General features: G+C 73.1%; 46 protein-coding genes and 3 pseudogenes. 20 read left to right on the forward strand and 29 right to left on the reverse strand.

Going from position 1 to position 57149, the window contains the following annotated elements; translation table 11 throughout:
- Nucleotides 1-115: 115 nt before the first annotated feature.
- The 3 genes from P3T27_RS16025 (at nucleotide 116) to P3T27_RS16035 (ending at nucleotide 4115) form a co-directional block, all read left to right on the forward strand.
- Complete coding sequence (locus P3T27_RS16025; RefSeq protein ID WP_280678865.1) at nucleotides 116-1591, forward strand: FAD-binding protein; 1476 nt, start codon at nucleotides 116-118, stop codon at nucleotides 1589-1591.
- A gap of 1064 nt (nucleotides 1592-2655) precedes the next feature.
- A complete protein-coding gene (locus tag P3T27_RS16030) occupies nucleotides 2656-3141 on the forward strand; it encodes an SRPBCC family protein (protein ID WP_280678867.1) in 486 nt (161 codons plus the stop codon).
- Complete coding sequence (locus P3T27_RS16035; RefSeq protein WP_280678869.1) at nucleotides 3138-4115, forward strand: alpha/beta hydrolase; 978 nt, start codon at nucleotides 3138-3140, stop codon at nucleotides 4113-4115. Before P3T27_RS16030 ends, P3T27_RS16035 begins: the two co-directional genes overlap by 4 nt.
- A gap of 535 nt (nucleotides 4116-4650) precedes the next feature.
- Here the strand turns inward: P3T27_RS16035 and P3T27_RS16040 are convergent.
- On the reverse strand, nucleotides 4651-5532 hold the full coding sequence (locus P3T27_RS16040) for a phenylalanine 4-monooxygenase (protein ID WP_280678871.1): 882 nt from the start codon (nucleotides 5530-5532) through the stop codon (nucleotides 4651-4653).
- Between the two features lie 123 nt (nucleotides 5533-5655).
- On the opposite strand from P3T27_RS16040, the pseudogene P3T27_RS16045 reads away from it, so the two are divergent.
- Nucleotides 5656-6586: pseudogene (locus P3T27_RS16045) on the forward strand (transposase); the annotation flags it as partial.
- A gap of 10 nt (nucleotides 6587-6596) precedes the next feature.
- Here the strand turns inward: P3T27_RS16045 and P3T27_RS16050 are convergent.
- From P3T27_RS16050 to P3T27_RS16065, 4 genes and pseudogenes are all read right to left on the reverse strand, one after another.
- Nucleotides 6597-7094 (reverse strand): annotated as a pseudogene (locus P3T27_RS16050) (IS5/IS1182 family transposase); the annotation flags it as partial.
- Between the two features lie 103 nt (nucleotides 7095-7197).
- Nucleotides 7198-8112, reverse strand: coding sequence for an NAD(P)H-binding protein (locus P3T27_RS16055; RefSeq protein WP_280678873.1), 915 nt, complete (start codon nucleotides 8110-8112; stop codon nucleotides 7198-7200).
- Between the two features lie 322 nt (nucleotides 8113-8434).
- Complete coding sequence (locus tag P3T27_RS16060; RefSeq protein WP_280678875.1) at nucleotides 8435-8950, reverse strand: DUF302 domain-containing protein; 516 nt, start codon at nucleotides 8948-8950, stop codon at nucleotides 8435-8437.
- Nucleotides 8947-9705: a hypothetical protein gene (locus tag P3T27_RS16065; RefSeq protein ID WP_280678877.1), complete on the reverse strand. Its 759-nt coding sequence runs from the start codon at nucleotides 9703-9705 to the stop codon at nucleotides 8947-8949. Before P3T27_RS16065 ends, P3T27_RS16060 begins: the two co-directional genes overlap by 4 nt.
- 453 nt (nucleotides 9706-10158) lie before the next feature.
- Here P3T27_RS16065 and P3T27_RS16070 point away from each other — a divergent pair, with 453 nt between their 5' ends.
- The 4 genes from P3T27_RS16070 (at nucleotide 10159) to P3T27_RS16090 (ending at nucleotide 15117) form a co-directional block, all read left to right on the forward strand.
- Entirely contained in the window at nucleotides 10159-11442 is a 1284-nt protein-coding gene (locus P3T27_RS16070; protein ID WP_280678879.1) for a vanadium-dependent haloperoxidase, read from the forward strand.
- A 166-nt stretch (nucleotides 11443-11608) separates the two neighbouring features.
- Complete coding sequence (locus tag P3T27_RS16075; RefSeq protein WP_280678881.1) at nucleotides 11609-12358, forward strand: glucose 1-dehydrogenase; 750 nt, start codon at nucleotides 11609-11611, stop codon at nucleotides 12356-12358.
- Nucleotides 12359-12967: 609 nt separating this feature from the next.
- Nucleotides 12968-14059 carry a hypothetical protein gene (locus P3T27_RS16085; protein ID WP_280678883.1) on the forward strand — a complete coding sequence of 364 codons (1092 nt, stop codon included), beginning with the start codon at nucleotides 12968-12970 and terminating at the stop codon, nucleotides 14057-14059.
- Nucleotides 14060-14256: 197 nt separating this feature from the next.
- A complete protein-coding gene (locus P3T27_RS16090; RefSeq protein WP_280678884.1) occupies nucleotides 14257-15117 on the forward strand; it encodes a DUF3592 domain-containing protein in 861 nt (286 codons plus the stop codon).
- 21 nt (nucleotides 15118-15138) lie between these two features.
- On the opposite strand, the gene P3T27_RS16095 is transcribed toward P3T27_RS16090, so the two are convergent.
- The 4 genes from P3T27_RS16095 to P3T27_RS16110 form a co-directional block, all read right to left on the reverse strand.
- A complete protein-coding gene (locus tag P3T27_RS16095; RefSeq protein WP_280678886.1) occupies nucleotides 15139-16401 on the reverse strand; it encodes an alpha/beta fold hydrolase in 1263 nt (420 codons plus the stop codon).
- A gap of 367 nt (nucleotides 16402-16768) precedes the next feature.
- Complete coding sequence (locus P3T27_RS16100; RefSeq protein ID WP_280678888.1) at nucleotides 16769-17959, reverse strand: SGNH/GDSL hydrolase family protein; 1191 nt, start codon at nucleotides 17957-17959, stop codon at nucleotides 16769-16771.
- A 44-nt stretch (nucleotides 17960-18003) separates the two neighbouring features.
- Nucleotides 18004-18582 carry a TetR/AcrR family transcriptional regulator gene (locus P3T27_RS16105; protein WP_280678890.1) on the reverse strand — a complete coding sequence of 193 codons (579 nt, stop codon included), beginning with the start codon at nucleotides 18580-18582 and terminating at the stop codon, nucleotides 18004-18006.
- Nucleotides 18583-18692: 110 nt separating this feature from the next.
- Nucleotides 18693-19700, reverse strand: coding sequence for an AraC family transcriptional regulator (locus tag P3T27_RS16110; RefSeq protein WP_280678892.1), 1008 nt, complete (start codon nucleotides 19698-19700; stop codon nucleotides 18693-18695).
- A gap of 149 nt (nucleotides 19701-19849) precedes the next feature.
- On the opposite strand from P3T27_RS16110, the gene P3T27_RS16115 reads away from it, so the two are divergent.
- Nucleotides 19850-20344 carry an anthrone oxygenase family protein gene (locus P3T27_RS16115; RefSeq protein WP_280678894.1) on the forward strand — a complete coding sequence of 165 codons (495 nt, stop codon included), beginning with the start codon at nucleotides 19850-19852 and terminating at the stop codon, nucleotides 20342-20344.
- 114 nt (nucleotides 20345-20458) lie between these two features.
- Here P3T27_RS16115 and P3T27_RS16120 read toward each other — a convergent pair whose 3' ends face one another.
- The 3 genes from P3T27_RS16120 to P3T27_RS16130 form a co-directional block, all read right to left on the reverse strand.
- On the reverse strand, nucleotides 20459-21172 hold the full coding sequence (locus P3T27_RS16120) for a polysaccharide deacetylase family protein (RefSeq protein WP_280678896.1): 714 nt from the start codon (nucleotides 21170-21172) through the stop codon (nucleotides 20459-20461).
- Nucleotides 21173-21442: 270 nt separating this feature from the next.
- Entirely contained in the window at nucleotides 21443-22042 is a 600-nt protein-coding gene (locus P3T27_RS16125; protein ID WP_280678898.1) for an anthrone oxygenase family protein, read from the reverse strand.
- 191 nt (nucleotides 22043-22233) lie between these two features.
- Entirely contained in the window at nucleotides 22234-23076 is an 843-nt protein-coding gene (locus P3T27_RS16130) for an NmrA family transcriptional regulator (RefSeq protein ID WP_280678900.1), read from the reverse strand.
- 465 nt (nucleotides 23077-23541) lie between these two features.
- On the opposite strand from P3T27_RS16130, the pseudogene P3T27_RS16135 reads away from it, so the two are divergent.
- A pseudogene (locus P3T27_RS16135) lies at nucleotides 23542-23834 on the forward strand (hypothetical protein); the annotation flags it as partial.
- Between the two features lie 43 nt (nucleotides 23835-23877).
- On the opposite strand, the gene P3T27_RS16140 reads toward P3T27_RS16135, so the two are convergent.
- The 9 genes from P3T27_RS16140 to P3T27_RS16180 form a co-directional block, all read right to left on the reverse strand.
- Nucleotides 23878-26733 (reverse strand): condensation domain-containing protein, encoded by a 2856-nt coding sequence (locus P3T27_RS16140; RefSeq protein WP_280678902.1) that lies wholly within the window; start codon nucleotides 26731-26733, stop codon nucleotides 23878-23880.
- Entirely contained in the window at nucleotides 26730-28553 is a 1824-nt protein-coding gene (locus P3T27_RS16145) for a non-ribosomal peptide synthetase (RefSeq protein ID WP_280678904.1), read from the reverse strand. Before P3T27_RS16145 ends, P3T27_RS16140 begins: the two co-directional genes overlap by 4 nt.
- Before the next feature lie 137 nt (nucleotides 28554-28690).
- Nucleotides 28691-30481 (reverse strand): AMP-binding protein, encoded by a 1791-nt coding sequence (locus tag P3T27_RS16150; RefSeq protein ID WP_280678906.1) that lies wholly within the window; start codon nucleotides 30479-30481, stop codon nucleotides 28691-28693.
- A gap of 46 nt (nucleotides 30482-30527) precedes the next feature.
- Nucleotides 30528-31703: an acyl-CoA dehydrogenase family protein gene (locus P3T27_RS16155; RefSeq protein ID WP_280678908.1), complete on the reverse strand. Its 1176-nt coding sequence runs from the start codon at nucleotides 31701-31703 to the stop codon at nucleotides 30528-30530.
- The gene (locus P3T27_RS16160; protein WP_280678910.1) at nucleotides 31700-34792 is read right to left on the reverse strand and encodes an amino acid adenylation domain-containing protein; all 3093 of its coding nucleotides are present in this window, start codon (nucleotides 34790-34792) and stop codon (nucleotides 31700-31702) included. Before P3T27_RS16160 ends, P3T27_RS16155 begins: the two co-directional genes overlap by 4 nt.
- A gap of 284 nt (nucleotides 34793-35076) precedes the next feature.
- The gene (locus P3T27_RS16165; RefSeq protein WP_280678912.1) at nucleotides 35077-36402 is read right to left on the reverse strand and encodes a non-ribosomal peptide synthetase; all 1326 of its coding nucleotides are present in this window, start codon (nucleotides 36400-36402) and stop codon (nucleotides 35077-35079) included.
- A gap of 75 nt (nucleotides 36403-36477) precedes the next feature.
- On the reverse strand, nucleotides 36478-37770 hold the full coding sequence (locus tag P3T27_RS16170; RefSeq protein ID WP_280678914.1) for an MFS transporter: 1293 nt from the start codon (nucleotides 37768-37770) through the stop codon (nucleotides 36478-36480).
- 490 nt (nucleotides 37771-38260) lie between these two features.
- Nucleotides 38261-39349 carry a PP2C family protein-serine/threonine phosphatase gene (locus P3T27_RS16175; RefSeq protein WP_280678916.1) on the reverse strand — a complete coding sequence of 363 codons (1089 nt, stop codon included), beginning with the start codon at nucleotides 39347-39349 and terminating at the stop codon, nucleotides 38261-38263.
- 151 nt (nucleotides 39350-39500) lie between these two features.
- Nucleotides 39501-40154, reverse strand: a complete 654-nt coding sequence (locus P3T27_RS16180) for a maleylpyruvate isomerase family mycothiol-dependent enzyme (RefSeq protein WP_280678918.1) — start codon at nucleotides 40152-40154, stop codon at nucleotides 39501-39503.
- A 71-nt stretch (nucleotides 40155-40225) separates the two neighbouring features.
- Between P3T27_RS16180 and P3T27_RS16185 the strand changes: the two genes are divergently transcribed.
- Complete coding sequence (locus tag P3T27_RS16185; RefSeq protein ID WP_280678920.1) at nucleotides 40226-41182, forward strand: LysR family transcriptional regulator; 957 nt, start codon at nucleotides 40226-40228, stop codon at nucleotides 41180-41182.
- Between the two features lie 67 nt (nucleotides 41183-41249).
- Here P3T27_RS16185 and P3T27_RS16190 read toward each other — a convergent pair whose 3' ends face one another.
- Nucleotides 41250-42398, reverse strand: a complete 1149-nt coding sequence (locus P3T27_RS16190; protein ID WP_280678922.1) for an erythromycin esterase family protein — start codon at nucleotides 42396-42398, stop codon at nucleotides 41250-41252.
- Nucleotides 42399-42490: 92 nt separating this feature from the next.
- Here P3T27_RS16190 and P3T27_RS16195 point away from each other — a divergent pair, with 92 nt between their 5' ends.
- Nucleotides 42491-43252 carry a TioE family transcriptional regulator gene (locus P3T27_RS16195; protein ID WP_280678924.1) on the forward strand — a complete coding sequence of 254 codons (762 nt, stop codon included), beginning with the start codon at nucleotides 42491-42493 and terminating at the stop codon, nucleotides 43250-43252.
- A gap of 41 nt (nucleotides 43253-43293) precedes the next feature.
- Here the strand turns inward: P3T27_RS16195 and P3T27_RS16200 are convergent, their stop codons facing one another.
- Nucleotides 43294-44148, reverse strand: a complete 855-nt coding sequence (locus P3T27_RS16200; protein ID WP_280678926.1) for an AfsR/SARP family transcriptional regulator — start codon at nucleotides 44146-44148, stop codon at nucleotides 43294-43296.
- 277 nt (nucleotides 44149-44425) lie between these two features.
- Nucleotides 44426-45079, reverse strand: a complete 654-nt coding sequence (locus P3T27_RS16205) for a ScbR family autoregulator-binding transcription factor (protein ID WP_280678928.1) — start codon at nucleotides 45077-45079, stop codon at nucleotides 44426-44428.
- A gap of 460 nt (nucleotides 45080-45539) precedes the next feature.
- Between P3T27_RS16205 and P3T27_RS16210 the strand changes: the two genes are divergently transcribed.
- Nucleotides 45540-46550, forward strand: a complete 1011-nt coding sequence (locus P3T27_RS16210; RefSeq protein ID WP_280678930.1) for a ScbA/BarX family gamma-butyrolactone biosynthesis protein — start codon at nucleotides 45540-45542, stop codon at nucleotides 46548-46550.
- Between the two features lie 166 nt (nucleotides 46551-46716).
- On the forward strand, nucleotides 46717-47262 hold the full coding sequence (locus P3T27_RS16215) for a DUF5959 family protein (protein WP_280678932.1): 546 nt from the start codon (nucleotides 46717-46719) through the stop codon (nucleotides 47260-47262).
- A 14-nt stretch (nucleotides 47263-47276) separates the two neighbouring features.
- Here the strand turns inward: P3T27_RS16215 and P3T27_RS16220 are convergent, their stop codons facing one another.
- Both P3T27_RS16220 and P3T27_RS16225 read right to left on the reverse strand, forming a co-directional pair.
- Nucleotides 47277-48716, reverse strand: a complete 1440-nt coding sequence (locus P3T27_RS16220; protein ID WP_280679289.1) for an MFS transporter — start codon at nucleotides 48714-48716, stop codon at nucleotides 47277-47279.
- Between the two features lie 98 nt (nucleotides 48717-48814).
- Entirely contained in the window at nucleotides 48815-48973 is a 159-nt protein-coding gene (locus tag P3T27_RS16225; RefSeq protein ID WP_280678934.1) for a hypothetical protein, read from the reverse strand.
- On the opposite strand from P3T27_RS16225, the gene P3T27_RS16230 reads away from it, so the two are divergent.
- The gene (locus P3T27_RS16230) at nucleotides 48959-49624 is read left to right on the forward strand and encodes a response regulator transcription factor (protein ID WP_280678936.1); all 666 of its coding nucleotides are present in this window, start codon (nucleotides 48959-48961) and stop codon (nucleotides 49622-49624) included. The two genes, P3T27_RS16225 and P3T27_RS16230, sit on opposite strands and share 15 nt — an antisense overlap.
- A gap of 127 nt (nucleotides 49625-49751) precedes the next feature.
- Here P3T27_RS16230 and P3T27_RS16235 read toward each other — a convergent pair whose 3' ends face one another.
- From P3T27_RS16235 to P3T27_RS16245, 3 genes are all read right to left on the reverse strand, one after another.
- On the reverse strand, nucleotides 49752-51083 hold the full coding sequence (locus P3T27_RS16235; protein WP_280678938.1) for a sensor domain-containing protein: 1332 nt from the start codon (nucleotides 51081-51083) through the stop codon (nucleotides 49752-49754).
- A 171-nt stretch (nucleotides 51084-51254) separates the two neighbouring features.
- Entirely contained in the window at nucleotides 51255-52643 is a 1389-nt protein-coding gene (locus P3T27_RS16240) for an FtsX-like permease family protein (RefSeq protein WP_280678940.1), read from the reverse strand.
- Nucleotides 52640-53413 carry an ABC transporter ATP-binding protein gene (locus tag P3T27_RS16245; protein ID WP_280679291.1) on the reverse strand — a complete coding sequence of 258 codons (774 nt, stop codon included), beginning with the start codon at nucleotides 53411-53413 and terminating at the stop codon, nucleotides 52640-52642. Before P3T27_RS16245 ends, P3T27_RS16240 begins: the two co-directional genes overlap by 4 nt.
- A 377-nt stretch (nucleotides 53414-53790) precedes the next feature.
- On the opposite strand from P3T27_RS16245, the gene P3T27_RS16250 reads away from it, so the two are divergent.
- The 5 genes from P3T27_RS16250 (at nucleotide 53791) to P3T27_RS16270 (ending at nucleotide 57041) form a co-directional block, all read left to right on the forward strand.
- Nucleotides 53791-54405, forward strand: coding sequence for a hypothetical protein (locus tag P3T27_RS16250; RefSeq protein WP_280678942.1), 615 nt, complete (start codon nucleotides 53791-53793; stop codon nucleotides 54403-54405).
- Nucleotides 54402-55304 (forward strand): 2-dehydropantoate 2-reductase, encoded by a 903-nt coding sequence (locus P3T27_RS16255; protein WP_280678944.1) that lies wholly within the window; start codon nucleotides 54402-54404, stop codon nucleotides 55302-55304. The genes P3T27_RS16250 and P3T27_RS16255 overlap by 4 nt, the downstream gene beginning before the upstream one ends.
- A gap of 40 nt (nucleotides 55305-55344) precedes the next feature.
- On the forward strand, nucleotides 55345-55923 hold the full coding sequence (locus tag P3T27_RS16260; RefSeq protein ID WP_280678946.1) for a DUF6817 domain-containing protein: 579 nt from the start codon (nucleotides 55345-55347) through the stop codon (nucleotides 55921-55923).
- A gap of 113 nt (nucleotides 55924-56036) precedes the next feature.
- Nucleotides 56037-56438 (forward strand): hypothetical protein, encoded by a 402-nt coding sequence (locus P3T27_RS16265; protein WP_280678948.1) that lies wholly within the window; start codon nucleotides 56037-56039, stop codon nucleotides 56436-56438.
- Nucleotides 56439-56624: 186 nt separating this feature from the next.
- On the forward strand, nucleotides 56625-57041 hold the full coding sequence (locus P3T27_RS16270; RefSeq protein WP_280678950.1) for a hypothetical protein: 417 nt from the start codon (nucleotides 56625-56627) through the stop codon (nucleotides 57039-57041).
- Nucleotides 57042-57149: the final 108 nt, after the last annotated feature.

The raw sequence follows: 57149 nt of genomic DNA on the forward strand, positions 1-57149 counted from the left end.
GCCCCCCCACCCCCCCCACCCCCCCCCCGTGACGGGGCGACGGGGCGGACAACACCAGAGGCCCGCCACCCAGCGGGCCTCCCGCACACCAGCCCCATCCACGAAAGGAACCAGCATGACCACCACACCACTGTCACGACGAACCCTCATCACCGGCCTCGCCGCCACCGTCATCGGCTACAACACCACCACCCGCACCTGGGCCACCACCACCCCCACCACCGGACACCTCGCCACCGTCCCCACCCTCGACGGCACCCTCACCACCGACACCACCACCCTCACCGAATTCAGCCACGACTTCGGACGCCTCACCACCACCACCCCCCACGCCGTCCTCAAACCCGGCTCCGTCCAAGACATCGTCAAAATCGTCAACTACGCCCGCTGCAACGGCCTCAAAGTCGCCATGAACGGCCGCAGCGGCACCGGCAACGACCTCGAATCACACTCCAACTACGGCCAGGCCTCCGCCGCCGGCGGCATCAGCATCGACGCCCGCAGCCTCAACCGCATCCACACCATCACCCCCACCAACGCCACCGTCGACACCGGCGTCACCTGGGCCCAACTCACCGACGCCGCCCTCACCCAAGGCCTCACCCCACCCTGCCTCACCGACTACCTCCACCTCTCCATCGGCGGCACCATCAGCATCGGCGGCATCGGCTCCACCGTCCAGAAATACGGCCTCCAAGCCGACACCGTCGAATCCATCGACATCATCACCGGCACCGGCCACCTCCTCACCGCCACCCCCACCCGCAACCGCGACCTCTTCCACGCCGCCCTCGCCGGCGCCGGACAATTCGGCATCATCGTCCGCGCCACCGTCAAACTCATCCCCGCCCCCCAACGCGCCCTCGTCTTCAACCTCTACTACGACAACCTCACCACCTACCTCACCGACCAGGAAACCCTCCTGAACGACGGCCGCTTCCACAGCCAAGTCGGCGAAGTCATCCCCCAACCCGGAACCACACCCCGCTACAAAATCGAAACCGCCACCTACTACAACGGCACCACGCCCCCCAACCCCACCCCCCTCCTCCACAACCTCACCCCCATCACCACCGACACCACCATCACCGACCAGACCTACCGCCAATACACCTACCGAGCCGACACCTTCGCCGACACCATCAAAAACCTCGGCTACTGGAACGAACCCAAACCCTGGCTCAGCCTCTTCCTCCCCGCCACCCAAGCCCACACCTTCATGACCACCGCCACCCAAACCCTCACCCCCGACGACCTCGGCGCCGGCCTCCTCCTCTTCTACCCCTTCCACACCAACAAACTCACCCACCCCTACGCCATCACCCCCAACGAACCCACCACCTACCTCTTCGACCTCCTCACCTTCCCCCACCCCGGCACCAACCCCACCCCCCACCTCCAACGCAACCGCACCCTCTACGACCACGCCACCACCCTCGGCGCCAAACGCTACCTCGTCGGCGCCATCCCCCACATGACCCAAACCGACTGGCAACACCACTACGGCCCCCAATGGAACAACCTCACCACCCACAAAAACCGATACGACCCCACCCACACCCTCACCCCCGGCCAAAACATCTTCACCTAAACCACCACCCCACCCCCAACACCACCCCCAAAAACAAAACAACACCCCCCAAAAAACAGAACAGCAAACCCCGAAAAGAAACAACAAACACCCAGAAACACACAACAGACACCCAGAATCAACAACAGACACCGAGAAAACAACACCAGCCCAGACAGAACACCACAGACCCAAAAAGGACCCCAGCCCCAGAAAACACGCCACAAACCCAAAAAAAGGAAACCACGGGCCCGAAGAAGACACCACCGGCCCAAAAAAGACGCCACACCCCCAGAAACGGCCAGCAGGCCCAGAGGCAAGACAACAGGCCAGAGACAGCACCACGACCCCGGGAAAAGAACCAGCAGACCCCAAAAGAACACCACAAGCCCAGAAAGGAAACCCCGACCCCAGAGGAGGAACCACAGGCCCGGAAAGGGAACCCCGACCCCAGAGAACGCCACAGGCCCGGAAAGGGAACACCGACCCAGAGGAGGAGCCACCGGCCAACAGGCGGGACGGCAACCCCACAAAGAACGTCACGAACCCGAAGAAGACACCACAGAGAAGACCCCACAGACCCAGAAAACAGACGGCACCCCAGAAAAGGGCGCCACAACCCCAAGAAACGGGCCGGCGAGCCCGACAAAGACATCACAGGGAAAACGCCACGACCCCACAAACCGGACGCCGGCCCCAGAAAAGCACCACGGGCCCGAAAAAGGCGCCACCCACCAAAACGAACAACCGATCCAGAGGAAACCCGTCACCGGCCCGAAAAAGGGACCCCAGGCCCGGAGAACACTTCACAGACCCAGACAATGGACGGCAGACCCAGAAAAAGGGTCACCGACCCCAGGGAAAACACCACCCGGTCCGGAGAAAACTCCACGGACCCAGAAAAACGCGACAGCAGGCCCGGCAAAGAAACAGCCACCCCACAGAACAAACCACGAACAACAAACACCACACCACCGCACAACCACCCCAACCCCGAACACCCCCCTACCGCCCTACCCCTCCCCCCTCTCCCCACCCCGACCCCGACCCCGACCCCGACCCCGACCCCGGAAGGGAAACCCACCATGCACACCTACGACATCATCAACGAAACCATCATCCACGCCCCCACCGAACACGTCTGGCACGAACTCATCGCCGAACTCAACGGCGCCACCACCTGGTGGACCCCCCACAACACCTTCCAACCCGGCACCACCAGCCCCGAACACATCGGCGGCACCACCCACATCACCGTCCACCCCAAAGGCAACACCAAAGGCGGCCCCAAAATCCGCTTCACCGCCACCACCACCCACACCACCCCACACCGCCACCTCGCCACCGAATACACCCACGGCGCCTTCCGCGGCCACGCCACCTACACCCTCACCCCCCTCCACCACAACACCCAAACCCGCCTCACCATGCACTTCACCGCCACCCCCCACGGCTGGCTCACCCTCCTCGCCAAACTCACCAACATCGGCACCCAACACTCCACCGCCACCCAAAACGCCTTCACCCACCTCAACACCCACCTCACCACCACCCCCAGGAGCACCCGATGAACCCCAACCTCCCCGGACACCAACTCCCCGACCTCCCCGACCTCCCCGACCTCCCCGACCTCCCCGGACACCAACTCCCCGGCCCCCACACCGTCACCATCACCGACCACACCACCACCACCGACGACGGCGCCCACCTCACCATCACCCTCCACCACCCCAACCCCACCCCCACCCACCCCCTCCCCCCCAACCAACCCCTCATCATCCTCACCCACGGCTGGGCCTCCAACCACACCATCTGGCACACCACCGCCCACCTCCTCGCCACCGCCGGCCACACCGTCGCCACCTACGACCACCGCGGCCACGGCACCTCCACCAACGGCACCCACCCCACCACCCTCCAACGCCTCGCCCACGACCTCGACACCATCACCACCACCCTCTCCCCCCACCACCCCATCACCCTCCTCGCCCACTCCGGCGGCGGCTACACCGCCCTCACCTGGGCCACCCACCTCCACACCACCCACCCCACCCCCCACACCCGCCTCACCGCCCTCATCCTCGCCGCCACCGCCGCCCACAACCAACAAACCCCCACCCAAGAACTCAAACTCATGCAATCAAAAACCTTCACCAAAGCCCTCAAAACCCCCTGGCTCGGCCGCCTCCTCCTCAAAAAAACCCACCACCCCCACACCCCCAAACACACCCAAGAAACCAACCGCCGCCTCTTCGCCAACACCCACCCCCACACCCGCGCCACCTACTTCAACACCACCCAAACCATGGACCACCGCCCCCACCTCCCCCACATCACCACCCCCACCCTCATCATCACCGGCACCCACGACAAAATCATCAACCCCACCCACAGCCACACCCTCCACCACACCATCCCCCACACCCACCTCATCACCATCCCCAACACCGGCCACACCCTCCCCCTCGAAACCCCCCACCACCTCGCCCACCACACCCACCAATTCACACAGAGCCTCGGCGAAAACCGCGACACAACCAACTGAAAAGCCTTCTCTCAAATGGCTTTTGAACGCCGGAAACGAAATCCGGAACCACCCCACCGCGTCCGCCAGTCCGCCCGCGTCGGGCGCTCGGTGGACAGCACGGCTGCGGACTGACCTGGCGTTTTCCTTTGGGGCGCGGTTACTTGGAGGCAGAAGTGTGTAGGGGGCTCCTGGCCTGGGGCGATGTGCCTTGTGGAGGGCTCGCTCGACCCAGGCGGGTGCACGTTCTGCGTGCTGGCGGGGAGGGTTCTGCCACGCCCAATCGGCATGGGTGCATGGGACGTGCGATTCGAGGCCCCGGTCGGTTCCGGCGGCCGTGATCAGCAGGCGTCACGACAAGACGCCGTGGAGCCCGGTCATGGGTCGCTGCCAAGCCGGGGTGTCGGCGCACGCCCCCCGATGACCGGGTCCGACGCCCTCGTGCGGCTTCCGGTCCCCTCGGTCACACGCAGGCAGTGCTGAGCAACTGGTCGGCCAGCTCCGGAGCCCGCCGGCGGAAGGCGGAGTCGGGCGCGCTGCGCCCAGTGGAAGCCCCCTACCGGCGGACACTCCTAGCGGTCCTCAGTCGGGCCCCGGTGTCGTCGTCGAAGTCCTCGCAGAACGCGGCGAGGGCATCGGTGAGGTGATCCATCGAGCGTGCGGCGAACAGAACGGGCTGGTACCCCTCGACCCGGTACGCGGTGCCTGCCATCGCGCGCAGGTCCCAGTCGCGGATCTCGCACCAGGGCAACCGGCGCAACTCGCCGGGCGAGGAGAGCAGCGCCGCGCCGTACGCCTTGACCGCCCCGGCCTCGGTGACCACGCCGCATTCGAGGGTGTACCAGTACACCCGGCTGAGCAGGCTGAGGGCTTCCTCGGTCCGCACTTGTGCGGCTGCCCGGCCGACCAGGCGGTACAGCTCGGCGAACCGGGTCGAGGCCAGGTGGACGCCGTGGCCGAACACGTCGTGAATCACGTCAGGTTCGGGCGTGTACAGCGGAGCTGCGGGGTGCCGGACGAACTGCACCGCGTGGAAGTAGCCGTGCCGCAGCGCCCCCAGGAACCGCCGGTTCGACACGAAACCACCGGCCAGGGTGAAGTCGAATCCGGTCCGGGCCCGCAGGTGCGCCCCGACCTCGCCGTGCTGCGGGATGCGGTCCGCGGGGATGCACGCGTCCTCGCGGGCGGCCAGCACCGCCCGGCACGCGTGGGCCCGCAAGGCGGGCTCCAGCGCCGCGTGGACCGTGCGCCACGTCGCGTGCTCCGCAGTGCGGTACGCGACCGACGGCGAAGGGTCGCCGACCCAGTGGCTGCGCGCCAACGCGACGAGCGCGCCTCGCCGCGCCAGATAGCGGGGGTCACGCAGACCGGGGTGCAGAGCGACAGGAGCGAGCCTGCCGTCTGGCGTGACCGGGACCAGCTCCGATGCATCGCTCATGGCTTCTACCGTTCCCCGGTGGGACCGTGAATCACCATCAACGACTCCACAACACCCCGGCTGGTCTGGAACGATGAGGCTTGACCAAGGTCTGCGTCGTACCCGCGGGAAGGAGCCTTCTGCGTGCACGCCCACGGGGCACGTCCCAAGCTCGTCGTCACCTCCGACGGCCGCGGGGTGGTCAGTCAACGCCGGCTCGCGCCTGCTCGCCGACCTGGCCGACGCCACCGGCCTCACCGGCGCGTTCAGCAACGCCCTGCGCCGACTGCGCCCGCGCGGCACTGGACACGACCCCCGCCGCGTCGCCGTGGACCGGGCGGTGATGCTCGCCGATGGCGACGAAGCCATCGGCGACCTGGCCCTGCTCCGCGACCAGCCCGCGATATCCGGCACGGTGGCCTCCACGCCCACCGCCTGGTGGGTGCCGGCCGCCACCGATGCGCCGGCCCGTTCCGCGCTGCGGGCAGCACGGGCCACCGCCCGCGAGACCGCCTGGATGCAGGCCGCCGAGAGCAGAGCCGGGATACCGGCGGCCCGCGCCGCAGGCCGTGATCTCCCGGGCCTGGTCCTGGACCTCGACGCAACCCTGGTCACCTGCCACTCCGAGAAGGAACAGGCCGCCGCGACCTACAAGCACGGCTTCGGCTACCACCCACTGCTGTGCTTCCTGGACAACACCGGCGAAGCCCTGGTCGGCCTCCTGCGACCCGGCAACGCCGGCGCCAACACCGCCGCCGACCACATCACCGTCCTCGACAACGCCCTGGCCCAGATCCCCGACGCCCACCGCCACGGCGCCGAGATCCTCATCCGCGCCGACAGCGCCGGCAGCGCGAAAGCCTTCCTGGCCCACATACGCGCCCTGCGTCACCACGGCGTCCAGACCTCCTTCTCCGTCGGACACGCCGTCACCGCACCGGTCCGCCAGGCGATCCGCGCCCTGCCTCCGCAAGTCTGGCACCCTGCGCTGGAGCAGGACGGGACCCAGCGCGCCAGCGCGGACGTCGCCGAGCTGACCGGCATGGTCGACCTGGCCGGCTGCCCCGAGGGCACCCCAGGTCGGCGAAGCGGTCGAGGGTGGCGGGCAGCGACGTGTGGTCGCGAGTGTCGGCCGGTGCGGGATCGGTGACCAGCGGTATGCCGTACCCGTCCGTCAACTGCGAGCGTTCGATGCCCTGTTTGGCTCGGTCGACGGGGCTCTTGCCCGCGCATTCTCCGCCGGAGGGCGCTTTGGTGATGCAGCCGTCGGCGGACAGCTGGTCGAGTTCGAGGCCGATCATCCGGTCATAGCAGGCGAGGACGAGCAGGCGCAGGGTCTCCATCGCGCCGACGGCGATCCATTCGTCGCGTCGACGGCGCAGGGCGGTGGCGGAGCAGGAACCGTCGGCCACCCGCTCGTATCCGCAGTCGAAGACCAGGACCTGCACCAGACGGTCGAAGACCACCGCGTCACTGATGCGCGGGTTGTGGCAGCCCCACGGATGGCGGTCCTCCCGCACCGGCAACAACGCGAGGAACCGGCCACGAATCGGGTCCAGCATGCATGATGGGACGGCAGTCACGGATCCCCCGGTGATCATGAAGCGTAGAGACCTCCATGATCGGGCGAACCGTGCCTGCCCTACTACCGCCACTCACTTCAGCGCCTACTGGCGGAGCCTCTGACTACGACTGCAGGACGGGGGTGTTCCTGATGAAGCTGTCGAACCCCAGCGGGGGGCGCCCGAGCAGCTCGGCGACGTCGTTCGTGGCCCGGTCGTACCGGTTCTCGCCGTGCAGCCGCGCCATCGTGGCGATGTGCTCGAAGACGTGCGGCGGCAGGTCCTGCTCCTTGAGGTCGTGTTCCAGCCACTCCTCGTACGGCACGTCGACGTAGGTCACGGTACGGCCCAGGGCAGCGGAGAACTCGGCCGCGATGGTTGCCATGTCCCGGGAGCGCGCTCCGGTCAGTTCGTAGACGCGGCCGGACGGCGGAGCCGGGTCGAGCAGGAGGCGTGCGATGACCTCCGCCACATCGGCCGCGGCGACCGGCGAAGTCCGGGCGGAGCCGAACGGGAGGCGGATCGTGCGGTCCCGCAGGATCGAGGCGACAGCGACCCGGGCGAAGAGCGGGTTCTCCATGAACACCGTGGGCCGGACATGGACGACCGGCACCCCCGACCAGTCGAGGACGTGCTCGGCCAGCCAGTGCAGCCGCTGCTGCCGGGATTCGGCATCGCTGGTGAGGCTCATCTGCGAGACCGTCATCTGCGAGATGCTCACCAGCAGTTCGAGACCGTCACCTTCCCGGGCGGCCGCAGCGACCGTCGTCGCAGCCTCCAGGTACGCGGGCGACACGCTCATCCCGAAGTAGGCCCGGCGGCAACCCGCCAGCGCCTCCACCACGTCGGCGCCACGGGTGAGATCTCCGACCACCACGTCCACGCCGGCCATGGCCCGCAGAGCCGAGGCCCGTTCGTCGTCGTGGTGTACGAGAGCCCGGACCGGCACGCCCTCGGCATGCAACCGGTCGAGGACCGTTCGTCCGACTCCGCCGACGCCGCCACCAACGCCTGTGACAAGGATGGGCTGGACATGCATCGTCGATCGCCTCCTGTCTTCCGGACCGGGCGTCCGGCCCCGCCGCTGGCACCATCGTCGACCCCGGCGACGGCACAGGCCGGGCCGGGCCGGGCCGGGCCGGGCCGGGCCGCAGCCTCCTTCACCGTACCTGCGGCAGCAGTACGCCGCAGGCGCGTCGGTGATCGTGGCGGTCGGTTCACGGGCCCCGGGCGGGGCGCGGGTGGGGTCGTGAAGGCTGTCCACGGCGCGCGTCCGACGACCGGGCGACGCGGCCGGCAGCGTGGTGCCGTCGCCGGGTTCCACCCGGTCACTCGCAACGGACTCCGCATCGGCCTCGGTCTTACGCGACTGCCAGCTGCGGGGGCATTTCGCCTCCGAGTAGGCCGATCAACTGGGCGAGCAGAGCGTCGAGTTCGCGACCGACGTCGGAGATCCGCCCGTCGTGGTAGCTGTCGAACAACAGGCTCGGCTGGTCGACCGCCAGTTTCGTGTCGCCGTCGGGGTCGGCGTAGAGGAGAGTGCGCAGCGGCGCGTGCAGCATGACCGACGGGTCGTGGCGGAACATGCGTTCGGCGATGGTGTGGTTGCCCATCAGGTACTGCGTGGCCTTCCAGAGGGAGGGCGATCCGGCCATCAGGGCGGTGAGGTCGCCGCGGTGGTAGCGCATGAACCCGTACGGGGCGTTGATCTCGGCGAGTTCGAGCGTGGCTTGCCAGGAGGCCATCTGGAAGAAGCGGGCCTGATCGACCTCCGGGACCAGGGTCTCGTACTGCTCGCGGGCCGCGTCGTACGGCTGTGGAAGCGCCACGACGAGGCGCCGTGCGGGGTGGTCGACGCTCGTGGTGTGCGTGGTCATGGCTGTGTTTCCTCCGTGCCGGAGCGGACCAGTTCCACGTTGTGGATGTCGAGGGTGATGGACGGCAGGTTGAGGTTCACGCTGTCGTCGGGGTTGCGGCGGAAGACTCGCCGACGGGTCGCCACCAGCAGGCCGTCGAAGGACCTGTGGCGGCTGGTGTAGTGGCCGACCAGTGTGCTGCCGTTGATTTCGACGACGTAGTCCATGCGTCGTTGCATGCCGAGGGTGTCGAAGTAGAACACCTGGTCGGGATTGTGGGTGGCGATCTCGGCCGGGAAGCGCACCTCCAGGCGTCGCCAGGTCTGTCCGGCCTCGTGCCAGGGCTCGATCTCGCGGGTTCGGACACCCGGATGGGCGAACAGGAACGGTGTGGTGAAGTAGTTCCAGCACGCGTAGCCCAGGAAGTAGCCCAGGTGCGGGGCGTCCCAGGCGCTGCCCCGCAGCATGCCCTTGAAGGCGGCGCGGGCCGGATCGAGGGTCTCGACCGGCTCGCCGTCGAGGGTCTGCACCGTGACCCGGTCGGCTGCGGCGTCGAAGACCATCCGCCGGTCCGGGCGTGTGAAGGGGCTGAACACGATGTGCTCCCGGCGCACATCCAGCGTGATGACCTGGTCGAACGTCCGACCCGTCGGCCAGCCCTTCGATGCCCAGATCGGGCCCCCGATCGAGATGTCGACCTTCAGTCCGCGCACGGTGTTCCACAGTTCGTGGCCGCCGGCCGTGGCGATGGCCAGGTCGAGCAGTTCGTCGGTCATGGACCACGCTCCTCCAGTGGTGTGCACCTCCACCAAGGTTGACCGAAGCTCTCGACTGTCGCACGCGGCGCCGAACGTCAGCCGTCCCGGGGCCGGGTTCCCGAGCGGTGAGGTGGCGCCCTTGCTGTCCCCGCACTGGCATGGATCGGTTCGCCCCGCAAGTCGGGTTGGAGTTGCGACGTGGATCGAGTACCCGCAGGCTGTTTATCTGGTATGCGGCCATGATGACGCGAAGAGAGACCGGCTTCGCAGTCCCCGTCGTCGCTTCGCAGTCCCCCTCGGACTCCGCGGCAGATGTCCTCTCGGCGGCACGTGCCACGGACTCCCCTCTCGATCCGCTCTCCGCTGACCACCTGGTCCGCAGTGGCCCAAGTGATGCACCCGAATGGTCCGAGCATCCGACATGACCACCGGTTGCCACAGCCTGCCACCAGCGAGAAGGAGCCACCGAACATGAACGGAAAGCAGAAGACACTCGCCATCCTGACGGGAACCGTGCTGGCGGCCGGACTCACCAGCCCGGCCTTCGGGGCCGCCTCCCCCGCTGCTCAGTCACCGGCCGCGAGCGCCACCGCTGCGGGGACCGGGACGTCGGTCGTGGACTGGAACCGCGCGCTCATCACCATCCTGAGCGATCCCAAGGCCCAGCCGCCCACCGTCCACCCCACGCGCAGCTTCGCGCTCCTCCAGGCCGCCGAGTACGACGCGGTGACATCGATCACCCGGACCGATCCTGCCTACCTGTTCTCGGTGCCGGCGCCGCAAGGCGCCCGTGCGGACGTCGCAGCCGACCAGGCAGCCCACGACGTACTGGTCGCGCTGTACCCGGCCGAGCGCGCGAGCGTGGACCAGCAGCTGAGCAGCCAGCTGTCCGCGATCACCGACGGCGCCGACAAACAGGCGGGCGTCACCGTGGGAGCAGCCGTCGCCGGCAAGCTGATCAGCCTGCGGTCCGATGACGGGTCCTCGGCCACGCCACCGCCGTTCACCCCGGGAACCGCCCCCGGCGACTACCGGCTCACACCGCCCGACTTCCCCGCACCGGTGTTCACCAACTGGGGCTCGGTCAAACCGTTCGTGCTGACGAGCGGAAGCCAGTTCCGCCCGGCCGCGCCGCCGGCCGTGGGCACCCCCGAGTACGCCGCCGCCCTGAACGAGGTCAAGAGCCTGGGGAGCAAGACCAGTACCACCCGTACCGCCGATCAGACCGCGGCCGCGACGTTCTGGGCGGCAGCACCCGTCTGGAACGTCTGGAACCAGGTCGCGCAGGACCTCGTCACCTCCCAGAACGCGAGCCTGGAGCAGGCGGTGAAGGTCTTCGCCCGGCTCGACCTGTCCCTCGCCGACACCGCGATCGCGATGTACGACGCCAAGTACGCCTACCACGTGTGGCGGCCGGTCACCGCCATCCAGCTCGGCGACACGCACTACAACCCGGGCATCGTCGGCGATCCCAACTGGACCCCCCTCCTGCCGACCGCCCCGGACCCGTCCTACCCCGGCGCCCACGGCGCTCTCAGCCAGGCCGCGGCGACGACGCTCGCCGGATTCTACGGCGCACAGCACCAGCTCACGGTGACCTCGAAGGGCGTCACCCGAACCTTCGCCGGCTTCCAGGACGCCGCCACCGAAGCGTGGCTCAGCCGGATCTGGTCCGGCCAGCACACCTCCATCGACAACAGTGCCGGTCAGCAACTCGGCAAGCAGGTGGCCAATTTCGTGGCACAGCATCTCTGATCGCCCGCACGGCGTGAACGCCCCGTGGTGAGCAGTCGGCTGCACCCGACGTGTCGGGTACAGCCGACTCCTCGTCACGCAGGCGCCGGTGGGATCGGGGGTTGGCGAAAGGCCCACAGGGACCGGAACCGGATCTCCCGCGACTCACACATGAAAGGTCACGACCATGAACAGGCTGGACGGCAAGGTCGCCCTCGTCACCGGCGGCAGCAGCGGTATCGGACTCGCGATCGCACGGAGGTTCGTGGAGGAAGGGGCCTACGTGTTCATCACCGGGCGGCGCCAGCCCGAACTGGACCGGGCAAAGGACGGGATCGGCAGGAACGTCACGGCGGTTCGGGGCGACGTCACCGTCCCCGCCGACCTCGGCCGACTCTTCCGGACCATCGAGAAGGAGAAGGGGAAGATCGACGTCGTCGTCGCCAACTCGGGCCTGGTCGCCCCGCAGGAGTTCGGCCAGATCACCGAAGAGGGCTTCGACCGCACCTTCGACCTCAACGCCCGTGGCACGCTCTTCACCGCCCAGGAAGCGCTGCCGCTGATGAAGGACGGCGGCTCGATCATCCTCGTCGGATCGATCGCCGCCTACACCGGCTTCAAGGGGTACACCACCTACAGCGCCACCAAGGCCGCCGTGCGCTCCTACGCCCGCACCTGGACCAAGGAGCTGGGGAACCGCGGCATCCGGGTCAACACCCTCAGCCCCGGCCCGATCGACACTCCGATCATGGACAGCCAAGCAGACTCGAAGGAAGGCGCGGACGCGATCAGAGCAGCCTTCACATCACTCATCCCCCTCGGACGCATGGGACGACCCGAGGAGGTCGCCGCGGCCGCCCTCTTCCTCGCATCCGATGAGAGCAGCTTCTGTGCGGGCATGGACCTGAGCGTCGACGGCGGCATGGCTCAGGTCTGAGGCCGCCACACGGCATCCCCGGCCACAGTCGCCGAGCTGCTCGGGCGCCCCCCGCTGGGGTTCGACAGCTTCATCAGGAACACCCCCGCCCTGCGGGGCCCGGCCGCAGTAATGCGGCCGGGCTACCCGACACGGATCCCCCGGTGATCATGAAGCGTAGAGACCTCCATGATTGGGCGAACCGTGCCTGCCCATTCCCGGTCGCCGAACACCCAGCGGTCCCCTCTGGTCGGGTTGAACGTGCCGAAGTATCGGTTGATGACCCAGTGCTTCGACTTGTTCGGGTGACTGCGCACGACCCACCGGTAGGTGGCTCTAGCGGGGGATCGTGATCGTTTGTATGGCCGACGCGCTGGTCGTCGAGGTTCAGCGATGGTGGGGTCGGGCCGATCACACGTCTCGCCCTTCCGGTCGGCGACACCGAGCGCCGCGTCCCCGTCTGGGCCCTCCGGCTCTCCAAGGCCCTCCCTCGTCCAGGCCGCGTAGCACCGACAGCCGCCGAGCAGGCCATCACCCGAGACACCCAGGAGATCGATCACGGGACAGCCCTGAGCACAAGGACACGCACAGGCCTACCGGCTGTCACCCCCGCCCGGCAGAATCACCCGCATGACGATCGTCACGAGCGCGCCGCCGACGCACAGCACGCCCGTCGCCCTCGCCCGCACCTTCCTGGCGGGTGGCGTGAGCGGAACGACGTTGGCGGCGCTCGTCGTTGGCGTCGTCGTCGAGAGCGTGCCGCTGTTCGTCACGGGGCTGGTCCTGCCCGTGGTGTACGGCCTGCTCCGCTTCCTGGCCGGTAGGCCGCGGCGGGCCCGGGAGGCGGCCGTCGCGCCCCGGACGGCGCTCGCGATGATCGAGAGCCTCAAAGCCGTCGGAGGTGACACCGGCGACATACCGGTGAAGTTCGATCTCACCGTCGCGCCGGACGACGCGTCGGCGTACCGCGTCGAGTTCAGGCAGAACATCAACCTCGTCGATCTCCCCGACTACCGACCGGGCGGCATCCTGGTGGTCCGTTACCCGCCGGACCAGCCGTGGCGGGTGAAGATCGTGAAGCGGCCGACACCGGAGTGGGAGGACCGGGCGGCAGCGGCTCACCTCGACTCCGCGCCCGGGCAGGCCACGGTGAGCGAGCCGCCCGAAGGAGGTGCCTTCGACCTCGTCGCGCTTCTCGGCCTGCTGCTCGGTGCGGCTGCCGTGGTCCTGCTGTTCCGCGTGGAGTTGTTCGAGCAGGAGACCACCGCCGCGCCGTCCTCGTCCTCGACGACGTCGGTCTCCTCGACGTCGTCCTCCACGGTCGAGTCCGCGCTGTCCGGCACGGTCTCCCTCGGCCCCGGCCAGTCCTTCCTCGACGACGGCGAGTTGCGCCGTGCCGTCAACTCACTTACCGCGGGCAAGGATCCGCTCCAGGCGATCACCGTGGTGGTGCAGGAGCGCCTGCTGTCGGTCGTGTTCTCCCCGGCCGGCGTGCCGGCCCCGCAGTTCGATCCGCTGTCGCTGCCGTACGAGCGCCTCCCGGCCCTGGTCAAGGAGGCCAGGACCACCCTCGGTGTCCACGCCCCGCAGACCTGGCAGATCACCGCCGACGGTCTCACCGGCTCCCTCACCATCAAGGTCGGTGTGACCGGGGCCGAGGGAACGGCCTCGCTGGAGGCGGACGGGCAGGGCCAAGTGGTACGGCGCACCCCGGCACGCTGACCCCCGGGCCCGATCGCAGGGTGCCAAGGCCGTTGGCCGCGAGCGGATTTGGAACCACCGCCGCGGCCTCACACTGATCCGGACGTGGTAGACCTTGCACCCACCGGGTTGCCTGTGACAGCGGAGGACATCTGCCGCTCCGCACCGGTGACGGGGTGCCCGGCAGACCGTCCCCGAAGGTGGCAGGAGGAAGGCGCATGGGCTGGAACGAGTTTCTGACGCTGTGGTGCGGGGTGTTCGGCGCGATGGCGCTGCTCGGGTTCGGGCGGTCGCTGGCCGGGGTGACCCGGGGCCAGCGGATGGTCCGGGTCATGGGGCGGATCGAGCGGGTGCGGGAACCCCGGCACGACGGTTCCCTGAGCGACGGGATACCGGTGGTCGTCTCCTTCCGTGACCCGTCCACCGGGCAGGAGTTCACCGTGACGAACGACGGTGACTGCGGCGACCTGGTCACCACGGCCTGGACGGGTCGGGAGATCGGGGTCCGCTACCCGCCCGGGAGGCCTCATGCCTTCAAGTTCGCCGACGACCTCCAGGACGGCCGGCGCGGGCTCGGCTGGCCGAGCTTCGCGGTCTTCCTGGTCTACGTCGGGCTGGTGGTCCTCGCCGCGATCGACTGGGGCTGGCCGTGGGCGCTGCTCGGCGTCGGCGGGCCGCTCGCCGTCGCCATCGCGTGCGCTCTGCCCCGGGACGCACGCCACCGAAGGCGCCATCTCGACCGGCTGGCCTCCGTGGCACCCGTCCAGGGCCGTGTCATCGCCGTCGTCAAGAACGTCCAAACCAACGAGGACGGCGACACGTTCGTCAGCCGGTCACCGGTCGTCGCCTTCACCACCCACGAGGGCACCGCCGTCCTCGCCTACTGCGACTCGGGGCTGCTGGACCCGGCCAACTCGCGCGGCCGGGACGTCACGATCCACTACGCGCCCGACGACCCGGGCGTCTTCACCCCGGACCTCGCCGCCGAACGCCGGACCCGGAGGACGGACCTCACCTGCTCCGTCGTGGTCCTCCTGGTCGCAGTGGCGGCGGTCGTCGTGGGAGCGGTCATGGTGTGACGCTCGATGCACCGGCCAGGCCTACAGCCGCGCCAGCCAGGTCGCGATCTCGTCGATCGCCGCCGGCACGACGTGCCCCGGTCGCGCGTAGTCGGCCGGAGTGGCGGGGCCGGTGCCGGCGCAGAACTGGTGATCGGCGTCCTCGTGCACCCGGATCGTCACCTCGGTCCGATCAGCGAAAGCGGCCTGCCAACGTGTCAGGTCGTCGGCGACGGTGACCTGGTAGTCCCGCCCGCCCTGGAGGATCAGCATCGGTCGGCCGAGTCCGGCCGCGGTGGCCACCGGGTCGTACGCCCGCAGGTCGAGCCAGTAGGCGGCGGAGAACCCGAGCGGCAGCAGCTCCGACGGCGTGTCGGCCGTGAGCTCGGGGCCGGCCACCAACGCGGCCTGCCGGGCCAGTGTCGCCAGCGCCTCGTCCGTGATCGAGCCGGGGGCGAGCGCCGCGAGGTGACGGGCCACCCGGACCACCGCCTCGTGCATCGGCTGGGCGTCCGCGGCGAGCAGCACCAGGCCCGCGATCGACGGGTCGGCGGCGGCGATGCGGGGTGCCACCTTGCCGCCCATGCTGTGGCCGAGCAGGTGGATCCGGTCCGGGGCCACCTCGAGCTGCCCCTGGAGGAGGCGGACGGCGGCGAGTGCATCCGGCAGGTACTCGTCGGCCATGGTGAAGTCCGCCGGCAGGCGCTCCGGGTGCGCGAAGGTCACCTTGTCGAAGCGCAGCACGGCCACCTGCCGGGTGGCGAGCCCCCAGGCGAGGTCCTTGAGCGGCTTGTTGGGGCCGCTGCTCTCGTCCCGGTCGAACGCGCCGCCGCCGCTGAGCAGCACGGCGGCGGGCCACGGTCCGGGGCCGACGGGAAGCGTCAGCGTGCCGGGCACCGCGAGCGGACCGGTACCGAGCACGACCTCCCGCTCGGTGAACCGGGCCGGATCCGCGTAGTGCGGCGGCTGCCACTCGGCGCCGCCGTCCCGGTCGAACCGCAGGCCGTGCAGCAGGCCGTCACCGCCGACCGACGTCACCACGGTGAAGCCGCCGTTCGCGCAGGCCACCGGGATCCGAACGCGCACCAGGTCACCTTCTCCGGGCTCGCTCGCCGGCTCCCCGATCAGCCCCACGCCACCCTGTTCCGCGATCTGGGCCGCCCACGCGAGCCGCAGCGCATCGGCGGACACCGCGGCCCGCAGGGGCGGCGCGAACAGCTCCACGGTCTCCGCGAACGCCTCCGCCCGCAGCAGCGCGGCAAAGCCCCGCGCCACCTCCAGTGTCCCCACCTCATCCATTCGCATGGGTGAGAACACTAGCGAGAACGATCGGGCATGGACTCCCCGGGTCAGTGGCCGCCCCTGGGTTCGACGCAGCCGCCGTCCAGGTACCTGCCGTGCGGGTGGACGGCATGCGGTGAGGTCAGCGATCCGCTGATACAGGGGCCGACTTCGGGGATCTCCAGAGCGAATCCGGGTGCGGCGTCGGAGGGGTGCACGTCGGTGTTCCTGGCGGGGTAGCCGAGGCCTTCGAGGACGGCGCGGAGATCGGCTTCGCTGAGGGTGGCCGACGTGCCGCCACGCCGGCGGCCACCACTGTGCTCGCGTTCCTCATCGACCTTTCCCCCCTTGATCGTTGTCCCATCGTCGCGCGCGGGCGCGGCGCTGTGGGTCAGCTCGCGAAGGGGCCGGTGCTGCCGAAGGCCAGCCGGGTGAAGTGGTCGGCGATACGGCGGTGGCCGGCCTGGTCGGGGTGCAGGTCGTCGGGGAGCGGGTGTTCGTCGTGGTCGGTCTCCCCGTAGAGCGAACGGCCGTCCAGGTAGTGCAGGTTGGGGTCGCCGTCGGCCACCCGGGCGGCGACGATGCGGGCGAGTTCGGCCCGGATCACGGCGAGGGTCAGGCGGCCGGCGGCGGTGTCGGCCGGGTCGCCGGTGGCCCGGAAGCGAAGGGTCCCGGTGCTGAAGTCGGCGGCGAGGGGGCCGGGGGTGTCCTCCTGGATCGGGCAGAGGACGGACGAGACCACGAGCAGGGGCGTGGCCGGGTGGCCTTCGCGGACGGTGTCCAGGAAGCCGTGGACCGCCGGGGCGAAGGCGCGCAGGCGCATCACGTCGGTGTTGACGAGGTTGATGCCGATCTTGAGGCTGATCAGGTCGGCGGGGGTGTCACGGATGGCGCGGGCGGTGAAGGGGTCGAGCAGGGCGCTGCCGCCGAAGCCGAGGTTGACCAGGTCGACGCCGGCGCCGGCAGCGGCCATGGCGGGCCAAGTACCGGTCGGGTGAGTGGCGTTGGAGCCGTGGCTGATCGAGCTGCCGTGGTGCAGCCAGCGCCTGCGGCCGGTGTCCGGGGCCGGGGTGACGGGGGCGTCGGTGTCGAGGGCGATGAGTTCGGTGGTCTCCGTGTGCGGGAGCCAGATCTCGACGGTCTTGTCCCGGGCGGGCAGGCCGGTGAACCGGGCGGTGCCGGGCGGGCCCTGGGTCAGCTCGACGCGTCCGGTGCTCAGGTCAATGGTGCGCAGGTTGCCGCCGGACACCGTGGTCTGTGCGGCCAACCGGCCGTCCACGAGGAGGTCGTACACCCCGTCGGGCGGGGTGGGCACGCCCGGGTAGACCCGTTTGGTGGGGACGGTGTGCAGGTCGATCGCGGTGGCGCGGGTGCGGAAGGCCAGCCGGACGCCGGAGGGCTGGGACTCGGCGATCGCGAGCTGCTCGTCGGGGATCTGCCGACGGGCCCGGGCGGGCAGGCGGTGCGGCAGCAGGCCGCGCTCGGTGTGCTCGACGTCGAGGTGGCCGTGGAGCAGGGCCTCGGTGACGGGGGTGGTGATCGGGAGGGCTGTGCTGGAGGGGGTGGTGTGCGAAGTGTTCATGGCTGTCTCGTCGAGTTCGTCGGGGGGGTCTTCGGCGGGGTTCGTCAGGCGTGCCGAGGCACGGCGCCCTGGCGCAGCAGGGCGTCGAGGGAGTCGATGATCCAGGTCCAGGACGCCTGCGGGTCGACGGCGGTGTGGCTGAAGCTGCCCGCCGCCTCCAGGCTGATGTAGCCGTGGAAGACGCTGCCGAGCATGCGGACCGCGTGGGTCTGGTCCGGTTCGGCCAGGTCGTAGCCGCGCAGCAGGGCCCGGCTCATCTGCGCGTGCCGCACGCCCGCGCTGGCGGCGGCCGTCGCGTGGTCCAGGCGCAGCCGGGTGGCGTCGTAGCGGCCCGGGTGGCGGGCGGCGTAGTCGCGGTAGGCGTCGGCGAAGGCGGCGAGGGCGTCCCGGCCGGACCGGCCCGCGAGGGCGTCGGCGACGAGGTCGGCGAGCTCTTCGAGGGCGTGCAGGGCGATGCGGGTCTTGAGGTCCTGGGAGCTCTTGACGTGCGAGTACAGGCTGGCGGTCTGGACGCCGAAGCGTCGTGCCAGCGCGGCGACCGTGACCTGGTCGAATCCGACCTCGTCCGCGAGTTCCGCACCCGCGACGACGAGGCGTTGCGTACTGAGTCCTACCCGTGCCATGAGCTTCCTCCCATCCGGCTATAGCCAGTATGGGATTACCTACATGGTTTAGGCAAATGGCAAACGAGTGGCAAACGAGTGCACTTCAGGTGGCCCCGGAGCCACCGGGCTCAGCCCGCCAGGATCACCGTGTCCGCCGGCCCGGAGAAGCCGGCCTGCTGCGCCGGGACCCCGGCGGCCGCGAGGCGGCGGTGCTCCTGCGGGCTGACGCCGCGGACGCGCTTGAAGGCCGCCGAGAGGGCGAAGGCGTTGCTGTAGCCGACCTTGCGTGCCGCGAAGGCGACGGTGCACTCGGGTTCGCGCAGCAGGTCGGCGGCGACGGCCAGGCGCCAGCCCGCCAGGTAGGCCATCGGCGGTTCGCCGACCAGCGCGGTGAAGCGGCGGGCCAGTCCCGCCCGCGACACCCCGACCTTCTGGGCGAGGTCGGCGACCGTCCAGGCGGTGGCCGGGTCGTCGTGCATCAGCCGCAGCACCGGCCCGACGACGGCGTCGTGCTGAGCCCGGTACCAGGCGGGGGCGCCGGAGTCGGGGGCGGCGAGCCAGGAGCGCAGGACGGAGACGACCAGCAGGTCCAGGATGCGGTCCAGGACGAGCTCCTGGCCGGGCTCGTTGCGCCCTATCTCGGCGGCCAGCAGGTGCACCAGGGTGTCGTCCGCGCCGGTGCCGGCCGGGCGCACCAGCAGGGCGGGCAGGCAGCCGAGCAGGCGCTGGCCGATCTCGTGCTCGGCCTGGTAGGTGCCGGACAGGACCACCGAGGAGGCCTGATCGCCCTCCCGGCCCTGCCCCCAGGTCCGGACGCCGAGCGACATCACCTCGGAGACGTCGACCCCGCCGCGGGTGCAGACCTGTCCGGGGCCGACGATCACGTCCACGGGGGTGTCGGGGTCGTCCGCCACCGTGTACGGTTCCGGGCCGCGCACGATCGCCACGTCGCCGGGGTGCAGCAGCAGCGGGGTACCCCGCTCGGGCAGGATCCACGCCTCTCCGCGGACCATCGTCACCACCGACAGCGGGGCCCGGTCCTCGATCCGCAGCGACCACGGCGGGGTGAGGATCGAGCGCAGCAGGAACGCGCCGCGGGCCTTGGGGCCGTCGAGGAGTCCCGTCAGAGTGTCCATGGGACCCAAGTGTAGACGGCAGGACATCATTTGACGTCTCGTCATTTGAGAGGGTCTTGAGCGATCGAGGTGGCCCGAGCGGCCCGGATGCCGGATGATCGGCGCACGGGGGACGGACCGATACGCAGAGACAGTGAGGGGCTACGAAGATGGAACTGGCACGCACACTCGTACTGGTGGCGGCCACCGTCACCTGCGGACTGACCGCCGGGCTGTTCTACGCCTACGCGTGCTCGGTCATGCCCGCGCTCGCGCGGGTCGAGGACCGCGCGTTCATCGAGGTCATGCAGCGCGTCAACGTGGCGATCCTGAACGGCTGGTTCGTCCTCGGCTTCGTCGGCGCCCTCCTCAGCACCGGCGCCGCCGTCGCCCTCCACCTCCCCTCCGACGGCCACCACGCACTACCCGCCACCATCGCCGCCCTCGTGCTCTACGTCGCCGCGATCGGCGTCACCCGCTCCGTCAACATCCCGCTCAACGACGAACTCGCCGCCGCCGGCGAACCCAAGCGCATCACCGACCCCGCCGGCGTCCGAAGCCGCTTCGAAGCCCGCTGGGTCCGCTTCAACGTGCTACGCGCCCTGCTCTGCACCGCCGCCCTCGGCTGCCTCGCCTGGGCGCTGATCCTGCACGGCCAGGCCTGACGAAGCGGCCTGCCGGAGCGCCCTGCCGGAGCGGCCTGCCGCGGCCGACCGGTCGGGGCGCGATCACGCCTTCGAACTCCCGCTCGCGTAGCGGGAGTTCGAAGGCGTGATCCGCTATCCGCAGAGAGTGCCGAAGGTGTACCCGCGCGCCTTGAGGGTGGACAGGATCGTCGGCAGCGCGGCGGCCGTCTGGCCGCGGTTGCCGCCGCCGTCGTGCATCAGGACCACCGAGCCCGGGCGGACGTGGTTCAGCACCCGCGACTGGATGGCCGCCGTCCCCGGCCGGGACCAGTCGGCCGGATCCACCGACCACAGCACCACCTGCTTGCCGAGCGCCGCCGCGCGCGAGCGCACCGCGCCGTTGACCGCGCCGTACGGCGGGCGCAGGCAGCTGGGGGTGCGACCGGTCTGGGCGCGGATCGCCCGGTCCGTGTCGGTCACCTGGGCGTTGAGGGCGGATCCGGAGAGCCTGCGCAGGTCCGGGTGCGACCAGGAGTGGTTCTGCACGCTGTGGCCCGCCCGGGCGACCTGCCCGGTGAGCCCGGGATGGGCGGCGACGTTCTGCCCGATCTCGAAGAAGGTCGCGCGCACCCCGTAGCGGGCGAGGATCCCGAGGATCTCGGGCGTGTACGCGGGGCTGGGGCCGTCGTCGAAAGTGAGGTAGACGACCTTTCCACCCTTGCCCGCCGCGTCCGCCCTGCCCCCCGCCGCCTCGGCCGGGGCCGCGGGCACCGCGACCGCCGCTCCGGCCAGCAGCGCGACGGCGAGTGCGCCGATCGTGGCCCTGAACCCTCCAACTGACCTACGCCTGCCGGAATGTGCGACCATGCCTGCCCCCTGCCCGTGAGGTCGGAACTGCCCTGTACCGCCCAGTCTGCGCCGAAGGGCGCTGCCTCCGCGACCGGCCGGGGGCGAATTCGGCCAGCCGCTCGGCGGGTTGACCAGCGGCGGGGCCGAGAGCCCGGGCATGCCGACCGCCCCCGGCGGGATCCACCGGAGGCGGTGCGGCAACCCCGCTGCGGGGCCCGAGCGTTCGGAGCGCGAGGACCGTCCGACGCGCAAGCGCTCAGCGCATGGACGTCCAGCGCACACGGACGTTCAGCGCGAGGCGCGGCCGTGCAGGACCAGGGACCGGGTCAGAGCGGCCAGCCCCGCCGTGCAGAGCAGCGTGCGCAGCATGTTGGTGGCCACCCAGGTGCCCTCGAACTTGGCGCGCACGCCGGCGAAGTCGGTGATCTGGGACGGGTCGCCGGCCTGCGCCAGCTGGTTGTTGAGCGGGATGTTGACGCCCATCGTGACCATCAGCGCCACCACGTAGAGCACCGTCGCCGCGGCCGCCCACAGCGCCGCCTGCCGACGCCCGGCCTTGTGCTGCAGCCAGGCCGCCACGCCCGTCGCGACGAAGGCGCCGACGAAGACCAGGCCGAACATCCCGTTCTCGATCGACTTGTTGATGTGCTGCATCGCCGTCACGTACGTCCGGTCGTCGCCGGCCGCCAGGCCCGGCATCACCGACACGTCGAAGGCGAAGAACAGGCCCGCCATCAGGCCCATGGCGATGGTCGCGCCCACGAGGACGGGCCCGGCGGCCTTGCTCCGCGCGGCGGGGGCCGCCGACGTCGGGGCGCCCGGCGCGAGGCCGCTGAAGGAGGGTGGAGCGGTGTAGGAAGCAGGGGTCGCGGACTGGTTCGAGCGCATCGGTAATCCTTCGGTTTCTCCCCGGCCCCCGCCCAGCGCGGGGGCCGTCACGGTACCGGGCACCGGCTTCCGCACCCCTCCCGGATCGGCCCGGGCGGACGGTCAGGAAGCCGGCGAGGCCCGGCACCGACGATCAACGGAACTGACTGGCACGGCGGTCGGGCGGTGCCGCGGGTGGATCGGCGGGCGGCTCACACGTTCCACACGCCCGAGGCCGCGGCCTCACGGGCGAAGTCGGCGAAATCCCTCGGCTCACGACCCAACGCCCGCCGCACCCCGTCCCCCAACGACGCGTTACGACCGTCCAGGATCACCGAGAACAACTCCGCGAAGTCCCCCGGCAACCCCGCCTCCTCCAACACCCGCCGATACGACTCCCCCGACACCGCCTCGAACCGCACCACCCGCCCCGTCGCCCGCGACAACTCCACCGCCACATCCCCGAACGACAACAACCGCGGCCCCGTCAGCTCATACACCTCCCCCGCATGCCCCGCCCGCGTCAACGCCGCCACCGCCACCTCCGCGATGTCCTCCGCATCCACGAACGGCTCCACCGCACCCCCCACCGGCAACGCCAACTCCCCCACCCGCACCGGATCCAGGAAGAAGCTCTCACTGAAGTTCTGGTTGAACCACGCACACCGCACCACCGTCCACGCGGCCCCCGACTCCATCACCGCCTTCTCCCCCGCCTCCGCCGCCTCCTCGCCACGCCCCGACAACAACACCAACCGCCCCACCCCACGCTCCACCGCCAACCGCGCGAACGCCCCCACCGCCTCCACCGCCCCCGGAAACGCCAGATCCGGGTAATACGTCAGATACGCCGCACTCACCCCCTCCAACGCCGCACCCCACGTCCCCTCGTCATGCCAGTCGAACGGCACCGCCCCCGACCGCGACCCCACCCGCACCCCGTACCCCGACACCGACAACCGCTCCGCCACCCGCCGACCCGTCTTACCCGTGCCACCCACCACGAGCACCACACCGGCATCGACCGGAAGATCCACAACACCCTTGGCAACCACAGCAGCCACCCCATTCGGAGAAGAAGAAGTCGAAGAAACCAGCGGACTCGGGCGATCCTGCGAACCCGGTCGGTCCGTCCTCATGTCCACCAGTCAAATCCACTCCGAGCCGGCGAACCATAGCCTCCACACTCACATCCATGCGCGAGCGTCTATGTCCCCCGGCGGGCCCCGAACCGCGAGGCCACACCTCCTCCGCCATCCACCAGAACACACCCGGCCCGCCGCCAACCACCGCCCTCGACCCCGTCTCCAGCGGCCCTGTAGCGCGCACACACCGCACCCACACACCACCCGCGGCCGCCGGGTGCGGGAAGTGCCGGAGAACGGCGGAAAACACCGTGCCGCGGCCGTGCGATTCGGTGGCGAACCATACGGGGGGCGGGAATTCACGGGTAACGCGGAGCCCAAGCGGCACCGGCGGAAACCCCGCGGGGCCGGCGGCGCCGGGCCGGCCAGATGAACCACCCGCTCTGCCGCGCCGAGGGCATCCCGCTCCTCGGTAGCGGCGGGACGGACCTGCGGGCGGGCTTCGCGGCCGCGCTGCGGGCCCGACCCCGGCCCCCGCCCCGGCCCCGGCCAGGCGTGGTGGTGGTGCTGACGGAGGGCCAGATCCGGTGGCCGTCGGCGCCGCCGCCGTGCCGCACGGTGGTGGGCCGGTTCCCCCGGCCCAGCCCGCCCCGGGCCGTCCGCGAGGTGAACCCGGAGCACAGCCGGACGCGCCGCCCGGGTGGGCGCGGGTGGTCACCATCAGGTGAGTCCCCCGCGCTCGGGGCGGCGCGTCGGGGCCGGCTCGGCAGGTCAGCCGACCATGGCCGCCAGGACGCTGCGCCAGTCCTCGCCGGGCTCCAGGGTCAGCGGGCCGGCCAAGGCCTCGGCCCGGTAGTGCCAGGGGCGGCGGAGTTCCGGGTCCGCGTCGGGGCGCAGGTCGAGCGGGCTGGCGGAGTCGAGCAGGCGCAGGAGCTCGCCGGTGAAGTCCGCCCAGGAGACGTGCCCGCTGACGGCGTTGACGATCCGGCCGGCGGCGGGGCTCCGGTCCGCGACGCAGGCGGCGAGCGCCCGGGCCAGCGCGGCGGAGTGCACCCAGGACGCGCCGTACCAGCTGGGGCGGTCGCCGGGGGCGGGGGCGGGGAGGGCGATCGGCTGCCCGGCCAGCGCGGCCTGGTAGAGGGCGCCGGTGGAGCCCCAGCGGAGCTGGTCGCGCAGGCGCTGCTGCGGGCCCCAGACGATCGGGGCGCGGACCGCCGTGGCGGGGCCCCGGCCGGTGGCGGCGGCGTCGAACAGGATGCGCTCGCAGTCCAGCTTGGCCTGCCCGTACGGGGTGACCGGTTCGCCGGTCGGGCCGCCTTCGGCGACGTCGGTGCCGGCCGGGCGGCCGTAGGCGTCGATGCTGCTGACGAAGACGAACGGGCCGCCGCGCCAGCCGTCGACCAGGGCGCGCATCGCGGCGAGGTCGACGGCGTGCTCGGTGAAGGTGCAGGCGGCGTGGATGACGGCGTCGACGCCTTCGACCGCGCGGCGCAGGCCGTCGAGGTCGCCGAGGTCGCCCTCGACCACCTCGGCGCCGTGCAGGGCGGGCAGGTGGGCGGACTCGGGCCGGACCAGGGCCCGGACGGGGCGGCCCTGCGCCATCAGCTCCTGCAGGACGGCCGCACCGACACCACCGGTGGCGCCGGTGAGCAGCACGGTGCCCGCGCGGGAGCGGGCGCCCGGGCGGGCACCGGTGCGGGCGGGCGCGGCACGACGCTCGTCCTCACGGGTGGCGAGCAGCGCGGCGAGGGCGCGCGGGGTGCGCTGCTCCAGCACGTCCAGGCCGGTGAGCGGCAGGCCGGTGCGGGTGCGCAGACGCTCGGCGAGCTGGACGGCGACGAGGGAGTGGCCGCCGAGGGCGAAGAAGTCGCCGTCGGCGGACGGGGTGGCGCCGAGCAGTTCGCCGAAGGCCGTCCGGACGGCGTCGAGCGGGCCGGTCCGCGCCGGGGTGGTCGGGGCGGCGCCGGGCAGCCGGTCGCCGTCGGGGGTGCCGTCGGGCCGGCGCGGCAGCCGGTCCACCAGGGTGACGGCGAGCGGGAGTCGGCCGGGCGCGAGGTGGCGGCGCAGCGCGGCGCGCAGTTCGGCGCCGGTCGGGGCGACGGGGCCGCGCACCACGGCGTAGGCGAGCGGCGGTCCGTCGGCGCTCTCGACAACGGCCGCCTCGACCACCCGGGGATCGGCCGTCAGCCCGGCGACGACCGGGTGCCGGTCGGCGGCCAGGCGGGTGCCGGGGAGTGCGGAGAGGGGGCGGTCGGGGTCGGCGGCGACGGCGGCGAGCAGGTCCGCGAAGGCGGCGAGCAGCTGTTCGGCGGTGCCCTCGTCCAGGGCGTCCCGGTCGTGCTGGACCAGGCAACGCGGCTGCGGGCCGTCCTCGACCAGCAGGGTGAGGCCGAACTTGGCCAGGCCCAGGTCGAGTTCGACGTCCTCGGCGGTGAGGCCGGGAAGCGTGAACGGCTCGGCGGGGCGGACGAGGTCGCAGCTGACGGACAGCAGCGGGGTGCCGTCGGCGCCGCGGGCCGCCGCGCCGAGCCGCTCGACGACCAGGTCGAAGGGGATCTCGTGGTGCTGCTGGGCGTCGAGCAGGGCGGCCCGGGCCCGGGTGAGGACGTCGGTGAAGGTCGGGTCGCCGGCCAGGTCGGCGCGGACGGCGAGGGTGTTGACGCCGAGGCCGACGGTGCGGCGCAGTTCGGGCCGCAGGCGCTGGCCGCTGGCGCAGCCGAGGGTGAGGTCGGCCTGGTCGGCGGCGGTGCGCAGGGTCGCGAAGGCGGCGGCCAGGACGACGGCGAACAGGGTGGCGCCGTGCCGGGCGCCGAGTCGGCGCAGGCCGTCCACGGTGGCGGGGGCGAGCGGGGCGGTGTGCAGGGCGGCCCGGCGCTCGCGCGCGCCGGAGGGGACGGGCCGCAGCAGCGCCAGCGGGCGGGCGCCGGCCAGGTGTGCGGCGCGGGCGTCGGCGGCGGCGGTGAGTTCGGCGTCGCGGGCGCGTTCCTGCCGGGCGTACTCGGCGTACGACGGCCCGGCCGGCGGGAGTTGCGGCGGCAGGCCGTCGCGGGCGGCGGCGTAGAGGGCGGCGAGGTCGGCCGCGAGGACGGGCAGCGAGCCGCCGTCGACGGCGATGTGATGGATCGTCAGCAGCAGGGTGTGGTCCTGCGGGCCGTGCCGCAGCAGCAGGGCGCGCAGGACCGGCCCGGTGGCGAGGTCGAAGGGGCGGGCGGCCTCCGCGGCGAGCAGGGCGGGGGCGTTGTTCCCGGCGCCGTTCTCCCAGGTGGCGTCCACCGTGCGCAGCGGCACCGGGCCGACCGGGTCGGCCTGCTGGTACGGCTCGTCGCCCTGGCGGCCGTAGCGGGTGCGCAGGGCGGCGTGCCGCTCGGTGAGGCCGGTGAGGGCGGTGGCGAGGGCGGCGGGGTCGAGCGGTCCGCGCAGGCGGGTGGCGAGCGGGACGTTGTAGAGGGCGCCGCCCTGGCCGAGGTGGTCCATCAGCCACATCCGCTGCTGGGCGTGCGAGAGCGGGGCGGGGCCGGCCGGTCCGGCTTCCTGGTCCGCCGGGCGCCCGCCGGTGGCGGGGCGGTTGCGGCGGGCGCGGCGCAGCAGGTCGGCCTGGTCGGCGGCCTGGTGCTCGGGGGCGGTCATCGGGTGGCTCCTTGCGGGGTTTCGTCGTGTGCGGCGCGCAGGGCGCGTTCGAGCAGGTCGGCCTGGCCGGCGACGGTGGGGTGGCCGAGGAAGTCGGCGAGCGAGAGTTCGACACCGAGGTCTTCGCGGAGGTCGTCGACGACCCACATGGCGAGCAGCGAGTGGCCGCCCTCGGCGAGGAAGTCGGCGACCGGGTCGGTGATCGGGCGTTCCAGGGCGCGGGTCCAGGCGTCGGCGACGGCCTGCTGGATCGGGCTGAGGGCGGCGGCGGTGCCGGGCCCGTCCGCGGCCGGGTCGCCGACGGCGGCGAGGGCGCGGCGGTCGATCTTGCCGGTGCCGGTCAGCGGCAGGGCGGCGAGCACGGTCCAGGCGGTGGGCACCAGGTGGGCGGGCAGCCGTTCGGCGAGCCGGGTGCGGAGCGTCTCGACGGCCGGGCGGCTGCCGTCGGCGAGGACGAGGCAGGCGGCCAGCGCGGCGTCGGTGTGCCCGGCCCGGCGGACCACGACGGCCGCCTCGGCCACCTCGGGGAACTGCAGCAGCGCGTGCTCGACCTCGCCGGGTTCGATCCGGAAGCCGCGGACCTTCACCTGGTCGTCGGTGCGGCCGTGGAACTCCAGTGCGCCGTCGGGGCGTTGGCGGACGAGGTCGCCGCTGCGGTAGGCGCGCCCGGTGCCCGGGAGGTCGCGGAAGCGCTCGGCGGTCAGCTCCGGCCGGTTCAGGTAACCCTGGGCGAGCCGGCCGCCGGCGATCCACAGTTCGCCGACGGTGCCGGGCGGCACCGGTGCGAACTGCTCGTCGAGGACGAGGGTGCGGGCGCCGCCGAAGGCTCGGCCGATCGGGACCGGGCCGGTGGTGCAGTCGGCCGGGGTGATCCGGTGCAGGGTGGTGAAGGTGGTGGCCTCGGTCGGCCCGTAGACGTTGAAGAGTTCGAGCCAGGGGAAGGCGCGCAGCACCGCCCCGGCGTACTCGGGCGACAGGGCCTCGCCGCCGACGGCCAGGGTGCGCAGCACGCCGAAGATCCGGGACTGCCGGGCGGCCAGGTGGTGGAAGAGGGCGGTGGTGATGAACACGGTGGTGACGCCGAACCGCTCGACGTCGCGGACGAGTTCCTCGGCGGTGGGCCGGTCGCTCGGGGAGATGGCGACGGCGGCGCCGCGGGCCAGCGGGGCCCAGAGTTCGAAGGTGGAGGCGTCGAAGCTGACCGTGGAGTGGAAGAGCACCCGGTCGCGGGGGCCGAGCGTGAACGCGTCGGGGGCGGCGACCAGGTCGGCGACGGCGCTGTGCGGGACGATGACGCCCTTGGGGCGGCCGGTGGAGCCCGAGGTGTAGAAGAGCAGGGCGGGCGCGGCCGGGTCGGCGGCGTCGAGTGCACCGCCTCCGCCGGCGGCGGCAGCGGAGTCGGCGTCGAAGTCGGCGTCGTGTTCGGCCAGGACGAGGGTCGAGGTCAGGGCGAGGGTCTGCTCCTCGGCCAGTCCGGCGCCGGCGAGCAGCGCCTTGTCGCCGAGGACGAGCCGGACGCCGGCGTCCCCGGTCATCTCGGCGATCCGCGGGCGCGGGTAGCCGGGGTCGAGCGGGACGACGTGGCCGCCGGCCCGCCAGATCGCCAGCTGGGCGACGACCAGGCGGGTCGAACGGGCGCAGAGCAGGCCGACGGCGCTGCCGGGGCCGACCCCGCGGGCGGTCAGTGCGGCGGCCAGTCGGGCCGAACCGTCGAGTAGTTGACGGTACGTCAGAGCAGTGTCGCCGTCGGTCACGGCGAGCGCGTCGGGGCGCTCCTGGGCGTGCCGGGCGATCAGGTCCGGGAGAGTTGCGGTGGGCATGGTGATTCCCTTCCGGGCGCCCCGGCGGCCAACGGCCGGGGCGCCCTGCGCAGGTCGTACGGGCGGGCGGTCTCAGGGCCGGTCAGGGCCGGTCAGGGCCGCTGGACCTGAGGTCCAGGTCCAGCGGCCCCTCGGGCCTAGACGGTGGCAGCGGCGGCCGGCTGCCGCTCCGCCACCAGCCGGGCGACGGCCCGCAGGTCGGGCTGGCGCAGCACCAGGGGCGCCCGCAGCCGCACCCCGTACTCCTCCTCCAGCGCCTCCAGCAGCCGTGCGGCGGCGAGCGAATTTCCGCCCGCGGCGAGGAAGTTGTCGGAGGGCCCGAGGTCGGCGCGGCCGAGCAGCTCGCGGCAGAGCCGCAGCACGGTGCGCTCGGTGGGCGTGGCGCCCTCCTCCCCCGCCGCCGGCTCGTCCGGGGCCGGTGCGAGGAGCAGCGCGGCCCGGTCGACCTTGCCGTTGGCGTCCAGCGGGAAGGTGTCGACCAGGCGGACGGCCGCCGGGACGGCCTGCTCGGGCAGCCACGGCCGGACGCCCACCAGCAGGTCCTCGGCGCCACCCGCCGCGGCCCCGGCGACGGTCTGGACGAAGGCGAGCAGCCGGACGCCGCCCGCCGGTGCCGGTGCGGCCGCGACCACGGCCCGCCGCACCCGCACGTCGCGCTCGAACGCGGCCTCGACCTCGGCGGGTTCGATCCGCACCCCGCTGACCTTGACCTGGTCGTCGAGCCGCCCCTGGAACTCCAGCACGCCGTCGGCCCGCATCACCACCCGGTCGCCGCTGCGGTAGACCCGGTCGATGCCGTCCACGCCGGCCGGCACGCCGACGAAGCGGCGGGCGGTCAGCTCGGGGTCGAGGTAGCCGGCGGCGAGCCCGCGGCCGCCGATGCGCAGCTCGCCGGCCTGACCTCGCGGCACCGGTCGGCCGTCCTCGTCGGTGACCAGGACGACCGCGCCCGCAATCGGCAGCCCGATCGGCGGTGCGCCGGCGCCGTGGTCGAGGCCGGGCGCCATGGTGTGCACCGTGGTGGTGACGGTGGCCTCGGCGGGCCCGTAGGCGTTGTGGACGGTCGCGGTGACGTCCGGGCCGGGGGCCCGGCGCAGCCGGTCTCCGCCGATGGTGAGGTGGCGCAGCGTCAGCCCCTGCGGCCAGGGCCGCGCCAGGATCGGCTCGGCGAGCGGGGTGGGCAGGATGCTGACGGTGACGCCGGCCTCGCGCCACCAGTCGGTGAGCGCGCCGGAGTCCCAGCGGACGGCCTCGGGCGCGATGGCGAGCGCGGCGCCGGAGGTGAGGGTGGCCCACAGCTCCAGGACGTGCGGGTCGAAGGACACCCCGATCAGCAGGCTGTGCCGCTGGCCGGGGCCGAGGCCGGTCAGCTCGCGGTACCACTGCAGCACCGCGCCGAGGGCGGGCTCGCCGACCGCGACGGCCTTGGGGGTGCCGGTCGAGCCGGAGGTGAGCACCGCGTAGTGGGTGCCGACGGGCACGTCCACCTGCTCGCCGGGGACGAGGGCGGCGACCGCGCCGGTGGGCAGGCCCAGCGCCAGCCGCTCGTCGGAGTGCGGCAGTCCGGCCGGGTCGCCGACCAGGCAGGCGGGCCTCAGCTGCTCGGCGACGGCCTGCAACCGGCGTTCGCCGGGGCGCGCCCCGAGCGGCAGGTGGACGGCGCCGAGCTTGGCGGTGGCGAGGGTGACGGCGACCAGGTCGACCGAGTGGCCGAGGCAGACGCCGACCAGGTCGCCGGGGCGGACCCGCTCGCGCAGCGCCTCGGCCACCGTGTCGGCGAGGCGGTCGAGTTCGGCATAGCTGTAGGTGTGCGCGCCGTCGACCAGGGCGGGCGCGTCGGGGGTGCGGTGCACCCAGGTGGCGAACAGGTCGAGGACCGCGCCGTCCTGATGCGGACGGCCGTACCCGATGCTCAGGGATTCCATCATCGTCTCCAGGTGATTGACGGTTGACTGACAGCTTGTTGACGATCCGTCAGTTCAGGCCCATGGCCCGGGCGACGATCACCTTCTGGACCTCGGAGGTCCCCTCGATGATCGTGGTCATCCGCACGTAGCGGTACAGGAACTCCAGCGGGTGGCCGCGCACCCAGCCGGTGGCGCCGTGCACCTGGAGCGAGCGGTCCACCGCGCGCACGGCGGTTTCGGAGGCGGTGAGCTTGGCGAGCGCCGCGTTCTCGGGTGCCTCGGTGCCGTCGTCGACCAGCCGGGCGCAGGCGAGGGTGAGCAGCTTGGAGCACTCCACCTCGGCCCGGGTGCTCACCAGGTGCTCCTGGACGTGCTGGTACTCGCCGATCACCCGGCCGAAGGCGCGCCGCTCGCGGGCGTACTCGGTACCGATGCGCAGCGCGTACTCGGCGATGCCGTTGCACATCGCGGCGACGACCAGGCGGCCCCGGGAGAGGCTGTCCATGGCGAGGGCGGTGGCCGCGCCGACGCCCTCCTCGCCGCCGATCACGGCGTCGGTGGAGACGGTGACCTGGTCGAGCAGCAGCTCGAACAGCGGCTCGCCGGACATGCCCTCGTAGCGCTGGCCGATCCGCAGGCCGGGCTGGTCCATCGGGAGGACGAAGGCGGTGGCGCCGGCGGTCGGCCCGGCGCCCTCGCCGAGGTCGGTGGCGGTGACGACGAGGGTCAGGCCGGCCCGCTCGGCGTTGCTGACGAAGGTCTTGCGGCCGTTCAGCACCCAGCCGTCACCGGTGCGCACGGCGGTGGTGGTGAGGCGGAACGCGTCCGAGCCGGCGTGCGGCTCGGTGAGGGCGAGGCAGCGGGTCTGCTCGCCGCGCACCAGCGGGACGAGGTGGCGCTCGATCTGCTCGGGGGTGCCGTGCCGCAGCAGCGGGCTGGGGCCGTCGGAGCCGGCCAGGGCGTACGGCGCGAGCGGGCAGCCGCTGCGCCCGGCGGCGTGGTGCAGCAGCACGACGGCGGTGAACGGCATGCCGGCGCCGCCGAGTTCCTCGGGGTAGTCGCCGGCGTAGAAGCCGAGCGCGGCGGAGCGCTTGCGGACGTAGGCCCGCAGTTCGGCCGGTATCTCGTCGGCTGTTTCGGGCAGTTCGGCGGCCAGCGGGACGAGTTCGCGGCGGACGAAGCTCTCGAAGGCCTCGACGATCTCGCGGTGGCCGTCCTCCAGGACGGCGGAGGGGGCGCTCATGCGGCGTCTCCGGTGAGGGCGCGAGCCTGGTCGGCCAGGACGGCGTGGCGGAACAGGGTGCGCAGCGGCGGGCGGCTGCCCAGGTGCGGCTCCAGCCAGGCGGCGAGCTGGGCGGCGAGCAGCGAGTGGCCGCCGACCTCGAAGAAGTGGGATTCGGCGGTGAAGCGGTCGTGGCCGAGCACCTCGCGCCAGGCGGCGGCGATCAGTTCCTGGCCGGGGTCGGCGAAGGCGCTTACGGCGGCCGGGCCCGTCTCCTGCGCGGGGGCCTCGCCGGCGAGCCGGGCGAGGGCGGCGCGGTCGGGCTTGCCGCCGAGCAGGGTGGGCATCGCCTCGACGGTCGTCCAGGTGGCGGGGACGAGCCCGCCGGGCAGGCGCTGGGCGAGGGCGGCGTGCAGGGCGGCCTGGTCGGGGCGGTCGGCGCCCTCCAGGAAACCGACCAGGCGGGGGCCGGTCTGCGGGTCGTCGTGCAGCACCACCGCGCAGAAGCGGCCGCCGAGTTCGGCCGAGGCGGCGGCCTCGATCTCCTCCAGTTCGATCCGGTGGCCGCGCAGCTTGACCTGGTTGTCGGAGCGGCCGAGGAAGCGAAGCCGGCCGCGCAGGTCGCGGTGGCCGCGGTCGCCGGTGCGGTAGACCCGGGCACCGTCGAGGGCGGGCACGGTGACGAAGCGGGCGGCGGTCGGCTCCGGCAGGCCGAGGTAGCCGTCGGCCACCATGGCTCCGCCGATGGCGAGTTCGCCGACGCAGCCGGCCGGGAGCGGTCGCAGCGTCTCGTCCAGGACGTACACGCGCGCGCCGTCCAGTTCGGCGCCGAGCGGGATCTCGGCGTCCTCGGCCACGTCAGCGGCGGTGACCTCGTACACCGTGGAGGTGACGGTGGCCTCGGTGACTCCGTAGGCGTTCACCACGGTGGTGGCCTCGGTCAGGCCGGCCAGCGCGCGGGCGGGCAGGCGCTCGCCGCCGAGGACGAGCAGCCGGGGCGACCAGCGGCCGTCGCGCAGCGCCTCGGACAGGTCCTCGCGGACGGCCAGCAGGTAGCTAGTCGGCAGGTTCGCGACGGTGACGCCGCGGGCGGCCAGCACGGCGACGAGTTCGGGCCCGGTGGGCACCTCGCGCTGCGGCACGACCAGGGCGGCGCCGGCCGCGAGCGCGGGCAGCACCTCCTCCAGCGCCACGTCGAAGGACGGGCGGGCGAACATCAGCACCCGGTCGGCGGGGGCCAGTTCGTAGCGGGCGGCGATCGCGGCGACGTACCCGGCGAGCGCGTCGCGGCCGACCAGGACGGGCTTGGGCACGCCGGTGGAGCCGGAGGTGTGGATCAGGTACGCGGCGCCGTCCAGCACGGCGGCGGGCTCGGCCTTGGGGAAGGCCGGGCCGTCCAGCAGCGCGGGGGTGACGCCCTCGGCGGGCAGCGCGAGCGCGCTCTGCCGGGTGGCCAGGACCAGGGCCGGGGCGAGCCGGTCCAGCAGCAGGCCGAGCCGGGCGGCCGGGTCCTCGGCGGACAGCGGCGCGTAGACGGCGCCGTACCGCAGGCAGGCGAGCAGGGCGACCACGTTGTCCACGCCGCGCGGCAGGACGGCGGCCACCGGCTGGCCGGGGACGACGCCGGCGGAGCGCATCCGCTCGACCAACTCGGCGACTCGGCGGTCGAGTTCGCCGTAGCTGAGTCGCTCGGCGCCGGCGATCAGGGCGAGCGCGGTGGGGTCGTGGGCGGCGGCCGGGTCGAGGCCGGCCGGGGTGACGGCGGCGGCGGGCTCAGCGGCCGGGGCGGGGTCGAGCGCGGCGATCGGGGCCTCGGGCCGGTCCAGGTAGCAGCGCAGCAGCTCCAGCAGGCGCTCGGACAGCAGGGTGGCCTCGGCCTCGCCGAAGAGGTCCGCGTCGTAGTCCCAGACCAGGGTCATCCCGGCGGCGCCGTGCTTCTCGCCGACCACCCGGCGGTCGTCGGGCAGCAGCACCAGGTCGAGGTCGAAGCGGGTGGTGCCGGTGTTGAAGCCCTCGTACAGCGAGACCTCCAGCCCGGGCGCCTGGACGTCCGGCAGCGCCGCGTCGTGCGCGCTGAACATCACGTTGAACAGCGGATTGTCGGCGCCGCCGGTGTGCAGCCCGAGCCGGCGGGTCAGTTCCTGGACCGGCAGGTCCTGGTACGGGAGCGCGCGCAGCAGGACGTCGGTCACCTCGTCGACGGCCTCGGTGCCGGGAACGGCCGGGTCCAGCCGCAGGCGCAGCGGGACGGTGTTCACGAACATGCCGACGGTGCCCTCGAAGCCCGCCGGGCGGTTGCCGACGGCGGTGCCGACCACGAGTTCGCGGTGGCCTGCGTGGCGGCGCAGCAGTTCGGCGAAGAGCGCGAGCAGGGTGCTGAACGGGGTATGCCCGTCCTCCTTGCTGCGGGCGCGCAGCCGCTCGGCCAGGTCGGCGCCGATCGCCTGGCGCAGCTGCCCGCCACGGTGGCGGCGCACGGCGCCGGGGGTGGCCAGCCCGGGCAGGGTGACCTCGCGCGGGGCGTCGGTCAGCTCCCGCAGCCAGAAGGCGAGCGCGCGCTCGCGGGCGTCCGGGTCGACGGCCGTCCGGGCGTGCTGCTCGTACGAGGGGGCCTCGGACAGCTGGTAGGGCTCGTCCAGGACGTGGGCGCGGTAGACGGTGAACAGATCGCGCAGCAGGATCGCGAAGGAGTGGCCGTCGTGGACGAGGTGGTGCTCGACGTGGACGAGCCGGTGGTGGTCCTCGCCGAGGCGCACCAGGTGCCAGCGCAGCAGCGGCGCCTTGGTGGTGTCCAGCGGTTCCTCGGCCTCGGCGGCGAGCAGGGCCCGGAAGGCGGCCTCCGGGTCGGCCTCGGCGGTGAAGTCGCTGCGGCGCAGCAGCGGTTCGCACCGCTCGGCGACCCGCTGGCCGGGCAGGCCCTCCGGGCGGGCGACCAACTCCAGGCGCAGGCCCGGGTGGTGGCCGAGGACGGCGGCCAGCGCGACGCGCAGCGCCGGCTCGTCGAGGGTGCCCCAGAGGTCGAGCACGGCGGTGAAGTTGTACGCACGACTGCCCGGCAGCATCTGCTCGTGCAGCCAGACGATCTCCTGCGAGGAGGAGAGCGCGAACATCGGTGACTCCCTTGTGTGGTGGGCGTGTTGGCACTGCGGTGGCGGGGCGGGCGTGGATGGCCCGGCCCTGGTGCCGGGCGCGCCGGGGTGATGGCGCGCTTCGGCGGCCCGACGGTTCGGCGGTCAGGTGATCAGGTGATCAGGTGATCAGGTGGCCGGACGGTCGGGCGGTCAGGCGGTCAGGCGGTCAGTGGATTCGGCGGTTCGGTGGTCAGGCGGTTCGGTGTCGGGGGCTCGGGGCCCGGGGGCCGGTGCGGTCCGGGGCCGGTGACGTCCGGAGCCGGTCAGGCAGGCTGCAGGTGGCGGCGCAGCGTGGCGAGCAGGTCGTCGAAGGCGGCCCGGGCGGTGGCCTCCGGGAACCGTTCGCGGTCCCAGGCGAGGCGGACCAGCAGGTCGTCGCCGTGCGCGGCGGCGACCGCGAGCGGCGCGGCGAGCGGCCGCCCCGCCAGGTGGGTCTCCCGGCCGGGCACCCCGCCGAGCACCAGGGGCGGGCGCCGGTGCAGGTCCTCCAGAGTGAGCATGCCGTCCAGGGCGCCGGACCACGGGGACCCGGCCGTCCGGGCGGCCCGGACCACCTCGTCGAACGGCGTGTCGGCGTGGTCGAGATCCTTCCACCAGGCGTCGGCGAGGTCGTCCAGAGCGGTGGCCGCGCCGGGTGCGGCGGGGTGCACCAGGGTGTTGAGGAAGCAGCCGAGCGCGGCGGGCGCTCCGGGCGGTCGGCCGCCCCACGGGTACCCGAGCGCGAGCTGCCCGTCGGTCTGGTGCAGCCGGTGCGCGGCGGCCGCGGTGGCGTCCAGCAGGGCGGGGAAGAAGGCGGTGCGGGCGGCCCCCTCGGCGGCGGGCAGCCGGTGGCTGAGCATGCCGGTGGCTTCCGTCGCTCCCCCGCCAGTCCCGGTGATGCCGCCGAGCCGGCGGCCCCAGTGGGCGTGTGCGGCGGGGCCGGCGGCGGCGCTCTCGGCGGCCAGTTGCAGGTCGATGGCCTCCCGGTAGGCCGCCAGGGCAGCCTGGTCGGGAGCGGACGCGGCGGCGGAACCGGACGCGGCGCCGTCGGCCCCGGACACGGCACCACGGGAACCGGGCGCGGCGGCCTCGTCCCGCGCGTAGGCGTCGGTGAGTTCGGCCGTCAGGATGCCGAGCGACTGCTCGTCGCAGGCCGCGTGGTCCACCGCGAGGGCGAGCAGTTCCTCCTCGCCGTCCGGTTCCCGGGCCACCAGCAGGCGCAGCGTCGGCCCGTCCGCGGGCCAGTCCAGCAGCGCCTCGCGCAGGGCCGAGCGGGCGGTGCCACCGGGGGCGACGGCGACCTGCGCGGCCTCGGTCGAGGGGGCGCCGACCCGCAGGACGGGCGTACCGCGGACGGTCGTGAAGCCGCCGCACAGTGCCGGGTGCCGGACGGCCGTCGCGGTGGCGGCGCGGCCCAGCCGGGGCAGGTCGATGGTGCCGCGCGGGTAGGCGAGGAACAGCGGGACGACGTCGGGGCGCCCCTGTGCCGCGAGCCTGCGGGTGATCAGGAACCGGCGTTGGGCGCCGGTCAGCGGGAGCAGTTCCACCGGGGAGTCGGCGGCGGCGGAGCGGTACCGGGCGAGGTAGGCGGCGGTGATGCTGGCGTGCACGGAACGATCTCCGGTTTCCGGTCTCGGTTCGGTTCAGGCATCAGGCGTCAGGCGTCAGGCGTCAGGCGTCGGACGTCATGCGGCGGGGCTCGCGGCGGGCTCCTCCTCGGCCGTGGCGGCGGTGTCGGTCGGGAGGTCCCGCAGCCGGCGCAGCGGCGACAGCAGCAGCGGCACCGGGACGAGCAGGAAGCCCGCCGCACACAGCCACAGCGCGGCGCGCGGCCCGGCCGCGTCGGCGACGGCGCCGCCGGCCAGCGCGCCGAGCGGCAGCGTGCCCCAGACCAGGAAACGCATGGTGGCGTTCATCCGGCCGAGCAGCTCCGGCGGGCAGAGGCTCTGCCGGAAGCTCACCTGGGCGACGTTGTAGGCCACCGCGCCGAACAGCACCACCGCCGAGGCGATCCCGAACAGCACCACGCCCGCGCCGCGGCCCGACAGCGGCCACAGCACCGCGAACGGCGCCGTCACCACGGTGGCGAGCCAGATCAACCGGGCCTGGCCGAACCGGGCCGCGAGCCGCCCCGCACACAGCGCCCCGGCCAGGCCGCCGACGGCGGAGGCCGAGAGCAGCAGGCCGATCGCGCCCGGTGCCAGGTGGAGCACCCGCACCCAGAACACCGTCTGCACGGCCGCCAGCACGGCGGCGAACAGGTTGGACACCGCGGTGGCGGTGGCGATCGCCCGCAGCAGCGGGTGCCCGAGCACGAAGCGGACGCCCTCGGCGACCTCGGCGCGCAGCGAGCGCCCCGGCTCCGGCTCCGGCCTGGGCTCCTCGACCCGGATCCGGACGAGCAGCAGTGCGGAGGCGAGGTAGCCGCAGGCGTCGGCCACGATGGCGAGCGGCGCGCCGAGCAGCTGGACCAGGCCGCCGCCGAGCCCCGGCCCGACGATCTGTGCCGAGGAGCGGACCGTCTCGATCGCCCCGTTGCCGCCGACCAGTTGCTCGCGCGGCAGGACGGACGGCAGGAAGGACTGGTGGGCCACGTCGAAGAAGACCGTCGCCACCCCGGTGACCAGCGCCACCAGGTAGAGCTGGGCCATGGTCAGCACGCCGAACGCGGCGGCCGGCGGGATCGAGCCGACGGCGAGGCAGCGCACCACGTCGGCGCGGATCAGGACCGGGAGCTTGCGCATCCGGTCCAGCCACGCGCCGGCCGGCAGGCCGACCAGCAGGAACGCGGCGGTCTCGGCGGCGGTCAGCAGGCCGACCTCGAAGGGCGTGGCGTCGAGCACCACCACCGCCACCAACGGCAGGGCGACCAGGGTGACCTGACTGCCGGTCTGGGCCGTCGCGGCCCCGGAGAGCAGGAGTCGGAAGTCGCGGTGGCCGAGCAGGCGGTTTCGGCTGGGACTAGGCGTCTCGTTCATCAGTGCGACTCTCGGTCACCTCTCCACTACCGGGCAACCATCGCGTCCGTTTCCGGACGAACCACGGGTCGGCCGGATCACGCCACTCCCCCGGGCAGTCCTGACGATTCCCTGACGACCGCCCGCGGACCTGCCGGGACGCCCGCACAGCCCGCTCACCAGCACCGCACCAGCGCCGCACCGGCAGCACGGCCGCGCGGGCCGCCGCGGGCGCCGCTCGTCCAATTCGCCGTCCGCTATTCGGACATCAGCATTCCGGCCACCGGACGCCATAACTCAACTTGGCTTGATCATGCAACACATTGACCATCCGTCACCTGATCGTGATATCAGGCACATCGACGGCTCCCGTCGAACAATGCCCTCCGCAGCGCCGACGGCAAAACCCGGGCACCACAGCGCGGGGCGAGCCGCAGTCCGGCCCGCCGCACCGCCGCACGCCACCGCCCTGAACGGCTCGGCCGAGACGCGCCGGCCAGGTCGTCCCCGCTCAGGCCGCCTCCCGGCAGGTCACCGCCAGCACCGCCATGTCGTCGTCCCGTGGCCCGCCCGCCCACCGCTCCACGTCCGTCACCAGCGCGTCGACGACCGCCTCCGGACCGTCGAACGGGCCGAGCGGGCCGAGACCGAGCAGCGGATCGTAGAACTCCCCGGCCGCATCCCGGGCCTCGGTCACCCCGTCGGTCACCAGCAGCAGCGTGCACCCCGGTGGGAACGGCCGGCTCTCCGGCTCCGACCGCGCCCCGCCCAGCGCGCCCAGCCCGAGCGGCAGCCCCGGATCGACGGCGTCCAGCCGCCGGACCGCGTCCGGGCCGCCCAGCAGGTACGGCCCCGGGTGCCCGCAGTCGAGCGTGCGCACGACGTCCTCGCCCGGCGGGAACTCGACCAGCAGCGCGGTGATGAACCCCTCCAGCCGGGCCTCCCCGGTCATCTGCGCGCGCTCCCGGACGACCGCCCGCTCCAGCCCGTCGGCCAGCGCCACGAGGTCCGGCGCGCGGTGCGCGTCCTCCCGGAAGGCGCCGAGCAGCACCGACACCACGCCCACCGCCTGCAACCCCTTGCCCCGCACGTCCGCGATCAGCACCCGCACGCCGTACGGGGTCGCCTGCAGGGCGTACGCGTCGCCGCCGATCAGGGCCTCGGTCTGCGCCGCCCGGTAGCAGGCCGCGATCGACAGCCGCCCCACCCGTGGCGGCGGCTGGGGCAGCACCGCCCGCTGGGCGGCCTCGGCCACCGACCGCACCTGCGCCAGCCGCCGCCCGTGGCGGTCGACGACCCGGTTGACCCAGACCCCGAGCAGTGCGGCGAAGACCGTGTTCACCAGCTCCAGGTAGCCGTCCTGGGTGCCGATGCTGCCGTCCCGCACGGCCAGCACCAGGATGCCGGCCACACTGGCCACGCCCACCATGAGGGTGTACCGCAGCGTCAGCAGCGCGCCGGACAGCACGGCGGCCGCCGCGAGCAGCGGATCACCCCAGTAGTTGTCCGGCTCGAACGAGTTCCACACGAGTCCGCCGACGATCAGCAACCAGGGCATGAGCCGCACGTACAGCGGCCACTGCGCGGACCTCGGGGCCATCGGAGACCTTGCCTCCCGTCTCGGCCTCCCGTCTCGCCACCAATCCGGAAGGAGTTATTCCGATCCTAGTCACCCCCGCCCGGCCCCGCGCGCGCCCGACGGAGTCCGCCGTACGGACTGCGGACACCGCCCCGGGCGGACCGCCCGGCCGCTACGCGTCCAGGGTGAACCGCCCCGCGCCCGGGCCGGTCAGCAGGCCGGACGGCAGGTGGCGGCCGTAGGTGAGCAGCAGGAGGTGTTCGGCGCGGCCCTCGACCAGCGCCGGGCCCCCGCCGTGGGACCAGCCGGTGTCGGTGGCCCGCAGCCGGACACCGTCGAGCCGGGCGCCGAAGAAGCGCAGGCTCCGGCGGGAGACCGTGGCGAGCAGGGCGGTGACCCGGGGCTGCGGCAGGCGCGACGGCAGGCCGAGCGCGACGGTGATGTCGAGGCCGTGGACGACATCGTGGCCGAGCGCGGCGATCCGGCCGCCGACCGGCGGGCGCCAGGGGTGTTCGGCGTGGTCGGCGAGGGCGGCCGCGAGTTGGCCGTCGGTCAAGGCGGCGGCGTCGCGGCGGGCCACCCGGTCGGTCATCCGGTGGAGGGAGCCGCCGGCCCGCAGGAGGTCCGCGAGTGTGCGGGCGGTGGAGTACCGGAAGCCGGTGCTCATGTGGGCGGCGACCTCCCGGACCCGCCAGCCGAAGCACAGCGACGGCGCGTTCCACTGATCCGGGGTGAGCGCGGTGAACACCTCGGCGAGTTCCCGGCGTTCGGCCGCGATCTGCTCCCGGATCCAGTCGACGGCCTGGTCATGCTGCACGGTTTCCATGCCTCCAGCCTGCGGCCGGGGCCGTCCGCCCGTCCAAGACCAGGAAGTTCTGCCACCTATGATCAGGAGTTATGGAACTCCGGCAGCTCCAGTACCTCGTCACTGTGGCCCAGCACGGCAGCTTCACCCGGGCCGCCGAGCTGCTGCACCTCACCCAGCCCGGGGTCAGCGCACAGATCCGGCAGCTGGAGAAGGAGTTGGGCCACCGGCTGCTGGACCGCTCCGGGCGCGGCGTCCGGCTCACCCGGGTCGGCGAGGCGGTCCTCCCGCACGCGCAGGCGGCGCTCGCCTCCGCAGCGGCGGCGCGGCAGACGGCGCAGGACTTCGACGGGCTGCGGCGCGGGCACGTCCGGCTCGGGCTGGTCGCCGGGGCGGCACTGGCCCCGCCGACCGGGGTGGACGACCTCCCCGGGCTCGCCACCACGCTCGCCGCGTTCCGCAGCGCCCACCCGGGCATCAGCCTCTCGCTGGCCGAGAGCACCACCGGGCGGATGCTCGGCGACCTGCGCGAGGGGCGGTTGGACCTCGCCGTGCTCGGCCTGCCCACCGCCGCGAGCGGCCGCGACGGCGACGACGGCTGGCAGACGCTGGCCGGGCTCGCCGTCCACACCGTGTTGGAGGCGCCGCTGTTCGCCGCCTTCGCCGAGCACCACCCGCTGGCCGACGGCCCGGACGGCGCCCTGCCGGTCGCCGCGCTGGCCGGGCACGCCCTGGTGAGCACCCCGCGCGGCACCGGCCTGCGGACGGCGCTGGAGCGCGCCCTGGCCGAAGCCGGGGCACGCTCCACGGTCGCGGTCGAGGCGGCCGCACCACCGCAGCTGGCCGATCTGGCCGCGCACGGACTGGGCGTGGCCGTGCTGCCGGATCCGGCACCCGTTCCCGGGCTGCGGACCCGGCCGCTCATCGACCCCGTGCCGCTGGTGCGGATCGCGCTGGCCTGGCCGGCCGGTCGCCCCACGGCGCCACCCACCGCCGCGCTGCTGGGCCACCTGCGCACGACCTACCCGGGCCCGCGGGCCGGCGCCTGACGCGGCCGGACCGGCGGCCGGACCGGGGGCCCGCCCCGGCCCCCGGTCAGGGCGTGGCGGCTTCCGGTCAGGACGTGGCGGCCGCGGCGCCGTCGCCGATGTGCAGGATCGCGTCGGCCCCGTCGAGGACCGCCCGGTCGAGCGGGAAGTAGCCCTGCTCCGGCGTGGTGTCGGTGCGCGTCCGGCCACCGGCGACCGCGCCGGGCTCGACCAGGCCCCAGGTGGCGGCCCGGCGCTGGAGCGCGCCCTCGTAGGTGTCCGGCTCGGGCGCCTGGAGCCCGATGGCCTCGCTGCGGCCCAGGCTGCCGGGGACGAAGGTGTACGGCTCGTCCAGGGAGTGCAGGATGGCGCCGGCGCCGTTCCAGGTCAGGTCCATGTCCGCCACCCGTATGGCGCTCGGGTTCCGTTGCAGGTGGACGTTGTGGGCGAAGACCACGGTTGCGCCCCGGCGGGCCTCGTCGCGCCGGATGTCGAGGAGGTTCTGGGCCATCAACACGTCCCGGATGCCGAGCAGGCCGGACATCCGGGCGGCGCCCGGCTCCAGCCGCCGCGCCGACTGCCGGTGGTAGCGCAGCAGGCCGCGGCCGGCGGTGAGATGGGTCCTGGCCCTGAGCCACTCGGCGCGCGAGGTCGCCGCGACCAGTTCCGGGGCCCGCGCGTACAACAGGGTGAGCAGGTCGTCGGCGATCACCCGCAGCTGCTCGGCCTCGGCGGTGGCGCCGGGCGACGTCTCCGGGTCGAGGACCGCCTCGGGGCGGCTCCAGCGCTGGTCCTCGCCCGCGAGGCCGGCGAGGTCGAGGTCCACTCCGAGGTAGTCGCGGGCGTGTTCGAGGTAGCGCCGGGGGCTGGGTGCGCTGGTGTTCTCCGTCTGGGTGTCGAAGCCGTGGAAGGCCAGGCGCTCCTGCGGCGGCCGGTTCCGGTTGTACTCGCGCATCCAGGCGACCAGGCGCCGGTTGGCGTCCAGCTCTCCGAAGCCGTGGGAGAAGCCCTCGCTCATCGCCGTGTCGAGGGCCCCCACCCCCTCCTGGACGAAGTCGTTCACGGTGAGGGCCGCCACCCGGTCGGTCTCGACGGCGATCGACCGGAAGCCCCGGTCGACGAGGTGGGCGAACAGTTCATTGCGGATCAGCGCGAACGCCGGTTCCTGGTGGGTGGGTTCGCCGAGTGCCAGCAGGGCGCACGACGCGGGGACGAGGTCTCGAATGTCCTGGCTCATGACCCTCAAGCGTATCCTTGAGAGAACGGTTGAGACTTTTCCGGCTCCAGCCGCTCAATCACCCGCCGAAGCCTCAAACCGGTGAGAGTCACATGCGACCGTCCGACCTCGCCCGCGGGCACGGCATCTCCACCCAGGCCGTCCGCAACTACGAGCGGGACGGGTTCCTCCCGCCCGCCGAGCGCACGGCCAGCGGCTACCGGATCTACACCGAGGTGCACGCGGCCGCCCTCGACGCCTACCTCTCCCTCGTCGCGGCGTACGGCCACGCGACCGGCGGCCGGATCATGACCGCGCTCCACCGGGGCGGGCTGGACGACGCCCTGACGGTCATCGACCGCGGCCACGGCCGGCTGCTCCGCGACCGGGAGACCCTCGACGCGGTGCGCACGGCCGTGGACCACCTGACGACGCGATCCGACGCGGCCCGCCCTGACTCGGCCGGGCCCGACACGGCGCGGGGCCCGGCGGCGGTCCCGGGCGTCCGGAGCATCGGCGAACTCGCCCACCGACTCCTGGTCACCCCGGCGACCCTGCGCAACTGGGAGGCCGCCGGCATCCTCACCCCCGCCCGGGACCCGGCCACCGGACACCGCGTCTTCGGCGCCGACGACATCCGTGACGCCGAACTCGCCCACCTGCTACGACGTGGCGGCTACCCGCTGGAGCACATCGCCACGGTGGTCCGACAGGTCCGGACGGCCGGCGGCACCGACTCCCTGGCCGGCGCCCTGGCCGGCTGGCAGCGCAGGCTCACCGCGCAGGGCCTGGCCATGCTCGACGCGTCCGCCCGGCTCGGGCACTACCTGAGCCTGCTCGGCCATCCCGTTCATCGTCCAACACACCTGCCATGAAGGCGAGTTGACACCTACGGCCGCCCCCCGCCCCGGTGCGCTCAGCCGACGCGGGTGAGCCGGGTGGTCCGGGGCGGGGTCGGGTCGGCGGGACCGGCGGCGCGGTCGGACTCGGGGCGGTCGGGGTTGGCGAGCAGGATGGAGCGCTGCAGCCGGCGCAGCCCGGCCGAGGGTTCCATGCCCAGCTCCCGTACCAGGGTGTTGCGCAGGCGCTGGTAGGCCTCCAGGGCCTCGCCTCGTCGGCCGGAGCGGTGCAGGGCGATCATGTACTGGCCGTGCAGGCTCTCGTGGGTGCGGTAGCGGTCGACCAGGACGGTGAGTTCGGCGAGCAGCACACGGTGGCGGCCGAGCCGTAGGTCCGCCTCGATCCGCTGGTCCAGGGCGCAGAGCCGGGTCTCCTCCAACCGCTTGGCCTCGATGGCGAGTTGTCCGCCGAGCGGGACGTCGGCGAAGGCCGGTCCGCGCCACAGGCCGAGCGCCTCGCCCAACTGGCGGGCGGCGAGCGGAAAGTCACCGCCGTCCATGGCCCGGTAGCCCAGGCCGGCGAGGCGGTCGAACTCCTGGAGGTCGACCAGTCCGGCGCCGCTGTTGAGCAGGTAGCCGCCGGCCGAGGTCACCAACACGTCCTTGGCGCCGCAGGCTTCCCCGGCGGCGTCGCGGCGGCCGAGCGCCCGGTCGATCATGTCGCGCAGCTGGAGCACGTACGTCTGCACGGTGGTACGCGCGCTGCGCGGCGGATGGCCGGACCACAGCTCATCGGCGAGGACGCCCGCCGGGACGACCTGGTCGGCCCGCAGGGCCAGCAGCGCGAGCACCTGCCGCGGCTTCGGCGCCGACGGCACCACCGACGCCCCGCACACCTGGACCCCCAAGGCCCCCAACACCCGGATCTCCATGACGTCCACCCCAATCCAGACGGATCGGCGACCCCGACGGCCACCGGCCGGCCAGCGCTACAGCTGCCGCACGGCCTAGCACCCGGTGCACATCCAAAAACAGGACGGACGGTTTGTCAATACAAAACCGAACGCACTGTTTGTTTTTGAACGGAGGATCGGCCGTCGGAGCGCGGCGACCAGCCGACGTGCGCGCCATCGCGAACGCCGGCCGTCCACGCCCGCGCCCCACCGTCCACGCCCCACCGTCGCTGTCGCCGTCGACGTCGCGAACGGCTCAGCCGCCGTCGGCGCCGGCCGCCGCCAGCTCGGCCACCACCCGCCCACCGCGGTCCGGGCCCAGGTCGAGCGTGGCCAGCACCCCGGGCACCGCGATGCTCGGCATCAGATGCTGGTACAGCACGGCCACCCGGCGCTCCAGGTCCGCCCGGCCGGACATCTTCTGGGACTGGATCTGCACGCCCGTCCAGGCGCCCGTCACCAGCCACGCCGTCTCGGCCGGCACCACGTGCGGCAGCAGCTCGCCCCGCTCACCGGCCGCCGCCAACAAGGTCTCCGCCCGGCGGATCCACCCGGGCGCGGCGCCGCCGCCGAGGTCGCCGAACACGTCCTGGCCGAGCGAGAGCCGCGCGCCCGCACTCAGCAGCGGGTCACGCGGCATGAGATGGGCGACGACCATCCCCAGGTCGACGAACTCCTGGAGCTTGCACTGCCGTTCGGGGAGTTCGTCCTGGCCGAACTGCTCCTCCACGACGCCCTGCGCGAGCTCCCGCTTCGACGCGAAGTGGAAGTACACCGCTCCCCGGGTCACGCCCGCACGGGCGACCACCTCACCGATCGTCGCCCCCTCGTACCCGTACTCGTCGAAGACCGACGCCGCCGCCTCCAGGATCAGCCGACGCGTTCGGATCGCCCGCTCCTGTCGCACCACCGCAACCACCCCACCCGAAACGCTCGGCAAACAAAACCAAACACCCTGTATCTTACCCGCCGGTCAACCGGCGATCCCTCCTCCCCAGGTCGCATGCACCCGCCTTCGAGTCCGGGAAAACCACGTGGACGGTAGGGGTCGGGAAGGCGACCTGCACCCCTACCGAAACAGACAGAGGCGGAATCCGGCTCACCACTTCCCGCCGCATCCCCATGGAATCGCCATGCCGTGATAATGCACCTGTCACCCCACCCGCGAGGGAGTCATCGCAGGCCAGAGCACATCCATCCGCATCCAGGCCGCCCGACCGCCCACCGTTCGACACCCGGAGCGACCATGCGAACACACTCGGCCGCCAACGAACCTTCACTCAGGCTCCTTGAAAAGCAAACCGGAAGGTACGTATCTTACGAGCCCTGAGCAGCCCACCCCGCCCGTCACGGCCTCCCGGAGCGCTCCCATGACTCTGCTTGCCTACCGTGCCCCCGCCATCTCCCGTGCCACCGGCGCGAGCCACGGCGACACCCCCGGCCTCGCCGCCGGACCGGACCTGCCGACCGGCCCGATACCGCGCCTGACCAGCACCGTTGCCAAGGAGTACGTCCACCGGGCCTGCCACGCCGAGGTCTTCCTCACCGGCAGCGAGCAGCTGAACGAGACCACCTTCTCCGTCAGCGCGCAGTGGCCGCGGGCCCACACCTTCTTCAGCACCCCGGACGGCACCCGGCACGACCCGATCCAGGCCGCTGAAACGATCCGCCAAGCCGGGCTCTACCTCGCCCACACCCGGTTCGGCGTCCCGCTCGACCACAAGTTCATGATGTGGAACCTCGACTACACCACCCACCCCCGCCACCTGCTCATCGGCGCGACGCCCACCGACCTCAGCATCGAGGCCAGACTCGTCCCACAGCCACGCCGCACCGGCACCACGATCGACTTCACCCTCAGCACCGTCGTACGACGCGGCCCTCACCTCGCGGCCACCGGCCACGCCCGGTTCACCACCGTGCCGGACTCGACCTACCGGCGGCTGCGCGGTGCGCGCCGCGAAGCCGACCCGACGCCGGCGCCCGCCGTTTCCAGCGAGCCGCTGTCCCCGGCCCGCGTCGGCCGGATCCGCCCGTGCGACGTCGTCCTGACTCCGGCCGAGGCGCCCGGGACCTGGCACCTCACACCCGACCTCTGGCACCCGATCCTCTTCGACCACGCCAACGACCACATCCCCGGCATGGTCCTGCTGGAGGCCGCCCGCCAGGCCACCAACGCGCTCACCTCACCGGTCACCGTCAGCCCGGCCTGCGCCGCGACCACCTACCACCGGTACGCCGAGCACCACGTCCCCACCACGATCACCGCACGCCACACCCCCGGCGAGGACCCGGACGCCCTCATCACCACCGTCACCGGGCACCAGAACGGCGAGCCGATCTTCACCACCGTCCTGACCGGCCACGCCGACCAGCGCTGACCGGCACCGCCCGCCGAAGCACCGACCTCCCCACCCAGCCCGTCCGACCGCCCCGGTCGGACGGGCCGTCGGCACGTCGCGGACGAACACTTCCCACGGACTGGCACCGGACGAACACCTGCGCGAGGATGTCAGCCCTTGGATTCGCTGTAACGGGGAGTACACAGTGCGTGAAGTCGCTTCGCACCAGAACGAGTTGATCAGACTGACGGACCGTCCCGGCACCGACGACGCCCCCGGCCACGAGGGGCGCACCGGCGGCCGGAGCGTACGGGTGCGGGTGCTGGGCCGACACGCGCCGGGCTCCCTGCTCGGCCACGACTGGCTGGACTGCGAGATCACCGTCACCGCCGACGGGGTCCGTGGGCACTTCGTCGCACTGGTGACGGAGCGTCAACTACGGCGTTGGGAAGTGGCCTTGGACCGGCTGGACCGACACGAGGCGGTGCGCTGGCTGGATGAGGAGCACGGCCCGGAGCTGCGGATCGAGCCCGGGCGGCCCGGCGGGGTCTGGGTGACCGTCTCCGACGCCGAGGAGTCCGGTGTCACCCTCCGGGTCGTCCTGTCCCCCGCGTCCGGCTGGCCGGACGAGCAGCGCGCCCTGCTCAAGCGCGTCCGGGACGCCTATCCGTCCGAGGTGGTCGAGGTGGCCCCCGGCGTCCACGCCTGGCGCGGACAGCAGGACAGCAGGACACCGACGGCTGACGGCTGACGGCTGACGGCTGATCACGACCTTTCCGGTACAGGGTCCGGCACCCGGCCCAGCGAGCGGTCGGCAGCGGCGAGGAGGAGAAGCACGGCGGCACCGCCGAGCATGAACCAGGCGAGGTGGTGCAGCCCGCCGGTGGTCGCGCCATGGGCGAAGAAGGCGGCGTTCGCGGCCGAGGCCGCCATCGCGCCGAGGTACATGAAGGTGCGCAGCAACCCGGCCGCCGCGGCGATCGCGGCCGGATCGGCCTGATGGTAGAGCGCGGTCTGGTTGGCGAGTCCGATCAGCCCCTGCGGGACGCCCGCCAGCACGCCGACGGCGATCAGCAGCCCGGCTCCGCTACGCGCTTCCGATGCCAACAAGGCGACACAGGCGATGAGTTGCACGGCGGCACCGGCCAGCAGCTTGCCCCGGACGGCCGGACGCCGACCAGTGACGGCGGAGACGGTCAGCGCGGTCAGCGACAGCGGCAGCATGGCCAGTCCGGTGGTGGCGGCGGTCAGGCCCCGCCCCTCCTCCAGCCACTGGGTGAAGCCGTAGAGGAAGGCGTAGGTGGCGGTGCAGCCGAGGAGTTGGCGCAGATAGGTGGCGATCAGCGGGCGGTTCCCGGCGAGCGCCCGCAGGTCGATGAACGGGTTTCGGGCCCGCGACTCCCGCACGGCGAAGGCGACGGCCGCCGCGACGGCGAGGACGGGCAGACACCACGCGGCCGGCCGGGGCTTCATCAGGAACAGCATCAGCGCCAACAGCATGGCCGCGAACAGGGCGATCCCGCCGTAGTCGAGCCGGTCCGGCTTGTTCGATATCTCCGGTCGGCCCGATATCTCCGGTCGGCCCGATGTCCCCGGTCGGCCCGTCAGATCCGGCTGGTCCCGTAGATCTCGTAGATCTCGTAAATCCCGCTCATCCCTCCGGCCCCGGCGGACGGCGGCCGGCAGGCGGATCGCCCCCAGGACCAGGCAGGCCAGCGAGAGCGGGACGTTGACGGCGAAGACGGCCCGCCAGCCGCCCACGCCGATCAGGACGCCGCCGAGGGTGGGGCCGATCACGGCGACCGTCTGGCTGGCGACGGCGAGGACGGTCAGTACTCCGGTGGGGCTCTCCCGCCCGGTCCGCTCGGCCTTGCTGCGCGTCAGGTGCATCGCGGCGGGATAGGCGGCCGAGGTGCCCAGCCCCAGCAGTACCCGGGCGGCGACCAGCAGCCCGAGCGACGGGGCCAGCACGCCGAGCAGCCCGGCGAGGCCCACCACCGCCGTCCCGATGAGGTAGAGCCGGCGCGGACCGTAGCTGTCCACCAGCCGCCCGATCACCGGCTGGCCGACGGCGGTGGCCAGGTAGAGCGCGGAGACCAGCCAGGCGGTCTCGGCGGGCGGAGCGCCGAAGGCGGCGCCGACCGGCACCAGCGCCACCGCGATCATCGACGAGTTGACCGGGTTGAGGACCGAGCCGAGCACCATCGGGGCGAGCAGCCGACGGTCGAACTCCCCCGCCGGGGGCCCCTGACGGCGCCGCGAGCGGATCCGGGCGAGCGGGGCGAGCGGGGCGGCCGGGCCGGTCATCGCCGGTTCAGCCGGTCGATCAGGGCCAGCGCCGCCAGGACGGTGGAGCGCTCGGCCTCGGTGACGTGCTCCTGCAGGGCCCGGGCCAGCTGTATATTCCGGGCTTCCAGCGCGGCCCGGCGGCCCCCGATAATGGCGACATGATCGACAAGCAACTCCGTGTCGTCCTCGCCGAGGACTCGGTGATCCTCCGGGACGGCATGGTCGAACTCCTCACGGCACGCGGTTGCACGGTGGTCGCCACCGCCGGGACGGCACCCGAACTGGTCGCCGCCGTCGCCGAGCACCGGCCCGACGTGGCGATCGTCGACATCCGGATGCCGCCCAGCCACACCGACGAGGGCATCCGCGCCGCCGTCGAGATCCGCGCCGTCGCACCCGAGGTCGGCATCCTGGTCTTCTCCCAGCACGTCGAAACCGCCTGGGCGGCCCGGCTGCTCGCCAGCGGCGCCGCCGGGATCGGCTACCTGCTCAAGGAGCGCGTCGCCCGCACCTCGGAGTTCGTGGACGCCCTGCACCGGGTAGCCGACGGCGGCACGGCGCTCGACCCGGAGATCGTCAACGGCCTGCTGCACGGCGGCCGGCGCAGCCGGGTGGACGTGCTCACGCCGCGCGAGCGGACGGTGCTGGAGCTGATGGCGCAGGGCCACTCCAACCGCTCGATCGCCGGGCTTCTCGTGGTCTCGGAGCGGGCGGTGGAGAAGCACGTGGCCGCCGTCTTCACCAAGTTCGACCTGCCGGCCACCGAGGCCGACAACCGACGGGTCAAGGCCGTCCTCGCCTACCTCGCCGAGAACGGCGCCTGAACCGCCCTTACCGGCGGCGGTGGCGACAGTGGCGGCGGCGACAGCACTGTCAGCGCTGACGGCGGTGCCGGCGGCAGCGACCGGTTGCGGTCGGCCGTGCCGGGCGCCTCCGTTCCGTGGCCGCCCGTCACAGGCGACTCGGAAGTTCGGCGGTGACCGTCGTCGGCCCTCCTGCCGGGCTGTCCACCCACAGCACCCCGTCCACCGCCGCGAGCCGATCAGCCAGGCCAGACAGGCCGGTGCCACTGCCGACGCGGGTGCCACTGCCGACGCGGGTGCCACTGCCGACGCCGGTGCCGGTGCCACTGCCGACGCGGGTGCCGGAACCCGCGGCCACCGCTGCGCCGCCGCGGCCGTCGTCGCTCACCGTCAGCCGTACCCGTCCGTCGGCCGCGCTCGCCGTCAGCTCCGCCGACGAAGCGCCGCTGTGCTTGGCGACGTTGGTCAGCAACTCGGCGGCGCAGAAGTAGACGGCCTGCTCGATCGCCTCGTCCGCCCGCTCCCGCAGGTCCAACCGCACCGTGACCGGTACCGGCGAGGTGGCGGTGAGCCCGGGCAGCGCCTGGGCAAGGCCGCCGTCCAACGCCACCGGGTGGATGCCCCGGGCGAGCCGCCGCACGCCCGCGATGGTGTCGTCGGTCTGCCGGCGGGCCCGCTCCACCAGGGTGCGCAGCCGCCCCACGTCCGCGGCGTCGCCCGGCCCGAGCGGCCCTGTCGGAGGCTCACCGAGGGCGTCGTCGGCCAGCGAGAGGGTGATGGCGAGCGCGACCAGTTGTGCCTGGGTGCCGTCGTGCAGATCGCGTTCGAGGCGGCGCAACCGGTCGGTGTTCTCGACCAGCAGGGTGGCTCGGGCACTCTCCAGCTCACGCACCCGCTGCTGCGAACGCACGGGGCCGAGCAGCAGCCGGGCGAGGCCCCGGTTGGCCGCGCTCACCACCCGCAGGGCCGCCGGCACGGCGGCCAGTACCGCGAGCCCGGCCGGCACCGAGAACACGTCCAGCCAGCCCACCGGCCTCGGGCCGGGTTCCAACAGCCGCACCCACAGGGCGAAGCCCGCCAGCCAGGCGCAGCTGAGCGGCAGTCCGACCGCCGCCAGGAAGCCGAACACCCCGAGCGGCAGCCGCAGGAGCAGGTAGAGCAGCGCCCGCCAGGCCACCGGATCGGTGAGCACCGCCCGGCCCCGGGCGATCACCCCGGACGGCCGGGGCAGCACCCCAGGGGCCGGCACCAGCTCGCCGAGCAGCCGCCGGACCAGCCGCCGGTGCAGCCCGCCCAGCCCGCGCGCCCCGGCCAGGGCGGCCACCACGAACGGCAGCCCGAGCACGGTGAGCGACAGCAGCGCCCCCGCGTAGAGGACGGCCACGGCGTAGACCCCGCCGAGCACGCCGAGCGGCAGCCCGAGCAACGCGAAGGCCAACTCGCCACCGCGCACGGACCGGTACCGCCGCCACTCAGCCATCGTCCACCTCCTGCCTCCGCTCGTCCTCACCCGCTGTCCCGACCGCGCGACCACACGACCACCTCGCGGACGTCGTCGCTCGGGGCCCGCCGAACCCGGCGAAGGCCTGTGCTGATCCCCGCCCCTCCCCGTCCCTCCCCGCCCCTCCCCGTCCCTCCCTGTCCTCACCTGTCATCCCCGCTCACCGCCCACCGCCTCGACCGCGGGCCCGCGGATCGCCCGTAGCCCGGTGCCCAGGATCCCCGGTACCGTCAACGCCGCCGCACCCGCCAGCACCCAGGCGCACGCCCCACCCGGCACCACCGGCACCACCGACCCGGTCACCGCCCGGGCGAACGCCCCCGAGGCGACCGCCGCGACCGCCGCGCCCAGCAGCACGCCGACCGCCGTGGTGAGGGCCGCCTCGACCGACAGCATCCGTAGCAGCTGCCGCCCGGTAGCGCCGACCAGCCGCAGCAACGCGAACTCGCGGCGCCGGTCGGCCGTCAGGGCGACCAGGGTGTTGACGGTGGAGACGGCGGCGAAGCAGACCAGCATCCCCAGCTCCGCCTCGCGCAGCCAGACGTCCGTCGCCTTCGTGACGCTGGTCGCGGCACCGGTCGCGCGGACCACGTGCTCGGCGGTGCTCGTCATGATCAACATGGTGCCCGACAATCCGACCAGCAGCGCGATCGGCACCACGGCCGAGGAGAGCCGGGCCGCATAGCCGCGCAGGTTGGCGTCGGCGAGCCAGCCCACGCCGGGGGCCAGCGCCCGCACCGGCGCGCCGAGCACGGCGGCCACGACCCGCGCGGCGAACGGCCCGAGCAGGGCCAGGGCGATCAGCAGGACCAGCGAGCCGAGCATCGTCGCCTGCCCCGCCTTGTCCAGTTCGTCGGCCGTCCGGGTGGCGGCGAGCCGCAGCAGCAGCACCCCGCCCGCCAGCACGGCCACCCCGGCCAGCAGCCGCAGCACGCCCGTCCGCCGCCGGCCGGAGGTGTCGGCGGTCAGTGCGGCCGCCGGGCTGAGCCGGGTGATCCGCCGCGCGGCGAGAGCGGTGGCGACCAGACCGACCAGCAGCGCCACCACCAGCGCGACCAGCATCGGCCCCGGTGTTCCGGGGATCCGCAGCCCGGGTGCGGCCAACCCGCGCCGTTGGAGCGCGGCGAGGAAGCCCCCGGCGGCGAGGGCGCCGGCCGCCCAGCCGGGCACGGCTGCCAGCAGGACGGTCACCGCGACCTGGGCGCGCACCAGCCGCCGCACCTGACGGGGTGTCGCCGCGACCGTCCGCAACAGGGCGAGGTCGCGGTGCTGCTGGCGCAGCGTGAACCCCAGCGCGTTCACCACGACGAACAGCGCGACCAGGACGGCGATCTCGCCGAACGCCCCCGCGATCAGCAACAGGCCCGGCCCGGCCACCGCCCGGCGGGCCACCGCGGCGGGGGCCGTGACCTGGGCGGCGACCAGCGAGCCGAACAGCGTCACGGTCGCCACCGCCAGGAAGAGTGCCACCGCCAGCCCGGCGAAGGCGGCCGGTCGGCGCCGGATCTGCCCGGCGGCCAGGGAGAGGACGGGGCTCATCGTGCACCCCCGCCCAGCCGACTCAGCCGCTCGCCGACCTGCGCGGCGGTCGGTCGGACGAGTTCGTCCACCAGCAGCCCGTCGGCCAGCAGCAGCACGCGGTCCGCGTAGCCGGCGGCCACCGGGTCGTGGGTGACCATCACGCACGTCCGCCCGTCCAGGTCCACGCCCGCGCGCAGCAGATCGAGGATGTCGTGCCCGGTCGCCCGGTCGAGCGCGCCGGTCGGCTCGTCCGCGAACACCACGTCCGGCCGCGCGACCAACGCCCGGGCGATCGCCACCCGCTGCTGCTGACCGCCGGACAACTGCCCGGGCCGGTGCCGCTCACGCCCGGACAGTCCGACCCGGGCGAGCGCCGCCAGCACCTGAGCCCGCTCCGGTCGCGCGCCCGCGAGCCGTCCGGGCAGTTCGACGTTCTGCGCGACGGTCATCGCGGGCATCAGGTTGAACGCCTGGAACACGAACCCCACCCGGGTGCGGCGCAGCTCCGCGAGCCGCCGCTCGGGCAACCGGGACACCTCCGTCCCACCCCACCGCACGGTGCCCCGGGTGGGACGGTCCATCCCGGCGAGGCAGTGCAGCAGCGTCGTCTTGCCGGAGCCGGAGGGGCCCATCACCGCCGTGAACGTCCCCGGCGCGAAGGCCACCGACACCCCACGCAACGCCCGGACGGCAGCCCCGCCCCGCCCGTACTCCCGGTGCAGCCCGTCCCCGGCCAGCGCCGCACCCGCCACCCCGTCGTCCGCCGCCGCCACGGCGGCTGTCGTCATCCCGTTCATGCCCTCCATCCTGGGCATGCGAAGCCGCACGATCGATTGTGCTGGCCCCCCGATTCGAGGTTCGGAAAACCGAACCCCCCAGCTCGCCCTGAGTCCCGTCCCAGAACCACCTGAGCGACGGCACGGAGCCGCATGCCCCGTGAACGGCGATGTAGTGCGCGACCGGGAATGGCGCAGCGAGAGCGATCCGGGCGGCACCAGAGCGCGTGGAGGCCGGATTCCCGGTCGGTGAGCGCGTCTTCGGCGGCCAGGTCGTCGACTCGGCGAGCAGCGCCCCGCCCGCTCCCCCTCCGTCGCCGCGAAGCGTCTCCTCGCCCTCACCTGCCGGGTATGCGCGAACCGTCCGGCCGACGGGGGATCATGACCGGGTGACCATCGACCTGCTGCCCGGCCGCGGCGTCCGCCTGCCGGCGCCGCTGCCCGAGCTGCGCTTCGGCCTCACCGAGGCATCCGCCCTCCGACTGCTGTCCCCGCACGGCGAGGCCCTCCCGGACGGCACACCGGTCCCGGCTGACGCAGCAGTCCTCAGCGGCACACCGAACCCGCACGGAACAACGATCCCCGGCGGCGTGCATCCCACCTTCGTCTGCGGCTCGACCTGGGCCCTGCACTTCGCCCTCCCCGGGGTGGGCATCACCCTCTGTTCGGGCGAGGGCGAACGCCTTCGGAGCGTCTTCGTCTCCCGCCGCCCGGTGGCGGGCGAGGCCGCCTGCCCGGTCGGCCTCCACGGCGTCGACGTCTTCGGCCGGCCCGCCCACGAGGTGGTCGAGGCGCTGCGCGCCGGGGGCCTGCCCGTGCCCGACCCCACCCACGGCCGCGTCCGGTACGGCACGCTGCACCTCAGCCGGGACGCCCCCGCCCCTCGGCCCCCGGCAGGCGGGCGAAAGCCGCGCCACGAACTCCCGTTCACCTTCGGCCTCGTCTCCCTCTCCGCCCCCGAATCCGCCACCCCGCGCCCACCCCACCCCCAGGAGTCGACATGACCACCACCCCGATCAGCACCACCCCCCTGACCATCGCCGTCCTCGGACCGGGCGGCGTCGGCGGCCTGCTCGCCGGCCTGCTCGCGCGTGCCGGGCACCGGGTGATCTGCCTGGCCGGCGAGGACACCGCCGCCGTCCTCAACCGGGACGGACTGCACGTCCGCAGCGGGCAGTTCGGCGAGTTCACCGCCCGGGTCGAGGCCGCCACCGAACTGCGCGAGCCGGTCGACGCCGTGTTCGTGACCGTGAAGGAGACCGCGCTGGCCGACGCCCTCGACCGGCTGCCGCCGCAGGTCCTCGGCGCCGCCGTCGTGGTGCCGCTGCTCAACGGGCTCGACCACGTCGCGGCGCTGCGCGAGCGCTACCCGACCGGGCAGGTCGCGGCCGGCACGATCCGGGTCGAGGCCACCCGGACCGCTCCCGGGCGGATCGAGCACACGAGCCCCTTCGTCGTGCTCGAACTCGCCGGGCCGGTGGCGGACTTGGCCGATCGGCTGCGGCGCACCGGGCTCACCGTCGAACTGCGCGAGGACGAAACGGCGATGCTCTGGAGCAAGCTCTCCTTCCTCGCCCCGTTCGCGCTGCTGACCACCCGGTACCGCAGCGAGATCGGCGTCGTCCGCACCGCGCACCGGCCCGAACTGCTCACCGTGCTCGACGAGATCGCGACCGTCTCCGGCGCGGCCGGTGCCCCGGCGGACGCACCGGCCCTGCTCACCGTCTTCGACCGGCTGCCCGGGTCGATGAAGTCCTCGATGCAGCGCGACGTGGAGGCGGGCCGCCCGACCGAGCTGGACGCCATCGGCGGCGCCGTCCTGCGGGCCGCCGCCGCGCACGGGATCGACACCCCGGCCCTGGCCCGACTGGTGCGCGAGCTGTCCGAACCGGCCAAGCAGTAGTGCTTGCGGCGGCGTTCACGTCACGGGTAGAACTCGTGACGTGACGTCAGCCACCCACCGCAACGCTCCCGCATGGAGCCACGTCGAGGACTTCCTGCGCGCACACGAGGCCGACCGGATCCCGCATCCGGGTGGCACGTTGCTGGCGCACCTGGCCCGGGTCGCCGCCCTGCTGGCCCAGTGGGGCACCGAATCCGCCGTCCAGGCCGCCGGGTTCTGCCACGCCGCCTACGGGACGGACGGATTCGACGGCGCCCTGCTCGGACTCGGCGATCGGGACGCCCTGGTCGAACTCATCGGCCCACGCGCCGAGTCGCTGGTCTACCTGTACGCGAGCTGCGGGCGGGCCGCTGTCTACCCGCGCCTCGGCCGGGACGAACGGCCGCTGTTCCACGACCGGTTCACCGGATCGGACCACACCCCGCCGGAGGAGGACCTGCGCGCCTTCCTCGCCCTGACCGCCGCCAACGAGCTCGACGTCCTCGCGCACAACGCCGGGCTGGCCACCCGGTACGGCCCTGGCCTGTACGAACTGTTCGCCCGGACCAGGGACTTGCTGCCCGCCCCGGCCTGGGCGTACTGCGTACGGCAGATCGGACCCGACGCCACCGGAATGTGATCCTCCGTCAACTTCCCTCCTGGCCGATAGTAAAGGTTCACCCATGATTCACCCGGCCGGACGGAACCACCGGCGGGCGATCGGGCGTTGTTGCCGGCGGGAGGGATACAGACATGACAAAGAAACCGTACCGATTGGCCGCCGCCGCACTCGCGCTGCTCGCCACCGCCCCGTTGCTCAGCGCGTGCAAGGACGTCGACCAGGCGCTCGACTGCGGGAACCGGGCCGTCAGCATCGCCGGCGACGTCCAGGACCTTGCCGGATCGGCCATCAACGTCGGCCAGCTCACCGACCAGGAGCGTCGCAAGCACACCGCCGACGCGCTGAAGAAGGTCGGTGACGACATCAAGAAGCTCCGCGACAACAACAGCGGAGACAAGATCGACAAGGCCACCGACAAGCTGAACAAAGCCGTTACCAACGCCCAGGACAACGTCTCCAAGGGCAAGCTGCCGGACATCGGTGCGATCACCGATGCCGCCGGCGACGTGACCAAGGCCTGCGCCGGATCCTGACCCCGGTCCTGGCCCTGATCCCGAACCCGATCCTGGCCCTGATCCACCGACCGCACCACCGGCTTCCGGCTCCGCACCCGCGGGGCCGGAAGCCGCCCAGGGCGTGTCCCGGCCCGTCGCCCACCGCCCGGGCCCCGCCGGACGGTAGGAATGGCACCGGGACCGAACCGCACCACGGAGGCACCGGTGAACCACCCGATCCTCGACCAGATCCGCGAGCTCCGCGCCGAGTTGACGCCCGGGGACGCCGCCCCCGCACTCCTCATCGCGCTCGCCGACGGCACGGCCCCGCGCTCGGCCCTGGCCGAACTCGCCGCCCAGCAACGACGGATCATCACCTCCGACCGGCGCAGCCTGCTGCTGCTCGCCACCCGCTGCGCCGACCACCCGGTGGGCGCCTGGTTCGCCACCCTCGCCGAGGGTGAGATCCTGAACGGCGAGCCCGCCGCCACGTCCGCCGCCCTGGTCGCCAACTTCGCCGCCTGGGGTGATCGTTTCATCTGCCATGCCGCCATCCTGGCGTACCGTCAGGATGGTGCGACAAGCGACCGACACCGGGCAGTTGCTCCGCCCGGCCAGTGCCAGTCTCGGCATTCAACGTAGGTGAAGCGTGTCACCATTCTTCGGTGAGACTGCTCAACCTTCACTGCGACTGGAAGACCGACATCGCGAGTTCAACCTGAGTAGTTGTACAGTCCCGCGTGGCTGACC

It is taken from the genome of Kitasatospora sp. MAA19, assembly GCF_029894125.1.
In the GTDB taxonomy this organism is placed as follows: Bacteria; Actinomycetota; Actinomycetes; order Streptomycetales; family Streptomycetaceae; genus Kitasatospora.

Excerpts from the sequence above, each read along its gene's own strand:
- P3T27_RS16090 (WP_280678884.1), top strand. The coding sequence starts at position 14,257 with ATGGGCTGGAACGAGTTTCTGACGCTGTGGTGCGGGGTGTTCGGCGCG.
- P3T27_RS16175 (WP_280678916.1), bottom strand. The coding sequence starts at position 39,349 with ATGGCCCCGAGGTCCGCGCAGTGGCCGCTGTACGTGCGGCTCATGCCC.
- P3T27_RS16030 (WP_280678867.1), top strand. The coding sequence starts at position 2,656 with ATGCACACCTACGACATCATCAACGAAACCATCATCCACGCCCCCACC.
- P3T27_RS16155 (WP_280678908.1), bottom strand. The coding sequence starts at position 31,703 with ATGAGCGCCCCCTCCGCCGTCCTGGAGGACGGCCACCGCGAGATCGTC.
- P3T27_RS16125 (WP_280678898.1), bottom strand. The coding sequence starts at position 22,042 with ATGCGCTCGAACCAGTCCGCGACCCCTGCTTCCTACACCGCTCCACCC.
- P3T27_RS16025 (WP_280678865.1), top strand. The coding sequence starts at position 116 with ATGACCACCACACCACTGTCACGACGAACCCTCATCACCGGCCTCGCC.
- P3T27_RS16060 (WP_280678875.1), bottom strand. The coding sequence starts at position 8,950 with ATGACCACGCACACCACGAGCGTCGACCACCCCGCACGGCGCCTCGTC.
- P3T27_RS16040 (WP_280678871.1), bottom strand. The coding sequence starts at position 5,532 with ATGAGCGATGCATCGGAGCTGGTCCCGGTCACGCCAGACGGCAGGCTC.
- P3T27_RS16115 (WP_280678894.1), top strand. The coding sequence starts at position 19,850 with ATGGAACTGGCACGCACACTCGTACTGGTGGCGGCCACCGTCACCTGC.
- P3T27_RS16200 (WP_280678926.1), bottom strand. The coding sequence starts at position 44,148 with ATGGAGATCCGGGTGTTGGGGGCCTTGGGGGTCCAGGTGTGCGGGGCG.
- P3T27_RS16240 (WP_280678940.1), bottom strand. The coding sequence starts at position 52,643 with ATGAGCCCCGTCCTCTCCCTGGCCGCCGGGCAGATCCGGCGCCGACCG.
- P3T27_RS16185 (WP_280678920.1), top strand. The coding sequence starts at position 40,226 with ATGGAACTCCGGCAGCTCCAGTACCTCGTCACTGTGGCCCAGCACGGC.
- P3T27_RS16085 (WP_280678883.1), top strand. The coding sequence starts at position 12,968 with ATGACGATCGTCACGAGCGCGCCGCCGACGCACAGCACGCCCGTCGCC.
- P3T27_RS16095 (WP_280678886.1), bottom strand. The coding sequence starts at position 16,401 with ATGCGAATGGATGAGGTGGGGACACTGGAGGTGGCGCGGGGCTTTGCC.
- P3T27_RS16195 (WP_280678924.1), top strand. The coding sequence starts at position 42,491 with ATGCGACCGTCCGACCTCGCCCGCGGGCACGGCATCTCCACCCAGGCC.
- P3T27_RS16110 (WP_280678892.1), bottom strand. The coding sequence starts at position 19,700 with ATGGACACTCTGACGGGACTCCTCGACGGCCCCAAGGCCCGCGGCGCG.
- P3T27_RS16105 (WP_280678890.1), bottom strand. The coding sequence starts at position 18,582 with ATGGCACGGGTAGGACTCAGTACGCAACGCCTCGTCGTCGCGGGTGCG.
- P3T27_RS16220 (WP_280679289.1), bottom strand. The coding sequence starts at position 48,716 with ATGGTGCTCGGCTCGGTCCTCAACCCGGTCAACTCGTCGATGATCGCG.
- P3T27_RS16180 (WP_280678918.1), bottom strand. The coding sequence starts at position 40,154 with ATGGAAACCGTGCAGCATGACCAGGCCGTCGACTGGATCCGGGAGCAG.
- P3T27_RS16210 (WP_280678930.1), top strand. The coding sequence starts at position 45,540 with ATGACTCTGCTTGCCTACCGTGCCCCCGCCATCTCCCGTGCCACCGGC.
- P3T27_RS16255 (WP_280678944.1), top strand. The coding sequence starts at position 54,402 with ATGACCACCACCCCGATCAGCACCACCCCCCTGACCATCGCCGTCCTC.
- P3T27_RS16140 (WP_280678902.1), bottom strand. The coding sequence starts at position 26,733 with ATGACCGCCCCCGAGCACCAGGCCGCCGACCAGGCCGACCTGCTGCGC.
- P3T27_RS16150 (WP_280678906.1), bottom strand. The coding sequence starts at position 30,481 with ATGATGGAATCCCTGAGCATCGGGTACGGCCGTCCGCATCAGGACGGC.
- P3T27_RS16170 (WP_280678914.1), bottom strand. The coding sequence starts at position 37,770 with ATGAACGAGACGCCTAGTCCCAGCCGAAACCGCCTGCTCGGCCACCGC.
- P3T27_RS16190 (WP_280678922.1), bottom strand. The coding sequence starts at position 42,398 with ATGAGCCAGGACATTCGAGACCTCGTCCCCGCGTCGTGCGCCCTGCTG.
- P3T27_RS16160 (WP_280678910.1), bottom strand. The coding sequence starts at position 34,792 with ATGTTCGCGCTCTCCTCCTCGCAGGAGATCGTCTGGCTGCACGAGCAG.
- P3T27_RS16100 (WP_280678888.1), bottom strand. The coding sequence starts at position 17,959 with ATGAACACTTCGCACACCACCCCCTCCAGCACAGCCCTCCCGATCACC.
- P3T27_RS16230 (WP_280678936.1), top strand. The coding sequence starts at position 48,959 with ATGATCGACAAGCAACTCCGTGTCGTCCTCGCCGAGGACTCGGTGATC.
- P3T27_RS16235 (WP_280678938.1), bottom strand. The coding sequence starts at position 51,083 with ATGGCTGAGTGGCGGCGGTACCGGTCCGTGCGCGGTGGCGAGTTGGCC.
- P3T27_RS16075 (WP_280678881.1), top strand. The coding sequence starts at position 11,609 with ATGAACAGGCTGGACGGCAAGGTCGCCCTCGTCACCGGCGGCAGCAGC.
- P3T27_RS16120 (WP_280678896.1), bottom strand. The coding sequence starts at position 21,172 with ATGGTCGCACATTCCGGCAGGCGTAGGTCAGTTGGAGGGTTCAGGGCC.
- P3T27_RS16035 (WP_280678869.1), top strand. The coding sequence starts at position 3,138 with ATGAACCCCAACCTCCCCGGACACCAACTCCCCGACCTCCCCGACCTC.
- P3T27_RS16245 (WP_280679291.1), bottom strand. The coding sequence starts at position 53,413 with ATGACGACAGCCGCCGTGGCGGCGGCGGACGACGGGGTGGCGGGTGCG.
- P3T27_RS16145 (WP_280678904.1), bottom strand. The coding sequence starts at position 28,553 with ATGCCCACCGCAACTCTCCCGGACCTGATCGCCCGGCACGCCCAGGAG.
- P3T27_RS16265 (WP_280678948.1), top strand. The coding sequence starts at position 56,037 with ATGACAAAGAAACCGTACCGATTGGCCGCCGCCGCACTCGCGCTGCTC.
- P3T27_RS16065 (WP_280678877.1), bottom strand. The coding sequence starts at position 9,705 with ATGACCGACGAACTGCTCGACCTGGCCATCGCCACGGCCGGCGGCCAC.
- P3T27_RS16070 (WP_280678879.1), top strand. The coding sequence starts at position 10,159 with ATGAACGGAAAGCAGAAGACACTCGCCATCCTGACGGGAACCGTGCTG.
- P3T27_RS16055 (WP_280678873.1), bottom strand. The coding sequence starts at position 8,112 with ATGCATGTCCAGCCCATCCTTGTCACAGGCGTTGGTGGCGGCGTCGGC.